Raw genomic sequence first — 57,671 nt, 5'->3', positions numbered from 1 at the left:
TGCACCTGCCCACGGCGGACTCCGTCGAGCGCGAGGTGACGGCCGAGCGCGGTCGGGCGCTGCACGCCTACCTCGCCGACCGGCATGGCCACGGATCGCCTCGACCGTGCACGGTCGAGGTTCCCGAGGAGTGGGTGCCGGACGGATTCGACCTGCCTGACCGCGAACGCACCCTCGGGGCAATCCTGTTGCGGCGGCACGCCGCGGTCTGCCCGCTGCGGTGCGTCGGGGACGGGACAGATGTGCGGACCGAGCCCCGGGTGGTGCGGCACGACACCGTCGCCGACGTGGTGGTGATCGCCGCACCCGATCTGCTCTACCGGGACGCCGACTCATGGGTATGGCGCGAGACCAAGACCTCCGCCATCGACCGGCGGTCCAACCGCCCCCTGCTGGAGCTCTACCCCCAACTGGCCCTGGCGGTCGTGCTGATCGGCCGCGGTGACCTGGGCGGCGCTCCGTCCCGTGCCCGGGTCGAGCTTGAGGTGCTGCGCCCCGGCGGTGCCGATCTGGAGATCATCGACCCCTTCGCCTCCGCCAACCGGACCGCGGCTGAGGGAGTCCTGCGGACGATGGTGGCCGACTGGCACGGGGACGACCGCTACACGGCCGTGCCCGGACGCTCCTGCCAGCGGTGCGAAGTGGCCCGCTGGTGCTCGGTGTCGGCCGCCACCGAGGCCGCGGCATGAGGGCGGGGGCGGCCCGCCGGGCCGACCGCCCGGACACGGGGGAGGATCCTGAGGGCGCGGGCAGCGAACTCTTCCACGAGCTTGCCCGCATGGTGGCTGCCGTCGCCGAGGTTCAGGGCCTGCGCTCGTTCGCCCTGCCCTATCCCGGCCTCGCCCAGCGTGCGCTGGACCGCACGGTGATGCACTGCCTCGACGTGGGGGAGACACCGCCGAGGAGCCTTCCGGAGCTGTGGGAGTGGTGCCGGACCAAGCCGGCGGGCGATCCGCTCTTCGCTGTTCCCGCCTTCCTGGTCACCCCGGGCGCGACGCTGGTACACCCGGTCGGCCGGATGCCGACGCGGTCATGCCTCGAAGTCGCCTCGCACGGGCCGGACGGGGGCGTGGCGGCGCATGCTCGCGCGCTTCTGGGCGACCTGGAAGCGCGGTGCGGAACGGCTGAGCGCTACCGGCAGTGCCGGAGCTTCCTGGCCCGCCACCCGGTGGTCCACAGGCAGGACCGCTTCGGGCCCGGCTGGAGCAAGGCCGTCTGGAGCCGCGTCAAGGACCTGTACGGGCCGCTGCCCGAATCCCTGCTTGTCGATGGCGACTTCCTGCGCTGTCCCTCATGTGGGCTCCCCGCGTTGCCCAGGGACAGGGCCGTGTCCGTACCCGTGTCGTCCGCCACCGATGCGGATATCTGGTGCGAGGGGGAGGAATGCCCGCGCGACGACCCTCCGGAACTGATCCGAGATCCGGAACAGACGTGGATCCTGCGGCGTCCACTGCGGACGTTCCTCACACTGCCGCATCGGACCGAAGAGGCCGCCCTAGACGCGCTGGATCGCGCCGGGATCGACCATGAGCCCCTGTCGGGGCCTCTGTCCGCCTACCGGTTGACGGACTCTGGTCCCGCGATCGTCGACATCCAGGTGTACGACCGCCTTCAGCCAGCCCTCCTCGCCGCGCATCTCACCGACAGCGCGCCCCTCGCGGACCGCACCCTCGTCGTGGTCGCGGACGCGCTCGCCGGACGGGACGGTTACCGGGGGGCCTTCGCCGACGCCCTTCCCGCGCTTCTGAGGGACCGGCTGGTGCTCACCACACCCGTGGACCTCGTGCCCGACCTGGGTCGGGCACAGAGAGAGGAGAAGCACGATGCGTAGCATCACCCCGCCGCTGACCGACGTACTCAGCGCACTCAAGGCGTTCCTTGGGTCGGATGTCCGCAAGACCGCCCTGGAAGACCTCTGCCAGGTGGAACTCGGCCTGTACCTCCAGCAGAAGCTGATCCCGGGCAGCCCCGCGGGCAGTGCCTGGGTACTGTTCAGCGGATACGGGTTCGCCGAGGCACACGGAGCGCAGCTGCCGCCGGACACCGCGCGGACGTTGCGTGTCGCTCGGTACTCGCTGTGGACACTGCGCAGGGGCCGTACCTGGCGCGAGGCGCTGGAGAGCTACCAGCTGTTCGACCCCAGAGTGCGCGGCTACGACGTACCCGACACCGAGTTGCCCGCCACCCGCCGCGAACTCTCCGTCGCCGGAGACCGCTTCCCCGTCTACGAGCAACTGCTGCGTGTCGCACCGCCGCTGGCGGGCAAAAGCATGCCGGTCGCGGGCCAGGGCCCGCACGCCTTCCCCGTCAGCCGCACCCTGGCCGTCGTCGACCTGCCGTCCGTCCCCCACACCCCCCTCGTCGCCCACGACATGGACCTGGAACCGGCCGGCGGCGGAGAGCCTCTGGTCTTCACCAGGAAGGGCCTGGAGCGCACCGCAGAGGACATGGACGCCACGCACGCCCGCGCCGGCGAGGGAAGGCCGCCGCGCTGGCTGGAGCGGCTGCGGGCCTTTGACCTGTCCGCCAAGGAGAACGGCACGTTCCACAAGGCCGGCAAGGACGAGGACTTCTCGTTCACGGTCGACGGGATCCAGCACCTGCTCGGCATCGTCGGCGCGGGCAAGAGCACGCTGCGCGACATCATCGCCGTTCATCTCGCTAAGGTCGGCAAGCGCACCACCATCGTGGTCACCGACGTCGCAGAGGTGCTGAAGCTCGTCCGGCTCTACGGTCTCTACACCGACGGCGCCGCCGCACCCGTGCTCGGGTCCTCCGGCCGGGAGCGGCACGCGCAGCGGCTGCACCGCCGGCTGGCGGGCCGGGGCGAGCACCGACTGCTCGCCCACGACGATCCCGCCTTCGCCTATCTCGGGACCTCCTGCGTGCTCAACGTGAGGCGGCAGGGCGCTACTTCGTCCACCGAGCAGCTCGCCTTCGGTGAGGCTCCCTGCTCCCGGCTCCGGCCACCGTCGGACCCGCGGCGCGACAAAGGTGGAGGCCGGGCCTCCGAATGGCAGAGGAGCGCGACGAGCTGCCCGTACTGGTCCGCCTGCCCCCGGTACCATGGAGCCCGCACCCTGGTCGGCGCCCTGATCTGGGTGGCCACGCCGGCCGGACTGATCGACGCCTCACCGCCCCGTCCCCAGAACGGCGAGCGCATCCGCTACCTCGAACTCGCCTGCCGCCGCAGCGACCTCGTCGTCATCGACGAGGCCGACCGTGTGCAGATGCAGTTCGACCAGACCTTCGCACCCGCCGTCGTCCTCGCCAGCGACGAGGACAAGGGCCTCATCGACCAGCTGAGCCGGCACAAGATCCGGGAGCTCGCGGCCAGCGGGCGCACCCAGCTCTCCGAACGGGACGTGGAGACCTTCGCCGCCGCCCTCAACACCGCCGGATCGGCCACCGACCGGTTGTACGCGATGCTCGTTGCGAGGTACGACCTGCGCAGGTGGGTGCGGACGGGCTACTTCAGCGCCTGGACGCTACAGCTCGGACTGCTCGACGAACGCTATGAACTCCCCGACGGCAGCGGGCCGGAACACGGGAACTACATCCCCAGACAGGCTCTTGGCAAGCTTCTCGACGCTTTTCGCGACAACCCCTTCGGCGACCGCCGCCGCAGGACGGAGGAGGACTTCAGCGAGCTGACCGCCCTCCTCAACGAACTGCTCCACACCGGCAACCCGGAGAACACCCGGCGCCACCTGGCCGAGGTCATGGACCAGGTCTTCCACATCGACCCGCGACACATGGCCGCCCGGCAGCAGAAGCACAAGGAGAAGTACGACGAGTGGCAGCGCGAGGAGGAGGAACGGCAGAAGGGGCGAGGCCGCCGCCGGAAGCCTAAGCCACCGCCCCAGACCCCCGAGCAGTGGCACCAGGAGCTCGCCGAACGCTTCGAGTTCACGCTGCTGCTCAGTGCCCTGGAACCCCGGCTCGCCATGATCAACGCCATGTGGCCCCGCGTCGAGGCCGCCCTCAGTCTGGGCTACAACACGATGTACCGTCGGCCGCTCGACTACGGCCCGATGGTGCCCGAGGCCCCGATGGGCAACGTACTCGGCTTCCAGTTCCGGGTCCCGGGCGAGGACAAGGGCGGAGTCCGCAGCGGTGAGCTGACCTTCTTCCGTTGCAGCGGCGTCGGACGTGAACTGCTTCGCGCCATGCCCCACCTCGCCTCTGTCGACGGCAGGCCCGGCGCCCATCTGCTGCTCATGTCCGGCAGTAGCTGGGCGGGCGCGTCCAGTCGCTACCACGTCTGCGTCCCGGTCGGCGTGATCATCGAGCCGCCGGCCGAGGTGACCGAACGCATCGCGAACGAGAGCCTGATGCGTTTCGAGTTCATCGACGACGGCGACGAGAAGCTGCGCCTGTCGGGAACCCACCCGGACGACCGCCCCGAGAAGCTGCGCCGCATCGCCACCCACCTCGGCGCGGGGGAGTACGACGCCCCCGAAGGAGGTCCGCTGGAGCGCGAGTTGCTCTCCCTTCGCTCGGGCAAGCGCGACCAGATCCTCCTGCTGGTCGGCAGCTATGCCGAGGCGCGCATCGTGGCCGACACCCTGCACAACCTCAACTCCCGCTGGCGCGACAGCGTGCTGTGCCTGGTCTCGGACGACGAGGAGATCGCCCCGGAGGACGAGGCGCCATCCGCCTACCGCGCCCGGTCACTGCGCCGGGGCGACGTCGAGCACCTGAAGGACCTCGACGCGAACATCCTTGTGGCGCCCCTGCTGGCCGTGGAGCGGGGCCACAACATCCTGAACGACGACGACGAGGCGGCCATCGGCACGGTCTACTTCCTGGCCCGGCCCAATCCGCACCCCGAGGACCTATCCCTGGCCGTCCACGCCGTCAACGACTGGATCGTCCGCGCCGTCACCGGCGGTGACTTCGACACCTGGGTACAGGGACAGGCCACCGTCGAGGAAGGTGCCGACGAGGTCCGTCGCCTCGCTCGTTCGCGCTGGTACAAGGTGCTCGCCCGCTCGATGGCTTGGAGCCACCTCGGCGAAGAGACGCGGGAGCAGGTCACTTGGGACATGTTGGTCCTGATGTGGCAGGTGATCGGGCGGCTGGTGCGCGGCGGCGTACCGGCCAGGGTGGTCTTCGTCGACGCCGCCTTCGCCCCGAACCGCGGGGCCGTACCACCGCAGGCCGACACCCCCAAGTCCAGCCTGCTGCACAGCGTCCTCGACGTGCTGGACCCGTACTTCGAGGGCGAGACGAAGAGCGCGGAGGAGCAGTTCATCGCCCACGCCCTGTACGAACCTCTCCGGCGCATGCTCACCCGTCTGCTCGCCCCTGCTCCCGACCCGGCCCACCCGTAAGCGCCGAACTCCGGCTTCCAGGAGGAATTTCGTGTATCGCAGCATTCGCAACGCGGCCTACGAATCCGACCCGCTCCATGGACCGTGGCGGGAGGAGATGAGTGTGCTGCGGCTCGGCGAGGAGTTACACACCGAGCTCACCAGGATGCACGCCGAGGCCGACCAAGGCTCCGTCCGCCCTGATCGGCTCCCCGTACGCAGGCTCAACTCGCTGCTCCAGGCGATGGCCCCCGGTGTCATCGCGACCGGCCGCAATGCCGGAACGGACGGTCGCCTGCCGTGGCTCTACGCACGGGAAGCCGTCCCGCCGGAGGTGCTGGCCCCGGTGATCGGCACCTGGGCGGCGGGCATGTACCGGGAGGAGGACGACACCGAGGGCGCCGATCTGGAGGAGAGGCTCTGCTCCGACGACCCGGCCGAGGCCGTCCAACTGCCACATTGGGAGACCGAATCGATCGACCTCACCGAGACCGTGACCTCGGCGGGCGGAACAGCCGAACCCACCGCACGGCTCTACGGCCTGCTGCCAGAGTGGGTCGCCTTCCGGCTGGCCGCCCGGACGTTCCGCACCGGGGGCACCACACTCCACTTCCGCGTCGAGAGCTCGGGCAACGGCGCGCGACTCGTCTCCTGGCCGCCACAGCGGTACGAGCGCCGCGGGCAGACCTGGTACTACTCGGCCTGTCTCAACATCACCGTCCACACCGTGCCGTTCGCCCCACGGTTCCGCGTCCATGTGTCCACCCGGGTACGCCGGTGGGCCACCCAGCTGGACGTGCGCCCGCACCAGCTCGGCGGCACGACCGTTCTGCTCGACGCTCCGCTGCCATGGCCGGGAGGGCCGGACCGGGGCCACCGGTTGATGGTGAACACCCTCGGCTACGACCGGCGGCTGAAGGAACTGGCCTGGCGCCACCACAGCCCCGCACCGCTCCTGCCCGAGCTGGACATCGTACGCAACTACCCCCGGCCCGAGGCGCTCTTCTCCCATCCGGAACGCTGGATCAACGGGTCCGGGGACGTGGCCGCCGGCATCGTCTACCACGCGTCGATCGGCCCGCATGAGGTTGGACCGGGGCTGATGGCACGGGAGCGGGCGGATCTGGACGCCTGGGTCGAGGAAGGGCTGCGCCCCATGCTGACCCGGGTCCCCGACCTCACGCGGGTTACCCGGAGCAACACCCCCTCATTGCTCCCTCGTTCGGGAGCCGGACGTGGTCCGGGCGTCCGGGACACGCAGCTGGCCCTGCAGCGGCGGGCGGCGTTGGCACGCGCACTCAACGGCCGTCCCCTGGAGATCGACGTCTTCTGGCAGTCCCCGGAAACCCGTGCCGCACTGCTCGCGGAACTGCCGAAGCTCATCGGCTTCCCTCCCGGGGAGAGTGAGGGGCCGGCCGACTACGACACCTGGCGGTGGCGGGGCGAGGGGGTCGAGATCCGCGTACGGGCCTGGCCCGCAGGACCCCTGGCCGACGCCCTGCCGGTCTCCCGGGAGCGCAGTCGCCCCAGGGCCGTCCGGCTGGCCGAAGCCGTCGAAGGGCGCTGCCGACTTGTGGCGGACCGAGTGTTTCCGCGTCCCGACGCGGCCGGAGTCGTGATCACGGAGATCGCCGGCAAGGAGCGCTTCGCCGCCGTCCCCGACTCCGATCCCAAGCATGCGCTGCGCATCGCCTGGGCGCGGCAGGGCCGGCTGAGCCAGTTCGTCAACCTGCCCGACGACACCGACAGCGGCCTGGAGCACCGGGCCAAGTGGACCTGGCTGGACGCCTTTCGGCAGCTCGGCGCGATCAGTCCGCCCGCCCATCGAGTGGGGGCCGGAGTTCCCGGCGACCTCCAGTATGTGGCGCTCTGGCTCGTACGCCACACCAGGAAGGGGCCCACGCGGTGTCCTGTCCATCGGCTGGTCGCGGTGCGGGTCCGCCCCGGGGACGGAGGACCGGGCGTCATCGAGGGGTGGGACGCCGAGCGCACCGAATGGGTGCCGTACTCGAAGCTGTTGCTGTTGCTCTCTCAGGCAGTGGAACCAGTGGCGGAGACGGGGAAGAAGACTGATACGGGCGGCCCTGGCGACGGCGTGACCGCCAGGGGCGGGCTCCGGCCCGGTGCCCGCCCGGGCGTGGAGCAGCACAGGCAGCGGGAGACCGAGCGGCAGATCCGCGCGCTGCTCTTCCAGCTTCGCGACCGCCCGACGCTCCTGCTGGCGGACGCCGGTAATCTGCGACAGTGCTGGCCCGGCCTGCGCAACGGCGAACTGGACCGCGACATGCTCGGCTTCGGCACCGAACCCGCCCAGCGCCACACACTCTACGGCGACGACCTGCGGGTGGTGCTCGTACGGGACGCCAACGCGAGGGAGGAAGTGGCGGAGTGGTATGCCTACGACGCCGAGGGCAGCGTCGGCTTCGCCGAAGGCGTGTGGGGGACGGCGGAGACGGAGAGCCGTGTCTTCGCGAGTACGGCCTCGAAGCCGCACACGGTGGCGAAACTGCCGAAGGGACTCATGAAGCTGGCGCCCACGACACAGGGTCGGACAGCACCCGGGAAGACGGCCTGGAACCCCGGGCAGCTGGAGATTACCGTGCTCGGCTGCCTGTCGGAGAAGGCGCTGGCGGACTCGGGGCGTGAAGGGGATCTGCCTGACCGGCCCGCGGAGTGGGCGACGCTCACGCACCAGCTGCGCTACCACGACGACTACCCGCCGCTCGCCCGGCCCCTCCCGCTGCACTTGGCGCGGCTCGCTGCCGAGTACGTGCTTCCGGTGGCCGGAATGAAGGGGGAGGGGAACACGTCATCCGCTCCGTAAGCGAGGCGTCGCCTGCATGAGGCGTCCCAACGATTGACGCTGATAAGAATCATCGTTTCCTCGTGTGAGTGGCAAAGGTTGGACCTAACCATGGTTGACGGCGCCTGGTGCGCTCCTTGCTGGGATCACCGCGCGCCATTGTTTTCTCCGCCGTGACGCTCTGCGCGCCTGGTGGCCCTCAAGCGGAGGGGAGAGATTGCACCTGACCTGCGGTTTTCCCTGAGCTCACCCGGGCGACATGCTTCCGATGACGCATCGCGTGGAGTGCGTGGCGATCCTGGAGCCCATCGCGAAGGGTGCCTGACCTGCGGTTTTGGTTGATGTGCGTAATGTGCATTGTGTGCGTTACGGGCGATATCTTGACGCTGAAATGACGCTCCGCCGGGCGTCTTGACGCTCAGATGACGTTGATCTTCAGCTCGACGTTCGTCTCCGGCGCCGAGCCGTGGCCGCACCCGGTCGGAGAGGGTGACCTTCAGGTTGCCGGAGGCGGCCGCAGTCGGTCCGGGGGCCTACCGTACGGCGGCGAGGAGTTCTTCCACGTCGTCGAAGTCCAGCGGCACGATGGGCAGTTTGGCGAGCTGGCTGAGCCTCATGTCGGCGATCATCCGGTAGCGGGGGCTGCCTTCCTCCGGGTACGCGTCGCGCATGGTTTCCCGTACCCGCTCCAGGAGACGGTCGACGGCCGGGCCGCCGACCGGGTGCGCACGCCACTCGCTGACGGTCGAATCCGCGTCCGGCGTGTCGGCGTACGGGTCTCCCTCGAGCGTGACCGTCGCGGTCAGCCTGATGTCCCGGCTGGAGGCGCCGACGTCGACGCGGTAGGTGAGCCCTTCGACGAGCCAGGCGTCGGCGCCGATGTCGAAGTGGGCGAGGTCCTCGCGGGCGATGCGCAGGGTGATGTCGCGGGTCTCGGCCGGGGCGAGGGGCACTGCGGCGAACGCCCGCAACTCCCTTACCGGGCGGCGTACTTGAGATTCATTCGCACCCACGTACACCTGCACGACCTCGTGCCCGGCGCGCGGGCCCGTGTTCGTGACCGTCACGGAGACGTCGAGTCCGGCGCCGTCCTGAGTCACCCGCAGGTCCGTGTGTGAGAAGGCGGTGTAGGACAGCCCGTGCCCGAAGGGGTAGGAGACCGCCATGTCGCGTGCGTCGTAGTGGCGGTAGCCGACGAAGAGCCCCTCCCCGTAGCGCGCGTGCCCCCGCTCCCCGGGCCAGTCCACGTAGGCGGGGGTGTCGGCGAGGCGCAGCGGCACCGTTTCGGTCAGTCGGCCCGACGGGTTGGCGTGACCAAGGAGCAGGTCGGCGGTTGCGGAGCCGCCCGCCTGGCCGAGCAGCCAGCCCTCCAGGACTGCCGGGACGTCGTCGATCCAGCCGGACAGGCGGACGACACTGCCGTTGGCAAGGACCACGACCGTGTTCGGGTTGACGGCCGTCACGGCGGCGAGCAATTCGGTTTGCTCCACCGGGAGTTCGATGTGATCGCGGTCGTATCCCTCGGATTCGAAGCTCGGCGGGAGGCCGAGGAAGAGAACGGCCACGTCGGCTCCGCGTGCGACCCGTACGGCCTCATCGCGCAGAGCGGCCACATCACCGCCCGGGTCGTCGACAGGGAAGCCGGGCGCGAAGTCGATATGTGCGTCGGGCGCGGCGGTGGTGAGGGCGGTGAGCGCGTCGTCCAGCCGGGTCGGCGTGACGCGTGAGCTGCCCGCGCCCTGGTAGCGGGGCGTACGGGCGAACTCGCCGAGCACCGCGATCCGGCTGCCCGCAGCGGGGTTCAGCGGGAGCAACTCGGACTCGTTCTTGAGGAGTACGGCGCCTCGCACGGCGGCCTCGCGGGCCAGTGCGTGGTGCTCGTCGACGTCGAATCCGGCATCGGCGCTCGCCTGCGCGGCGGCCTTGCGGGCGAGTGCCACGACGCGCGCGGCGCTGCGATCCAGCACCTCCTCGTCGAGTTCGCCGGAGCCGATCGCCGCGATGAGCCGGGCGGGGCCCTGGCCGGAGGAGGACGGCATTTCCAGGTCGAGCCCGGCGGCGAGGGCACGCGCCCGGTCGACGACGGCGCCCCAGTCGGAGACGACCACGCCCTCGTATCCCCACTCGCCGCGCAGGAGGTCGGTCAGCAGCCAGTGGTTCTCCGAGGAGTGGACCCCGCCCAGACGGTTGTAGGCGCACATGACGGTCCAGGGCTTCGCCTCGGTCACCACCCGGCGGAAGGCCGGGAGGTAGATCTCGCGCAGGGTCCGGGTGTCGATGTCGGCGCTGACCGACATGCGGCCGCCCTCCTGGTTGTTCGCGGCGAAGTGCTTGAGTGAGGTGCCGACCCCCTGCGACTGGACGCCGTTCACCCAGGCGGTGCCCAGGACGCCGCTGAGCAGGGGGTCCTCGGAGAAGTACTCGAAGTTGCGTCCACACAGGGGGCTGCGCTTGATGTTGATGCCGGGGCCGAGGAGTACGTGCACGCCGTGGGCGAGCGACTCGCGGCCCAACGCCCGGCCGACGCGTTCGGTGAGTTCGGTGTCCCAGGTGCTTGCCAGGGTGACGGCGGGCGGGAAGCAGGTCGCGGGGGCGCTGCCGTTGATGCCGAGATGGTCGGCGCGGTCTTCGTTCTGCAAACGCAGTCCGTGCGGTCCGTCGGAGAGCCGGAAGCCGGGGATGCCGACGTGCGGGAAGGCTTCGGTGGTCCACCAGGTCGCACCGGTGGTCAGGGCGGCCTTCTCTTCGAGGCTCAGCCGCGCCACGCTCTGCGCGGGGGTTTCGGTGGCTGCGGTCGGGTCGGTCACTGTGTGCTCCTTGCGTGTGCCGTACGGGGAGGTTGTCGTGCGGAGGCGGAGGCGGAGGCGGAGGCGGAGGCGGAGGCGGAGGCAGGGGAGGGGGAAGGACTGTCAGCGGACGCTTTGGACGCGCAGGACCGCGACCGCGCCGAGCACCCCGAAGGCCGCCGCGGCGGGGAACAGTGCCTGGTAGCCGCCCAGTCCCAGGACCACGACTGCGGCGATGGCCGGCGCGAGAGCCTGCGGCAGGGCGGCGGCGATGTTGACGACGCCGAGGTCGCGGGCGAAGGACTGCTGGGAGGGCAGCACTTGGGAGATGAGGGCGGTGTCCACGCCCTGGAAGCAGCCGAAGCCGATGCCCACCAGGAACGCCATCACGAGCATCCCGGTCACCGTGGGCACGGCCAGCGGGATGAGCATGGCGCAGCCGATGAGGGCGGCCGAGGCCACGACGAACGGCTTTCGCCTGTCGAGCCGGTCCGACAGCGGCCCGCAGACGAGCGTGGACGGCAGTATTCCGGTGACCCCGGCCAGGGCGAGCTCGGGAACGTGGCCGATGGCCTCGTCCCCGAGCCCGATGTAGTCCTGGAGGATGTAGAGCTTGTAGCCGAGCACCAGGAAGTACGACTGGTAGGTGCAGAGCCGGCCGACGAACACCCAGAAGAAGTCCGGGTGTTTGCGGGGGTCGGGCAGCAGGTCCCGCAGGAACTCGCCCACCCGGAAGGGCTCTTGCGGCATGTCCCGGCTTGAGCGGTCCGGGTTGACGATGACGAAGACGGTCACCACGACGGCCGAGAAGCCCGCGAGCAGTACGTACGCCAGGGTGATGCGGTCTTCCAGGACGGCGCCGAGGAACTGTCCGAGAAGCGAGCCGCACATCGACCCGAGCCCGAGCACGGCCGCGTACTGGCCCCGCTTCGCGGTCGGCACCCGGTCGGGCATCACCGCGGACAGCGGACTCATCGCGAAGTTGTAGCCGATGTGCACGAAGCACCAGGCGGCCAGGATCGCGGGCACGGAGCTCATGAACGCCATGGCGACCAGCGCCGTGCCGCCGGTCAGTGCCCCGGCCACGATCCACGGAGCACGCCTGCCGAACCGGGAGCGGGTCCGGTCCGAGACCGCACCGGCGACGGGCTGCGCCACCATCGCGACGATCGCGCCCAAGGTGGTGACCAGCGCGAGGGTGCCGACCTTCGCGTCCTCGCCGACCGTGCGCTGGATCTGCAGGGCCAGCAGGATGCTGGGCACGGCCCCCCAGACGAGGGCGATGCTCAGGCCCGCGGGCCCAGCGCAGACCATCATGCGCCACAGCGGACGGCCATGGACGGTGGGTGCCTCAACGAGTCCTTGCACGGGCGGGCCTTCTCTCGGCCGGCCACGACGGTGTGCGCCGGCTGTGGGCGGTGCGGATGGTGCGGATGTCGCAAAACAGTACGGCGTACTGTTTTAGTCGGCAAGGGTCGGCAAGGGTCGGCAAGGGTCGGCAAGGGTCGGCAAGGGTCGGCAAGGGTCGGCAAGGGTCGGCAAGGCCTGAAACCGTGCGGCGCATAGGCTGACCCCGTGACGACGAAGAACTCGTACGCCAAGGGAGTGGCCAAACGGGAGGAGATCCTCCGGACCACGCTGGAGATCTTCGGCCGCGAGGGCGAACGCAACACCACGCTGCGTACGGTCGCCAAGGAGAGCGGCATCAGCCTCACCGGCCTGATGCACTACTTCGACTCCAAGGACCACCTCCTCATCGAGGTCCTGCGCGCGAGCGACCGGGGGGCAGAGGTCCGCTTCTACGCGCCGGACGCCGTACGCGACCCGGGCGAGCTCCTCGCGGCGGCGCTGACGGCGAACAGCGAGAATGCGGCCCGCGCGCGGCTGTACGTCACCCTCGTCGCCGCGGCGACCGACCCGGCCCACCCGGCGCACGCCTACTTCAAGGAGCGCTTCGCCCGCCTGCGCACCGCCATCGCCGACCACCTGGCGGCCGAGGAGCGCGCGGGCCGTACCCGCCCCGGCATCGACCCGGACTTCACCGCGTCGGCGATCGTCGCCGCGTCCGACGGCATCATGCTCCAGTGGCTGAGCGACCCCGGCATCGACATGGCCGACCACGTCCGCCGCGTGTGGCGGATGCTCACCTCCTGACCTTCACGGCCCGGCCGTCCTGAATCCGCAGTTCCCGCTGCTGGAAGCAGGCGTGTTGGCCGAGCGGGCGGCCACCCGATAGCGGTGGCAGTAGGAGTGGTGGCACAGGTAGGAACCGCCGCGCATCACCCGGCGGTCGCCGCTGTGCGGCCCCTGCGGGTCGGCCGCGGGTGACTGCGCGTAGTAGTCCTTGGCGAACCAGTCGGCGCACCATTCCCAGACGTTCCCGGCGACTTCGTACAGGCCGAAGGCGTTGGGCGGGTACGTGCGCACGGGGGCGGTGGCGACCCAGCCGTCGGCGCCGGTGTTCTCGTACGGGAAGCGGCCCTGCCAGATGTTGCACAGCCACCGTCCTTCGGGGGTCAGTTCGTCGCCCCAGGCGAAGCGGCGCCCTTCGACGCCGCCGCGGGCCGCGTACTCCCACTCGGCCTCCGTCGGCAGGCGCCGGCCCGCCCACGCGCAGTAGGCCGCGGCGTCGTCCCAGGCCACGTGCACCACGGGGTGGTCGGGCTCGGCGTCGGACAGCGGTCCGTGCGGGTGGCGCCAGTCGGCTCCCCGTACGTCGAGCCACCACGGGACGGCGGGGTCGGCCGCGGCGATGTCGGCCCGTTCTGCAGCCACCGCGAGGTGGAAGACCGCTGAGCTCCCCTCCCGCTCGGCCACGGTCACGTACCCGCTCTCCTCGGCGAAGGCCCGGAACATCGCGACGGTGACCGTCGTGACGTCGATGGCGAACGGGGTGAGCCGCACCGTGTGCACCGGCCGCTCGCCGTCCGCCGGATAGCCCTCGTCGAAGGCATCTCCCATCGCGAACACTCCACCACCCACGCGTACTTCGTCACGTACGGGCGGTTGAGCGGCCGGAATGGGAAGCGGGCGCGAGGCGGCGGCCCGGGAAGTCGATGCGCAGCAAACCCTTGTCGAATCCATTGACGTCTCCATGAAACCGAGTATATGAATTCGCACATAGGTGAAGATGCACATAGGGAGTTGACCGCGTGAAGTTCGAGCACGTCCTGCTGGGTCTGCTGGCGCGCCGCCCGTACAGCGGCTACGACCTGCGCAAGTGGCTTGAGACGGAAGGCCAGTTCGTGTGGGCGAAGGCCCACCACAGTCAGATCTACCGAAAGCTCGCCCAGATGGAGGCCGACGGCTGGGTGCGGCACGAGGTCGACTCCCGCGAGGGCCGACCCGACGCCAAGGTGTACCGGCTCACCGAGCGCGGAAGCGACGTCTTGCTGGAGTGGGTGCGTGCGCCGTACGAGCCGCTGACCCGTTTCCAGGACACGGACTTCACGGCCCGCCTCAGTGTGGCGGCGCCCCTCGACAGGAACGCGGCGATCGAACTCGTCAGGACGGAACTGGCCTACCGCCGCGCCCAGATCACCAAGAACCGCAACCGGGACCGCTCCCTGCACTACGAGGACCCGCTGCCGGGTCTCGACCGGGAGATCGACGCGTACGTCCACGATTCGCTCCACCTGCTCGGAGCGGGCGCGATGGACCAATGGGTCGCCTGGCTGGAGCAGGCCCTGCTCCGCCTGACGGCCGGGAGCGACAGAGACGACTGAGGCGCAGAGCCGACTGACGCACAGAATCGAGACGGCACCACCATGACCGAGCTCAGTGAAAGCACTCCGACGCCCTCAACAGGCCTCCTCACGAACGGCGTTCAGGTCAAGGGCCGCAATCGGCAGCTCGCCCTGCTCGGCGGCACCATGCTGGTCGACAACACCGAGGCCAGCCTGGTCAGCAGCCTGTTCCCGCTCATCAAGCAGTCCCTCGGCGTCTCGCTCGGCGCCCTGGGCATCCTCACCGCGGCCAGCAAGCTCGTGGGCGTGTTCGCCGGTCCCTTCTGGGTGTGGGCGGCCCAGCGCCACTCACGCAAGAGCGTCCTCGTCGTGGCCACCGGCCTGTGGGGCGTCTGGGGAGTGGCCGCGGGCTTCTCCCAGAACTTCACCCAACTCGTGATCCTCTACACGATATTGGCCGCGGGTTACGCCGCCGCGGGCCCGCTCATCACCGAGGTCATCGGCGACCTCTTCGGCGGCTCGTCCCGAGGCCGTGCCGTCGGCATCGTGTACGGGACGGTATCGCTGGTCAGTGCGGTGATCGGGCCGCTCAAGGGGCAGCTCGCGGGGGTGGACGAGGGCTGGCGCTGGGGGCTGTGGGGCATCGGCGGGTTCAACGTCCTGCTCGGTCTCGCCCTGCTGATCTGGTTCCGCGACCCGGGCCGGGGCGCGGCCGAGGAGCAGCTCGCCGACCTCGACAGGGCCACCCGTGAAGCCCACTCGAAGCTCACCTGGGCCAAGGCGTTCTCGCTCCTCAAGATCCGCAGCCTGCTCATCCTGATCGTCTCGCGGCTGCTGTCCGGACATCTGCTGGTGATCACGTTCGGCGTGGTGTTCCTGGTGGACGTGCACGGCTTCAGCACCCAGAAGGCCGCGTTCGTCACCCTGCCCTTCGGCGTCGGCTACTTCCTCGGAACCCTCCTGGGCGGCGCCGCCAACGACTGGTCGTCCCGGCGCAGCCCCCGCTACGGGCCGGTCGCGGTCCTCCAGGCGGCACAGGTCGCCTTCGCCGTCTTCGCCTTCTTCGGCACTCAGTTCCACTACGACAGCATCCTCGTGTACGGCATCTTCTTCGCCCTGCTCGGCGCTTCACAGGGGATCAATCCGAGCGTCAACCGGCCGATGGTCATGGCCATCACCCCGCCCGAACTGCGGGGTGCCGCCTTCGCGCTGTACCTCTCCATCGCCGAGGCCATCGCCTGGGCGGGCTACAGCCTCAGCGCTGGCTTCCTCGCCGACGCCCTCGGACTCCGCGTCGTCTTCCTGGGGGTCCTGGTGATCCTCATGCTGGTGAACGGCCTCTTCCTCACCCTGCTCTACCGCCCGTACGCCGCCGACACGGCCCGCGTACAGCAAGACCTGGACTCCCGCCGCAGGGACGCCCTGGCTTCTCCCGAAGCCTGAGGCCCGTAGGCATCCTCCGCAGCCCGCCTGCCCCCCCCCAAGAGAGAAAGCACCTCATGACACACGCACGCCTCCTCCCCGACGGATTCCTGTGGGGCGCTTCCACCGCAGCCCACCAGATCGAGGGCGGCAACACCAACAGCGACTGGTGGGAGTTCGAGCACTGGGCGGACCCCTACGTCAATGAGCCCAGCGGCGACGCCTGTGACAGCTACCACCGCTGGCGCGAAGACATGGACCTGATGGCCCAACTCGGCTTCACCGACTACCGGTTCAGCATCGAGTGGGCCCGCATCGAGCCCGCCCCCGGCGAGTTCTCCCGCGCCGCCATCGCCCACTACCGGCGCATGGTGGAAGGCGCCCGGGAGCGCGGGCTGCGGCCCATGGTGACCCTGCACCACTTCACGGCCCCCCGGTGGTTCGCCGAGCGCGGCGGCTGGGCCGCCGCCGGATCGGACGACCTGTTCGCCCGCTTCCTCACCGCAGCCGCCCCCATCTACGCCACCGACGTGACACACGCCTGCACCATCAACGAACCCAACATCCTCGCCGTCATGGCCACCGCGCAGGCCGCCCTCGCCTCCGGCCGGGCCGCGTCCTTCGCCGACAACCCGCCCTCCCCGGACGGACCCACCACCGACGCCCTGATCCGGGCGCATGCCCGCGCAGTCGAGACCGTCAAGTCCCTCGCCCCGCACGTGCAGACCGGCTGGTCCATCGCCAACCTGGTGTGCCAGCCCCTGCCCGGAGCCGAGGACGCCGCCGACGCCTACCGGCACCCTCGGGTGGACGTCTTCCTCGAAGCCGCCCGAGGCGACGACTGGCTCGGCGTCCAGGCGTACACCCGTACGCTCATCGGTCCGCAGGGCCGCCTGCCCGTGCCCGAGGACGCGGAACGCACCCTCACGGGATGGGAGTACTACCCCCGGGCCCTGGGGCAGGCCGTGCGGCACAGCGCCTCCGTGGCCCCCGGCACCCCGCTGATCGTCACCGAGAACGGCCTCGCGACCGGCGACGACACCCGCCGCATCGACTACACCGCCGTCGCCCTGAGCACCCTCGCCGACGCCATGGACGACGGCATCGACATCCGCGGCTACTACCACTGGAGCGCCCTGGACAACTACGAATGGGGCCGCTACGCACCGACCTTCGGCCTGATCGCCGTCGACCGCGAGACCTTCGTACGTACCCCCAAGCCCTCCGCCGCCTGGCTCGGCGCCGCAGGACGCACCCGCATCCTGCCCACCGCACGCTGAGCCCGACCCCCGCACGAGAGGAGCATCCCCCGTCATGAAGGCGATCATGGTGATGTTCGACAGCCTCAACCGGCACCTGCTGCCCCCGTACGGCGGTGACTGGACCCACGCCCCCAACTTCGCCCGGCTCGCCGCGCGCACGGTGTCCTTCGACAACGCGTACGCGGGCTCGATGCCCTGCATGCCTGCCCGCCGCGAGATACACACCGGCCGCTACAACTTCCTGCATCGCAGCTGGGGCCCCCTGGAGCCGTTCGACGACTCGATGCCCGAACTGCTCAAACAGAACGGCGTGTACACCCATCTGGTCAGCGACCACCCGCACTACTGGGAGGACGGCGGCGCGACATATCACGGCCGGTACCACACCTGGGAGTTCTTCCGCGGGCAGGAGGGCGACGCCTGGAAGGGGCACGTGGCGGACCCGCCGATGCCGGAGAACCTGAAGAAGCTCCGCTCGGAGGGCTTCCGGCAGGACTGGGTGAACCGCGCCTACATGGGATCCGAGGACAAGCACCCGCAGACCCTCACCTTCGACGCCGGTCTGGAATTCATTGAGACCAACCAGGCAGAGGACCGCTGGTTCGTACAGATCGAGACGTTCGACCCGCACGAGCCGTTCTTCAGCCACCAGCAGTACAAGGACCTCTACCCGCACGACTACGCAGGCCCGCACTTCGACTGGCCCGACTACGCCCGGGTCACGGAGACCGACGACCAGATCGAGCACGCCCGCTACGAGTACGCGGCCCTGCTGTCGATGTGCGACCGCTCCCTGGGGCGCGTCCTGGACACCATGGACGAGCTCGGCCTGTGGGACGACACCCTGCTCATCGTCAACACCGATCACGGCCTGCTGCTCGGTGAGAAGGGCTGGTGGGGCAAGAGCGTCCAGCCCTGGTACAACGAGCTGGTCAGGCTCCCCCTGTTCGTGTGGGACCCCCGGGCACGGGACGCGGCGGGCGAGCACCGGCAGGCCCTGGTCCAGACGATCGACCTCGCGCCGACGCTCCTGGACTACTTCCGGGTCGACGTACCGGCCGACATGCAGGGCCTGCCGCTGCCGGTCGCCGACGACACCGCCGTCCGCGAGGCCGGTCTCTTCGGCATCCACGGCGGACACGTCAACATCACCGACGGCCGGTACGTCTACATGCGGGCGCCCGCGTCGCCCGACAACTCACCGCTGTACGAGCACACCCTGATGCCCACCCACATGCGCGGCCGGTTCTCCCCGGCCGAGTTGGCCGGCGCCGAACTCACAGAACCCTTCTTCTTCACCAAAGGCGTGCCCACCCTGCGCACCCGGGGCCGGACCTTCTTCAACCCGTACCGGCACGGCACGCTCCTCTTCGACCTGGAGACCGATCCCGGCCAGGGCACCCCGCTCGTCGACGACGCCGCCGAGCTGAGGATGGCCACCCTCATGGTGGAGTTGATGCGTGCCACGGACGCACCGCCCAGCCAGTACGAACGGCTCGGGCTGCCCGCCGAGGGGCCGGTGGGCGCGGAACACTTGCTCGCCCGCGCCCAGGCCGTCCTGGCGGGCGAAGCGGCCGAGCCGCTGCCCCGCGCCGACGACTACCCTGCCGGCCGCCTGTCACTGCGCTCTCCCGTCAAGGCGCTGATGTCCGACCCGGTCGCGGTGGAGGTGCTGCGCCGTCACATGCCGGGACTCGTCGACTCCGAACTCCTCCAGGCCGTCGGGGCAACCCCGCTCATCGACCTGGTCGCGCTCGCGGGTGGGATGCTTCCCCCGGCGGGTCTGCGGAGGGTGGCGGAGGAACTGGCCGCGCTCTGAGCCTGTCCGGCACTCCGTCCGGCAATCGGGTTCTGCCGACGATTCCGTGATCCGGACGGTTGAGCGGCGGCCGGTGCGGGCCTGCTGGTGTGTGCCGGAGCCATGGTGATCACCCGAGTCATACCCCCTCAGCGCCAGGCGCCTGAACTCCCCTCATTCTGCTTCGTGTTGGTGAGGGGGTGCGTGGGGTCGCGGTCGTGCAGGCCCGCATCTCCCGCGCCTCCGGACGGAGGCACCGCCCACTTCCGGGAAGCAGCACGGGAGTCGCATCTCGAAGGCGACTTGCACGGCGGGCCCGCACGAGAGGGCGCAGCTCAGACCTATTCGGTGGTCACACGCGGGTGGTCGGCGGTGAGCTTGGCCATGTCCTCGATGTCTGAAGTCAGGATGGTGATGTGGGACCGCTCCGGCCCGGAACCGGTCCGTCGCAGCCCAAGAGCGATCAGCGCCGTGAGTACGAAGATCGCGGCCTCGTAGGCCATGGCGTGGGCGAACGCCGCGTTCGCACCGCTCGCCGGCGCGAAATAGGCAAGCCCGGCCGCCGTCACCCCGATCGAGCCGCCGAGTTGCTGGGCCGTGGGCAGCAGGCCGGACACCGAACTCGCGGCGGCGCCCCGCACACCCGCGAGGACCAGCGTGAACACCGCGGCCGTGAACAGGCCGAACGCGGCGCCACCGGCCGCCAGTACCGGCAGTGCCGCATGGCGCCCGGGCCCGGTGCCGATGAGCGGTGCGAGCGCCACGGCCGTGCCCGCAAGGACGAGCGCGGCGGCCGTTAGTGCCGTCGCGCCAAGGCGGCGGGAGAGGGCCGGGGCGGCACGGCTGCCCACGACGGCCGCGGCGGCGAACGGCGCCGACACCAGCGCGGCTGACAGCGCCGAATACCCGAGAGCTGACTGCAGATGCAGGAACAGCAGGTACGTGAACGACGGGACTCCGGCGTTGAAGACGAACACGAGCAGCACGCCCCGCCGCGCGGTCCCGTCCCGCAGGACCGACGGGTGGATCAGGGGGTCCGGCCGGTGCCGGAGGGTGTGGACGAAGCAGGTGAGGGTCACCGCGGCCATGGCGAAGGAGGCCCAGGTCCACCAGGGCCAGCCGGCCTCCCGGCCCAGCGCGCACGGCAGGACCAGCGTGGCGAAGCCGGTGGTGGCAAGCGCCGCTCCCACCCAGTCCACGCGTTGTCCGTCCGTACCGCGCGTAGGAGGCAGCAGGGCTGCACCCGCCAGCGAGACGAGTGCCACGGGGACCGTGACCAGGAAGACCGCGCGCCAGCCGAGGCCGAAGAGGTCGGCGCCGACGAGCAGCCCGCCGATGAGCGGTCCGGCAAGCGAGGCCACGCCCATCGTGGCGCCGTACAGGGCGAGGGCCCGTGGGCGGCGGTCCGGCGAAACGCCGGTGCGGATGAGCGAGAGCACCTGCGGGGCGACCAGGCCGCTGCCCGCACCCTGCACAAGGCGGGCCGCGATCAGCCATCCGGCGCCGGGCGCGGCGGCGCAGGCCACCGAGCCGGCCGTGAAGACCGCGGTGCCAAGGACGAACAGCCGCCGGTAACCGTAGCGGTCGCCAAGGCGTGAGGCAGTGATGAGCAGGCACGCGTACGCCAGGGTGTATCCGGCCAGGATGAGCTGCACCGCGCCGGGGCCCGCGCCCAGGCCGGACTGGATGGCCGGAGCGGCGATCTGCGCGATCGTGACGTTGAGCAGCTGCACGAAGGTGGCGCTCAGCACCACCGGCAGCAGGAAGCTTCGGCCGTTCACCGGACCAGGGCCTCGGCGAGTTCCTGCGGGCGGGCGGCGAACGGGCTGTGGCTGCCGGGAAGTGTGCGGACGGTGAACGGCTCGCCCGGCATGGCCAGGTCGGCCTCCGCGATCATCAGGTCCTGTGCGGCCGTCGGCAGTGCCCGGTCGTCCGCGCAGCGCAGGAAGGTGCGCGGGATACGGCCCCACCGTGCCGCGGTCAGGGTGACGGGGGTCGCCGGGACGGCAAGCGGCAGATCGGGGCTGAGCGCGGAGCGCCAGCGGTCGAAGTGGCCGGCGGGCGTGTCGTGGTAGTGGGTCTGCCGCAGCTCCTCGACGTAGGCGGGGTCCGACGAGAGCGGGTCGATCCGTACGGCCCCCAGCGCCTCGGGATCACCGAGGTTGAGGCCCTGCCCCAGTGCGGTGGCGTTCTCGGGCGCGCTCAGGTAGTCGAAGAACCGGGGGCGGCCCGCGGGGACGAACGCGGAGAGGTAGACGACGTGGTCGACAAGATCGGGCGCGCGCTCCGCAGCCAGTGACGCGGGACCGCCGCCCGCGCTGTGCGCGACGAGCACGACGCGACCGTAGCGGCGGACCCGGCGCAGCGTGTCCAGGACGGCATCGGCGCAGTCGTCCATTGTCACGTCGGCGAGCCGTGACCTCTCGGTCAGCAGACCGGGGCGGCCGGGCAGCAGATACCCGCTGGGCAGGGGAGCGCCGAAGCCGTGCCCGGGCAGGTCCACGGCAATGCTCGCGGCACCGAGACCGGCGAGCGCCCGCTGCGTCGCCGCCCACTGCCACGAGCCGTGCCAGGCACCGTGGACCAGGACAAAGACGGTGCTGTTCAGATCGGTTTCCGTGTAGGGAGTCATGGCCCCCATCTCAAGCGATCACGGCGGATCGATCCAGGGAAAGATATGGCACGCTGGGTGGCGATACTTTGCGTGTATGGATGGGGTGGTCATGGAAGCACGGCATCTGCGGTACGCGCTCGCCCTCGCCGAGCACGGGCACTTCGGCCGGGCCGCCCGCGCGCTGGGTATCGCGCAGCCCCCGCTGTCCAAACAGATCGCCGACCTGGAGCGCGAGACCGGGGCCCGGCTGTTCGACCGTACGCGCCAGGGCGTGTTCCCGACCGCCGCGGGCGAGGCGTTCCTCGCCCGGGCGCGGCGGGCGCTGGAGGAGATGGCGGCGGCCAAGGCCGACGCCGACCGGGCGGCGCGCGGCGAGACGGGCCGACTGCGGCTTGGATTCATCGCCTCCGCGCTGCTCGATCCGCTCCCGGACGTCCTGGGCCGGTTCGGCCGTGAGCGGCCCGACGTGCGCCTTGAGCTGCACGAGATGGCATCCCGCCGCAGTGCCGCCGCTCTCGCCGCCGGAGAACTGGACGTGGCCGTCACCCTCGGACCGCCCCGGGGTGCCGGGGCCGAGCATCTGGTGTCCGTCCCCGTCGGGCACGACCATCTGATCGCCGTGGTCGGCAGCGCGCACCCCTACGCGGGCCAGGCATCGGTGAGCGTGGACCAGCTGCGGCGCCAGCCGCTGATCGTGGCCGCCGGGGAGGACGAGCCCGCCATCGCCACCGGGCTGCGCGTCCTGCTGGGCGAGGACGCCGCAGCGCTGGAAGGTGCCACGGTGGCCAGGGACGTGCACACGATCATGGGCCTGGCCGCCTGCGGGGTCGGCGTGGGCCTCGGGCCTTCCCGTATGCGGGAGGCTCCGAGGCCGGGGATCCGGTTCTGCGAGGTGACGCCGCGAACGGCGCTGCCCGACCTGGTCCTGTCCTTCGCCGACCAGGACCGCTCCCCGGCCCTCGGCGCCTTCCTCGACACCGTTCGCCGGAACTGCCCCGACGTCGGTGCCGCGCTCGATCTGCCGTTGGGCCGGGCCTGAGTAACGCCTCCGTGTGCGCAAGATCCTGATGAAATCGAGCAAGAACTTCGCGTGAAGAGTCGGGCACTGTGATGTATATCGGCCCGGCGCTGCACCCTTTTGGCCAGGGATGTGGCGTCGGCGGCGGCTGTGTGGGCTGAACTTGCCTGGGGTGTAACGGAGTTGAGGGACGTGCGCGAAGCGTTGACATTCCTGGGGTGTGCGGCAAATCTGTGCTCTCGTGGGCGCAATAAATCGACTGGACTCAGCAAAATCCCTATGTGAGTCGTGAGTTCGTGTCGGGTGATCCGGCCGCCCAGGAACCCCCCGCTCCTCCCCGCGCTGCGTGGACAAGGCGCACCGCGGCACCGCAGCTCCCCCCCCGTGGAACAGAGGACGCCATGAGATGGAAGCAACGCAGCCGACGGCTGATCACCGTCGCGCTCAGTGCCGGCCTGATAGCCCTCGGCCTCGTGCCCGTCAGTGCGGGCACGGCCGCCGCGCGGCCCGCGGCCGAGCCCGTGAACCTCGCTCTGAACAAGCCGATCGAGGCGTCCTCGTCGACGCAGAACTACTTCGCCACGAACGCCAACGACAACAGCACGAGCACCTATTGGGAGTCGAGCGGCCATCCGTCGACGCTGACGGTGAAGCTCGGCGCCAACGCCGATCTCCAATCGGTCGTCGTCAAGCTCAACCCCGACGCGGCCTGGTCGACGCGTACGCAGAGCATCGAGGTGCTCGGGCGTGAGCAGTCCGCTCAGGGCTTCAAGTCGCTCAAGTCGCGCGCCGATTACTCCTTCAGTCCCTCCGGGAGCGACCGGAACTCCGTGACCATTCCGGTCACGGGCCGGTACGCCGACGTCCAGCTGAAGATCTTCAGCAACAGCTCCGGATACGGCGCCCAAGCGGCCGAGTTCCAGGTGCTGGGGACCCCCGCGCCCAATCCCGACCTGACCGTCTCGAACCTCACCTGGGATCCCGCGAAGCCCTCCGAGAGCGACGCGATCAACGTGAACGCCACGGTGCGCAACACCGGCAACGCTGCCGCCGCCGCGACCACGGTGAACGTCAGCCTCGGCGGCACCGTCGCGGGCAGTGCTCCGGTGCCCGCGCTCGGCGCCGGTGAGTCGGCCGTCGTCAAGGTGGGCATCGGCAAGCGTGCGCAGGGGAGTTACACCGTCTCCGCGGTGGTCGACCCGAGTGACACGATCGATGAGCAGAACGACGACAACAACAGTCGTACCGCCGACAAGAAATTGACGGTCGGTCAGAGTCCTGGGCCCGACCTCGAAGTCACCGGGATCACCTCCAACCCGGCGAACCCCGCCGTGGGCGCCAAGGTCACCTTCGCCGTGAAGGTCCACAACCGCGGCACCAGCGGTGTGAGCGCGGGGTCCGTGACCCGGCTGACCGTGGGCGGTGACACCCTCAACGGCACCACTGCGGCCATCGCCGCCGGTGAGACGGTCACCGTCAGTGTCGGCGGCAGCTGGACCGCCACCAGCGGCGGCGCCACGCTCACCGCGACCGCCGACGCCACGAACACGGTCGCCGAGACCAACGAGAACAACAACGTCTTCGCGCGCTCCATCGTGGTCGGGCGCGGGGCTGCCGTGCCGTACGTCGAGTACGAGGCGGAGGACGGGCGGTACGAGGGCACGCTGCTCGAGGCCGACGCCGTGCGCACCTTCGGGCACACCAATTTCGCCACCGAGTCATCGGGGCGCAAGTCCGTGCGCCTCAACTCCACCGGTCAGTTCGTGGAGTTCACTTCCACCAGTGCCGCCAACTCCATCGTCGTACGCAACTCCATACCCGACGCTCCGGGTGGCGGCGGGCAGTCGAAGACCCTCAGCCTCTACGCGGACGGTAAGTTCGTGCAGAAGCTTGACCTGTCCTCCAAGCACAGCTGGCTGTACGGCAACACCGACCAGCCCGAGGGTCTGACCAACACCCCGGGCGGCGACGCGCGGCGGCTCTTCGACGAGTCGCACGCACTGCTCACGCAGACGTATCCGCAGGGCACCAAGTTCAAGCTGCAGCGCGACGCCGGTGACGACGCCGCGTTCTACATCGTCGACCTGATCGATCTGGAGCAGGTGGCGCCCCCGGCGAGCAAGCCCGCCGAGTGCACTTCGATCACCGAGTACGGAGCGATCCCGAACGACGGCATCGACGACACGACCGCGATCCAGCGGGCCGTGACCGCCGACCAGAAGGGCGACATCGCCTGCGTGTGGATCCCGGCGGGGCAGTGGCGCCAGGAGCAGAAGATCCTCACCGACGACCCCTTGAACCGGGGGCAGTTCAACCAGGTGGGCATCCGTGACGTGACGGTCCGCGGCGCGGGCATGTGGCACTCCCAGCTGTACACGCTGACCCCGCCGCACGAGGCGGGCGGCATCAACCATCCGCACGAGGGCAACTTCGGCTTCGACATCGACGACAACACCAAGATCTCCGGCATCGCCATCTTCGGCTCGGGCGCCATCCGGGGCGGCGACGGCAACGCGGAGGGCGGCGTCGGCCTCAACGGTCGCTTCGGCAAGAACACCAAGATCAATGATGTCTGGATCGAGCACGCCAACGTGGGTGCCTGGGTCGGCCGCGACTACAGCAACATCCCGGAGCTGTGGGGTCCCGGCGACGGCCTGGAGTTCAACGGCATGCGCATCCGCAACACGTACGCGGACGGGGTCAACTTCACCAACGGCACCCGCAATTCCACTGTCTTCAACTCCTCCTTCCGCAACACAGGTGATGACGCCCTCGCTGTGTGGGCGAGTAAATACGTGAAGGACACGTCGGTGGACGTCGGCCACGACAACGCCTTCCGCAACAACACCGTGCAGTTGCCCTGGCGCGCCAACGGCATCGCTGTGTACGGCGGTTACGGCAACAAGATCGAGAACAATCTCGTGTACGACACCATGAACTACCCCGGCATCATGCTCGCGACCGACCACGACCCGATCCCCTTCACCGGGCAGACGCTGATCGCGAACAACGGGCTCTACCGGACCGGCGGCGCTTTCTGGAACGAGGACCAGGAGTTCGGCGCCATCACCCTGTTCGCCCAGGGCCCGGACATCCCCGGTGTCACGATCCGCGACACCGACATCCATGACTCGACGTACGACGGCATCCAGTTCAAGACGGGTGGCGGTGCCATGCCGGACGTGAAGATCTCCGACGTGACGATCTCCAAGTCCAACAACGGCTCCGGCGTCCTGGCCATGGGCGGCGCACGCGGCAGCGCGACGCTCACGGACGTGACGATCAGCGGTTCACGCGACGGCGACATCTTCAAGGAGCCCGGGTCGCAGTTCGTGATCAACGGAGGGGGTGCGAAGAAGTCCCCCGTCCGGGCGTTCACCGCCCGGTAGCGGCGGCCTGTCTCAGGGAGTGTGGAGGAGCCGCTCCGCCGCCGCGCGACCCGTGGCGACACAGGCGGCTACTCCCACCCCCTCGTACAGTGCCCCGCACAGTTCGACACCGGGAAGCTTGCCGATCGCGTCTCTGATGGCGGCGACGCGATCGGCGTGCCCCACCTCGTACTGGGGCAGGCCCTGCGGCCAGCGGGTGACCTTGGAAGCCAGCAGGTCACCCAACGGCCCCAGGGCCGCGGTCAGTTCCGCCAGTGCGGAGTCGACCAGGCGCCGGTCGTCGAGGTCGAGCAGGTGCTCCTCGCCCACCCGGCCCACCGAAGCGCGCAGGATCAGCTTCGAGGGCGCCTCGGCACGCTGCCAGGCCCATTTGTGGGAGAGGACGGTGGCCGCCTTGATCGTGCGGCCGTCCACCGGGGGCACGAGGAAGCCGTTCAGGTGCGGCGACGGGCCTTTCCCCGTACGGGCGAACGCCATGGTGAGCACGGCCGATCCGGCGTAGCGGACGCCGTCGAGCTCGGCCTCCGCCGCCGGGGAGTGCGGGCCGATGAGCGTGGCAGCGGCGGGCGCGGGCAGGGCGACGATCACCGCGTCGGCGTCAAGGGTCGTCGGGCCGCGGTCGGTGGCCGCGTGCACCCGCCAGCGGTTGACCGCGGTGCGTTCCAGGGCGAGAGCGGTGCTGTGGACGAGGACGCGGGCACCGCTCGCGGCGGCCACCGCGCGGGGCAGTCGGCCGGTGCCGCCCGCGATGCCGCGGACCACACTCGCCTTCGGGCCAGGCGCCGTGCTCCGGCTGTCCCGGCGGCGGCGCAAGGTGGCGAGCAGGGATTCGTCCGAGGCGGCGACCGGGGCGAGGAAGGGCATCGCCGACCGCAGGGAGAGCTGGTCGGTGCGGCCCGCGTAGATCCCGCCGAGGAGCGGTTCCACCAGGCGGTCCACCGCTTCCTGACCGATCCTGGGGGCGAGGTAGCCCGCAATGCTGATGTCCGTTCCGTCGGTGAGGACGGGATGAGCGGGGATCGCCTCCTCCTGGGCGAGCCTGGCGAGCCCTTCGTCGGACAGCAGCCCGGTGCCGGTGAGGGCGGCCGGGTCGGCGGGGATGCCCATCATGTGGCCCGCGGGCAGCGGGCGCAGTGCGCCCCGGGTCCAGAAGGTGACGGGGGCGGGCGCCGGGTCGCACAGGCTGCCGCCGAGACCGACCTCCTCCGCGAGCCGTACGGCTTCGGGACGTATCGCCATGATCGACTCCGCGCCCTCGTCGACGGGGATGCCCGCCAGGGAGCCGGTGCGCAGCTTGCCGCCCACGCGGTCGCTCGCCTCCAGGACGGTGACCTCGGCCTTGCCGCGCAGTTCCCAGGCGGCGGCCAGGCCGCTGATGCCTCCGCCGATGACGATCACAGAGCGCATGTGGACTCCTCGGTGGGGCTGTTCAGGGAGGTGTGCGGCCCCGGCTCGTACGCGCACCACGGGTCCGCCGCCAGGTGGTCCCCGGTGACGGCGTAAGCCCGTGAGCGCGAGCCGCCGCACAGCGACCGGTACTCGCAGCGGCCGCACTTGCCGCGCAGCAGTCCGGGGTCGCGCAGCTCCGTGAAGAGCGGGGACGTGCGGTAGATGTCGGTCAGCGGGCGCTGCTTGACGTTGCCCGCGGACAGCGGCAGGAAGCCGCTGGGCGTGACGTCGCCGGTGTGCGAGACGAAGACGAAGCCGCGCCCCGACGAGATGTCCATGGGGGGTCGCCGGTTCGTGCGCCGCTCGCCGTCGAAGAGCCCGAGGGCGGCGGCACGTGCCGTGAGGCGTGCGTGCAGGTCTCCGGTGCGGGGGGCTTCGCCCCGCTCGGCGAGTGCGGTCCGCTGGAGCACGACGCGCCGGAAGTGGTGGCCCTCGGTGGTCTTGGTGGCCATGAACGCCCCGCAGTCGTAGAGGAAGTGCAGTACGTCCTCGGTCTCGGCGGGGGTGAGTGAGGCGAGGTCGGCGCCACGCCCTGTGGGCACGAGGAGGAACCCGGACCAGAGCATGGCCCCTTCCCGGCGGACGAGGGCGGCGATGTCGGCCAGGTCGTCGAGGCTGTGTCGCGAGACCGTGGTGTTGATCTGCACCTTCAGGCCGAGGTCGTGAGCCGTTCGCCAGCCCCGCAGCGTGAGGTCGAAGACCCCGTCGACGCCCCGGAAGGCATCGTGCCGCGCGGCGGTGGAAGCGTCCACGCTGAGCGAGAGGGCGACGGCGCCCGCATCGCTCACCGCCGTCAGGTTCTCCCGTGTGAGGGTGGGCGTGCCGGACGGCGAAACGGCGACACGCAGCCCCAACCCCGTTCCGTACGAGACGAGTTCGGCGAGATCGGGGCGCTGGAAGGGGTCGCCTCCCGTGATGACGAACAGCGGGTGGGGTCGCCCGAAGGCGGCGATCTGGTCCATCAGGGCGCGGGCCTGTGCCCCGTCGAGCTCGTGCGGACTTCGCCGGGTGTTGGCCTCGGCCCGGCAGTGCAGGCAGGCCAGCGGGCAGGCCCGGGTCGCCTCCCAGATGACCAGGAACGGGCGGTCCGCGACGGCGTGCCGTGGCGTGCGCACCAGCTTGTCGGGGGCCGCCGTCACCGCCGCGCCCTGGCCCGTCATCGGACCCGCTCCCAGCCGCGCCGTTCCGGGCGCGGGGTGAGCCGCTTCGGGTCCCGGCTGCGGTAGACGACGTAGGGGCGCAGGACGTACCGCACCGGGGCGCTGAACATGTGCACGAGACGCGAGTAGGGAATGAGCGCGAACAGGGTGAAGCCGAAGAGGATGTGCAGCTTGAAGGCGAGCGGCGCGCCCGCCATCAGCGTGTAGTCGGGCGAGAAGGCGAACAGTGAACGGAACCACGGCGATATGCCCTCGCGGTAGTTGTAACCGTCCGTCGCACCAGTGGAGTTGAGGATCGTGGCCAGCAGCCCGAGGACGATCGCGCCGAGCAGGAACGTGTACATCAGGTGGTCGCTGCGCAGCGTGGCCCGGCGCACGGCGGGCACCGTCAGACGGCGGTGGACGAGCACCCCGATCCCGACGACGGCCGCCGCGCCCGCGACGGCGCCGGTACCGACCGCCACCAAGTGGTACGTGTGGTCGCTGACGCCGACCGCGTCGGTCCAGCTCTGCGGGATCAACAGGCCCACGACATGGCCGAGCACGACGAACAGCATCCCGAAGTGGAACAGCGGCGAGCCGATCCGCAGCAGCCGCGACTCGTGCAGCTGGGAGGAGTGGCTGGTCCGGCCGAACCGGTCGTAGCGGGCGCGCCAGACGGTGCCCGAGATCAGCAGCGCGATCGAGACGTAGGGCAGCACGCCCCACAGGAGGAGATCGGTCATGCCGACGGCCTTTCGGGGATTCCGTTCGCGACGGAGGGGGTGGGCCAGGGCAGGTCGATGACGGCGCCGAAGGGCTCCAGCGGTGAGCCGATGCCGACGAGTTCCTGCGGCGGCCCCTTGCGGGCCATCGCCTTGGCCTCCTCCCTGGTGCGCGGGGAAGGGCCGGGGAGTGTGGTGCAGAGCGCCTCGAGGACCGCCGCGTAGGGGGTGTCCGCCGCCGCGACGGCAAGACGCAGCAGCTCAAGACCGACCCGGTGCTCCTCAAGGAGGGCGGTGCCCGCGTCCGGACGGCGGGCGGCGAAGTCGAGGACGACGGGCAGGAAGTCGGGCAGTTCCTCGTCGGCGTACCGCAGGCCGTGCTCGCGGTAGATCTGCTTGACGCGTACGAGGGACATGCCGCGCCGGCGCGTGTCGCCGTCCGCCCACCAAGTGAGGTAGAGACAGCGGCGGTTACGGGTGTCGAAGGTGGCCGTGTAGTGCGCGCACAGGTCGAGCGGCTCGGTGGCGGCGACATGATCGAGGAACCCGGCGAGGAGTGCGGCGGCCTCGGGCGGCGCTTCGTCGAGCGCCGTGCGCAGGGCGGGCAGATCCGCGTAAAGCCGGTTCTCGGGATACTCCAGGCAGCGGCCGACGATCAGCCGGGTCACGTCATCGGCGGTGACCGGCGCTGTCACGGATTCTGCGGCGGGCGCGCTCATGCGCTCCTCCGGGTGGCTCCGAGATTGAGCAGGACGCGGGCGGGGGACCCGGCGGCCACATCGGGAAGCCCCGCGACCGGGCAGCCCGCCTCAGCCGGATCCGACGCGCCTTCCAACGGATGCGCCTCCGCGAGCGCGTCCGCGTCCGCGCGCGCCGCGCTGGGCACCACGAAGCGGTCCTCCAGCTTGGCCACGGCGAGCAGCCGGAACATGTCGCGCATCTCGACCCCCGTAAGGCCGACCGCACGGGCGATGCTCTCGTCGGGCTCCTCACCGAGGTTGATCCGCCGCATGTAGGCGCGCATGGCGGCCATCCGGTGCAGCACGGCGTCGACGACGTCCGTGTCCCCGGCGGTGAGGATCTGCGCCAGGTACTCGACGGGTATGCGCATGGCGTCTATCGCCCCGAAGAGGTTGCCCGCGTCCTCGCCGTCGTGCCCGGACGCGGCGACGGCCTCGACGACGGGGGAGAGCGGCGGCACGTACCAGACCATCGGCATCGTGCGGTACTCCGGGTGCAGCGGCAGCGCGACCTGGTAGGTGGCGATCAGGTCGTACACGGGGGAGCGGCGGGCCGCCGCGAGCCACTCGTCGGAGATGCCGGACGCGCGCGCGGCGGCCTGCACGGCAGGGTCGTACGGATCGAGGAAGCAGTCCAACTGGGCCGGATACAGGTTGTGTTCGTCCTCCACGGCGGCCGCATCCGCGACCTTGTCCGCGTCGTACAGCATGACCCCGAGATAGCGCATCCGGCCCACGCAGGTCTCCGAGCACACGGTGGGCATGCCGACCTCGACGCGCGGGAAGCAGAACGTGCACTTCTCGGCCTTGCCGGTGGCGTGGTTGAAGTAGACCTTCTTGTACGGGCAGCCGCTCACGCACATCCGCCAGCCCCGGCAGGTGTCCTGGTCGACCAGGACGATGCCGTCCTCGGAGCGCTTGTACATCGCGCCGGACGGGCACGCGGAGACGCACGCGGGGTTGAGGCAGTGCTCGCAGATGCGTGGCAGGTAGAACATGAAGGACTGCTCGAACTCGAAGCGGATCTTCTCGCCCACCTCGTCGCGGATCTTCTCCACGATCGGGTCGCGCGGCCCGTGCTCGGGCGCGCCGCCCAGGTTGTCGTCCCAGTTCGGACCCCATTCGATCTTCTCCATGGGGGCGCCGGTGATCTGCGAGACGGGGCGGGCGGTGGGCAGGTCGTCGCCCGCCGGAGCATCGGTGAGGTTCTTGTACTCGTAACTCCACGGCTGGTAGTAGTCGTCGAGCCCCGGCAGGTCCGGGTTGGCGAAGATGCTGCCCAGGCGCTTGGCACGGCCGCCGGAGCGCAGCCGCAGCTTGCCGGAGCGGGTGCGCTCCCAGCCGCCCTTCCACTTCTCCTGGTCCTCCCAGCGGCGGGGGTAGCCCTGGCCGGGGAGGGTCTCGACGTTGTTGAACCAGACGTACTCGGTGCCCTGCCGGTTGGTCCACGTCTGCTTGCAGGTGACCGAGCAGGTGTGGCAGCCGATGCACTTGTCGAGGTTCATCACCATGGCGATCTGGGCCATGACGCGTCCGTGTGTGACTCCGTCGCGGGGCATCAGTACTGCACCTCCTGCGCGCGGCGCCGTACGACGGTGACCTCGTCGCGCTGGTTGCCGGTCGGGCCGAGATAGTTGAACGCCCAGGTCAACTGGGCGTATCCGCCGATGAGATGGGTGGGCTTGAGCATCACGCGGGTGAGCGAGTTGTGGATGCCGCCGCGCTTGCCCGTCTTCTCGGTGCGCGGGACGCCCACCGTGCGCTCCTGGGCGTGGTTCATGTAGACGGTGCCGGGCGGCATCTTGTGGGAGACGATCGCGCGGGCGGTGACGACGCCGTTGCGGTTGACCGCCTCGATCCAGTCGTTGTCCGCCACGCCGATCGACTCGGCGTCCTGCGGGGACATCCAGATCGTCTGTCCGCCCCGGCCGAGGGACATCATGTACAGGTTGTCCTGGTACATGGAGTGCACGGCCCACTTGTTGTGCGGGGTGAGGTAGCGCACGGCGACCGTCTTCTCGTCGACCTGGCCCAACTGCGGTTCTCCGTACAGGCGGTGCATGTTGAGCGGCGGCTTGTAGACGGGCAGTGCCTCGCCGACCTCGTGGATCCAGTCGTGGTCGAGGAAGAAGTGCTGGCGGCCTGTGAGGGTGTGCCAGGGCTTGAGGTGCTCGGTGTTGACGGTGAACGCGGTGTAGCGCCGACCGCCTGACTCGCTGCCCGACCACTCGGGCGAGGTGATGACGGGGACAGGGCGGGCCTGGGTGTCGGCGAAGGTGACGCGCTTGCCCTCGGCCTCCGCCGCCAGATGCGCCATCTCCGTACCGACCTTCTTTTCCAGGGTCTCGAAGCCCTGCTTGGCGAGGCGCCCGTTGGAGGTTCCTGAGAGCGAGAGGATCGCCTCGCAGGCGCGCTGGGCGGTGTCGATGCGGGGCCGCCCTTCGGTCACCCCGCCCCGGACCGTGCCGTTCTTCTCGCCGAGGTAGCCGACTTCCTCGCCCACGTCGAAGGTGATGGCCTTGGTGGTGACGCCGAGGGTGTCGATCAGCGGGCCGAGCGCGGCGAACTTCTCGCCGACGGCGCCGTAGTCGCGCTCTACGACCGCCAGGTTGTACATGGTGCGCCCCGGCACCGGCTCGCACTCGCCCTTCGACCAGTCGAGCGCGACCCCGCCGGGCTGCGCCATCTCCCCGCCGGGAGTGTCGTGTTGGAGGGCCGTCGCCACCACGTCCTTGCGTACGCCGAGGTGCTCGGCGGCCAGCTCGCTGAACCTGCGGGCGAGCGTCAGGAAGGCGTCGAAGTCGGAGCGGGCCTGCCAGGGCGGGTCGACCGCCGGGGTGAAGGCGTGCAGGAACGGGTGCATGTCGGTGGAGGACAGGTCGTGCTTCTCGTACCAGGTGGCGGCCGGGAACACGACGTCGGCGAGCAGCGTCGTGGACGTCATGCGGAAGTCCATGGCGAGCAGCAGATCGAGCTTGCCCTCGACGTCCTTCGGGTGCCAGGTGACGTCGCGCGGCGCACAACGGGGGCCGTCGTCGGGCAGGTTGGAGTGCGTGCCGAGCAGATGCTTGAGGAAGTACTCGTTGCCCTTGGAGCTCGACCCGAGGAGATTTGCCCGCCATACGGTGAGCACCCGTGGCCAGTTGCCGGGCGCGTCGGGATCTTCTCCCGCGAACTTCAGCCGCCCCGACTTGAGTTCGTCGACGGTGTGCTGAACGGGGTCGTCGGCATCGCCGAGTTCGAGGGGGTTGCGGTCGAAGGTGGGGTAGGAGGGCATCCAGCCCATGCGGGCTGACGCGGCCAGGCAGTCGGCGCCGCTCATGCCCTCGAAGTGCCCTTCGGCCAGCGGTGACGCGAGGGACTCGGCGGGCAGGGTGTCGTAGCGCCACTGGTCGGTGTGCAGATAGAACCAGCCCGCGCCGATCATGTGGCGCGGCGGCCTCGCCCAGTCGGCGCCGCTCGCCAGGGTGGCCCAGCCGGTGACGGGGCGGCACTTCTCCTGGCCGACGTAGTGGCCCCAGCCGCCGCCGTTGCGGCCCTGGCAGCCGGTGAGGGTGAGCAGGGCGAGGAACGCGCGGTAGATAGTCTCGGAGTGGAACCAGTGGTTGGTCCCCGCCCCCATCAGGATCATGCAGCGGCCCTTGGACTGCTCGGCCGTCTGCCCGAACTCCCTTGCCACGCGTGCCGCTTGGGCGGCCGGAACCGAGGTGAGGGTCTCCTGCCAGGCGGGGGTGCCGGGCTGCGAGGCGTCGTCGTACGAGGTGGGCCACTGGCCGGGCAGGCCGTCGCGGGCGACGCCGTACTGCGCGAGCATGAGGTCGAAGACGGTGGTGACGAGGTGCTCGCCGATCCGCCGGACCGGGACGCCGCGCCGCACGGTGGTGTCCGCGTCCTCCTCGAAGCGGGGGAGCACGATCTCGGCGGTGTCCGCGCCCGCCTGGCCGGTCTCTCCGTACAGCGTGAGGCGGGGGACGGTCTCGCCCAGGTCGAGGTTCCACTCGGGCGTTTCGTTACTGCCCCAGCGGTGACCGAGGGTGCCGTTCGGTACGACGGGTTCGCCGGTCGTGTCGTCGACGAGGACGGTCTTCCAGCGGGCGTTCTCGGTGGACTCACCGAGGTCGGACGCGTTCAGGAACTTGTGCGGGACAAGCCCCTGCTCCGTCTCCCGCAGGGTGACAAGGAACGGCAGATCGGTGTAGCGACGTACGTAATCCGTAAAGAATTGCGTCTGCCGGTCGACGAAGAATTCCTTGAGGATGACGTGGCCCATCGCGAGGGCGAGCGCGCCGTCCGTTCCGGGGTGCGGATGTATCCACTCGTCGGCGAATTTGGTGTTGTCCGCGAAATCAGGGGACACGGTGACGACCTTCTGGCCGCGGTAGCGCGCCTCTGCCATCCAGTGGGCGTCCGGGGTACGCGTCACCGGGACGTTCGAGCCCCACATCATCAGATACGCGGCGTCCCACCAGTCGCCCGACTCCGGTACGTCGGTCTGGTCGCCGAACACCTGCGGCGAGGCCACCGGCAGGTCCGCGTACCAGTCGTAGAAGGACAGCATCGGGGCGCCGATGAGCGAGTGGAAGCGGGCCCCCGCCGCATGCGAGGCCATCGACATGGCGGGGATGGGGGAGAAGCCCGCGACGCGGTCGGGGCCGTGTTCCTTGATGGTGTGCACATGAGCGGCGGCGGCGATCTCCACCGCCTCCTCCCAGCTCGCCCGGACGAGTCCTCCCTTGCCGCGTGCCTGCTGGTAGGAGCGCCGCCGCTCCGGGTCGCGCTGGATGTCGGCCCAGGCGAGCACGGGATCCTTCAGGCGCTTCTTCGCCTCGCGGTACATCGTGAGGAGAGTGCCGCGTACGTACGGGTGGCGCACCCGCGTCGGCGAGTAGCTGTACCAGGAGAAGGAGGCGCCGCGCGGACAGCCGCGCGGCTCGTACTCGGGGCGGTCGGGGCCGACGGAGGGATAGTCGGTCGCCTGGGTCTCCCAGGTGATGATGCCGTCCTTGACGAAGACCTTCCAGCGGCAGGAGCCGGTGCAGTTCACGCCGTGGGTGGAGTGCACGACCTTGTCGTGGCTCCATCGGTCACGGTAGAAGGCCTCGCCGTCGCGCCCGCCGGTGCGGTGCACCGAGCGCAGGTCGTCGGAAACGTCGGCACGGCTGAAATACCGTCCGGCCTTGAGTAGCGTCTCCGCCGCTCCGCGCTGATTCTGCCGCAACGTGACCCTCCGAAATGGGAAAGACTCCGGCCATGACTTGCCGACAACTCGCCGGGAAATTCGGTGGCCTGTTCAGAGCCTATGCCCGCTCATCGGGCAGAACCCGGGGACTTAAGTCCCGGTGGGCAGTGACCTAATTCCGCAATTCGTGCTCCGCGCCCGTGACATGGTGGAACTCCGGGCCAAAAAGCGCACGGGAAAGGGCTTTTGGCCCGCAGGTCCGCAGACCCGCAGGGTCGGTCCGCAGGTCACTCCCGGAAGGTCTGTCTCTCATGAGCCGCTCCACGTGGATACCCGACCAGCACGGCGCCTGGGCCATGCTGGCCGTGCCGTTCGCGGCGGGCACCTTCCTCGGCGACCCGGGATGGCCGCACCTGCTCCTCTTCGCGTGCTGGCTGCTCGCCTACGCCGCCGCCTTCCACCTCCAGCAGCACCTCAGGCTGCGCCGCTGCTCCCGAAACCCCCGAGCCGCCGAACGCCACGTACGCCCGTTCCTCACCTTCGCCACCGCGCTCATCCTCCTCGGCACACCGCTCCTGGCGATGCGGCCCTGGCTGGCCGTGGCGGCAGCTGCGGCGTTTCCCTTCTTCGCGGTGAACACCTTCTACGCGCTGCGCAACCGGGAGAGGGCGCTGATCAACGGCCTCGTCGCGATTGTGCCCGCGTGCGCCATGCTTCTTGTCGCGCTGCGGCTCGGCGGCGGGACGCTCGGCGAGGGCGCGGGCCCGTTCGCCGCCTGCCTCCTCTACTTCGGCGGCACGGTCCTGTACGTGAAGTCCATGATCCGCGAGCGCCGCAACCACCGCTTCCGGTACGGCTCGATCGCCTACCACTGCGTGGCCCTGATCTGCGCGACGCTGCTGTCCCCGCCCCTCGCGGTGCTGTTCGCCCTCTGCCTGCTGCGGGCCGCGCTGCTGCCGGGCCGCGGACTGCGGATCCGCACCGTGGGGCTGATCGAGATGGGCCTGTCGTCGGTCCTGCTCGTGACGCTGCTCGTCTGCTGACGGCGGCCGGGTGGGGGCAGGGCGGGAGTCAGGGGTCGAAGGACCCTGGGGCGCGGGCCCTTCGGCGGGGTTCCGGCGACCCGGAGTGGCCCAGACTGAGTTTCGAGCGGAACCTACGGTTCCGTAGGTTCCGGAGCTCGAGCAGCGAGGTTGAGCGCTATGCCGAAGACCGTTGTGCGGAAGACCGGAGCTGTCGGGATGACCGGGGCGCTGCCCCCGATCATCCAGGGCGGGATGGGCGTCGGCGTCTCCGACTGGCGGCTGGCCCGCGCCGTCTCCCGCGCCGGACAGCTCGGCGTCGTCTCCGGTACGGCGCTCGACGCGGTTCTCGCCCGTCGCCTCCAGCTCGGTGACCCGGGCGGCCACGTGCGGCGCGCTCTCGCGGCTTTCCCCGTACCGGAGTTGGCGTCCGCCGCCGTCGACCGCTTCTACGTCGAAGGGGGCATCGGCGAGCGCGAACGCTTTCGTACGGTGCCCATGCTGCGAGCCGATCGGGGTCGGCCCGCCGAGCTCCTGACCATGCTCGGCAATTTCGTCGAGGTGTGGCTGGCCAAGGAGGGGCACGAGGAGTGTGAGGGGCACGAGGAGTGTGAGGCGTGCGAGGGCCGCGTAGGCATCAATTACCTGGGGAGAGTCGAACTGGCCCTGGCGCCAGCGATGTTCGGAGCGATACTCGCGGGCGTCGACTGTGTCCTCGTCGGCGCCGGTGTCCCCGGTCATGTCCCGGAGCTGGCCACACGGCTGGCCCGCGCGGAGCCGGTGACGGTCGCCGTCACGGTGGAAGGCGATGACGAGACGTACTCCCACCTCTTCGACCCGAGGGCGGCCTTGACCGGTGGTGGCGCCCCGGTGGAGGAAGCCCGCTGCGGCGGGGACTGCGACTGCGCCTGCGGATCGGAAGGTTCCGGCGGCACCGGCAGCACGGGCAGGGGGACGCGCCGGGTGCAGGACGTGCGGATCGACGGGCTGCGTGCGGCCCGTTCCTCACCTCGCGAGCCGGTGAAGGCGGTTGAGGCGGACAACAGCGGTCCGTCGGCGACCGGGCTGCGTCGCCCCGACGTCCTCGCCATCGTCTCGCTGCCCGTGCTCGCCTCGTATCTCGCCAGGGACGAGATCACCCGGCCCGACGGCTTCGTCATCGAGACCCACGGCGCGGGCGGGCACAGTGCACCGCCGCGCGGCAGACTTCGCCTTGACCCGGAAGGCGATCCGGTCTACGGCCCCCGCGACCACCCCGACCTGGCCAGGATGACCGCGCTCGGCATCCCCTACTGGCTGGCCGGCGGGGCCGCTCACCCCGACCGGCTGTCGGCGGCCCGCGCGGCCGGGGCCCGTGGGGTGCAGGTCGGCAGCGCGTTCGCGCTCAGTGAGGACTCCGGGATCGAGCCGGAACTGCGCGGGGAGCTGAGGGTGCGGGCCCATGCGGGGACCCTCACGGTGCGCAACGACCCCTCGGCGTCCCCGACCGGCTTCCCCTTCAAGGTCGCGAAGGTGCCGGGGACCCTCTCCGACCCCGGTGTCATCGCCGACCGCCGCCGCGTCTGCGACCTCGGATATCTGCGGACGCCCTACCGAACCCCCAAGGGAACCATCGGCTACCGCTGCCCGGCCGAACCAGAGGCGGCCTATCTGCGCAAGGGCGGCGACCCGGCCGACACCGAGGGGCGGCTGTGTCTGTGCAACGGGCTGCTCGCCACGGTCGGGCTCGGCCAGCGACGCCCCCACGGAGGCGTCGAACCGCTCATCGCCACGCTCGGCCAGGACCTCGGCTTCCTCGCCGAACTGAGCCCGGACGGCGCACCCTACGGCGCGGTCGACGTCGTGCGGTGGATGCTCGACCGCCGACCTCAGACGGCACGCCGACGACCCAGCACGACGCCTCTCCTGCGCGGATACGGTGGGCGGCATGTCTGATCAGGTGGGGATCGAGCGCGGGGCCGAGCGAGTCGTCGAGGCGTGGGGGCGGCTCGAATCCTGGTTGCGGGAGCATGCCCCCCGCTCGCATGCCACGCTGCTCCCGCCTGCCACCGAGGCCGAGATGGCGCAGGGGGAGCGGCTGCTGGCGACCGCGTGGCGACCGGCGGGACAGGAGCCCCTGAGTTTCCCGCCGGAGTTGAAGGCGCTGTGGCGGCTGTGTGCGTCGGCGCGCAACGACGAGGAAGTGGAAGGAGACGAGGAGGGAGAGATCTGGGCGGACCTGTTCCTCCCCGGAGGGTGCGTATTCCTGCCTCCCGAGGACATGGCACAGGCACGGCTGAGGGTGGAAGCGGTCGAGGGGGACAGGAGGTACTGGACTCCGTCGCACAACGTGCCGTGTGTCGTCCGCTACCCCGAGGCGGTCGAGTCCGGTCTGTACATCCGGGCGTCCACCGGCCCGGAGCAGGGAGTCATGGGGCGCTTCGCGGTCTATGAGGGCCACGACATCGACGAGCCCGCTCACCCCTCGCTGAGCTCCTACCTCGAAGCTGTCGTCGCCGTCCTCGAACACGGTGGAGGGCCGTTGGGCGAGGACAGGTTCCAGCGGCCGGCCGTCAGCCTGGGCTGCTTGATCTGGGTGTGTCCGGCCAGTGAAGACCTGGACGTTCCGTGGGAACTGGTCCATCCGCGGCACGGCTGAACCTGCGCCGCTCGAATGGGGCCCCGGTCGTCCGGTCTGTGCCGGTTTCGGCATGAGGGTGTGGGCCGGGCACACCCTTGAGTGGCCGTCGAGGGGTGATCGAGGGGGATTTGGCAGGGGGGTGGTGGTGGGCCCACCACCACTCGGGGGGTGGTGTGTGTCGGCGGGACCTCGTGGGTGGGGCGGGTGTGGGGGAGGCTCATGGAGACACAGACGCCACCGACTCAGGGGGAGGGCGAGTCTTATGGGCCCGCAACTCGTACAGTTCACGCGCCCGCAGAGCAGCCGGGTGGTCGGGGACGCGGTCAGCGCGCTGTGCCAAGGGGTGTTCGAGCCGCTGCCGCGGGCCGACCAGCGGCGCAAGGCCGAGCTGTACGTACGGGGGCTCCTCACCGCCCGGGGGCGCAAGACCATGCGCAACATCGCCGCGCACGCCGGGATGCCCGCGGGGGAGCAGAGTCTGCACCACTTCATCTCGTGCTCCACCTGGGACTGGCGTCCGGTGCGCGCCAATCTCGCGGCTCAGCTCGACGGGCTGCTCAACCTCCAGGCCTGGGTGGTCAAACCCATGGTCATCCCCAAGTCGGGGGCGCACTCGGTCGGCGTCGAGCGGCGCTTCGACGCCGGGTCGGGGCACATGGTCAGCGGGCAGCAGGCCTTCGGCATGTGGGCCGTGTCGGACGACATGAGCGTGCCGGTCAGCTGGGCGCTGCACCTGCCGGACGAGACCACGCTCGCGGGCTGCGCGGCCCGCGCCGTGCTCGACCTCGCCGAGACCCGCACCCTTCCCCGGCTGCCGGTCGTCATGGACGCCGTCGCGGGCGGTGCCGACACCGTCCCTTCGCAGCTCGCTTCGGCCGGTGTGCCGTTTCTTCTCGAGGTCGGGGCGGGTGCGCAGGTTCAGGTGACTGATCCCCAACTGCCCGGTGCGGCAGCGGAGTTGAGCACCGTCGGACGTGTCATCGACGCAGCCGGGGCACTGCGACGCCCGGTGCGGTACGAGGACCGGGCCGACCGTTCCCTACGCACCGGGTTCCTCGCCGCGGTCCGGGTGGAGCTCCCCGAATCCGCGGCCGGGCCCCGCCGCCGTACGCAGCCCCGTCGGCCGCTGCTGCTCGTCGGCGAGTGGACGGATGCCCGGCGACGGCCCGAGCGGTACTGGCTGACCGACCTCACCACCGCCCCGCCTGCCCTGCTGCTGCGCCTTGCCCAGCTCTCACGCCGTATCGAACGCGGCGCCACCGACCAGTCCGACCGGGTCGGCATGCGCGACTTCGAGGGGCGTTCGTTCCAGGGCTGGCACCGGCACGTCACGCTCGCCTCCGCCGCCCACGCGGCCGCCGCGCTCTCCGACCAGCACTCCGGTGGCTATGCGGCGGCCACCCGGCGCTGCTCGGCCTAGGGTGCTACCCCTCGCCCGCCTCCGGGTCGAGCGTCTCCCGGGTGCGGTGCAGGCGCAGGGCCAGCTGGACCTCCAGGGCGCGGGAAGGATCCTGCCAGTCCTCGCCCAGGAGCGCGGTGATGCGTTCCAGGCGGCGCGAGACGGTGTTCGGGTGCACGTGCAGGGATTCGGCGGCGTACGTGGGGCTGCTGCCCGACTGGAAGTACGCCTCCAAGGTCTGTACGAGGTTGGTGAAGCGATGGGTGTCGTAGTCGATGACCGGACCGATGGCGTGCGTGATGTAGTCGCCCACACTGTGGCGGTCGCCGAGCAGCAGACCGAGGAAGCCCAACTCACGTGCGGACGCGGTCGATCCGTTGCCGCCGAGCGCGCTCAGGGCGTTGAGGCAGCGGACCGCCTCCGCGTACGTCGGCTCGATGTCCTCGATACGGGTCGACGGGCCCGCCGCGCCCACCGTGACGGGGTGGCCGAGCAGCGGAGTGAGTTCGCGGGAGATCTGCCGGGCTGTGGCGCCGGGGTCCTCGGAGGGCAGCAGCAGAACGATGCAGCCGCCGCGCACCCGCGAGAGGCCGCCGAAGCGCAGGGCGTACGACGAAGCCCAGACCACGGCACGGCCCTGCGAGCCGCCCTCGGGCCGGATGACCACGGCGGTGTACGCGCGCTCCAGATCGAGGCCAAGACTGCGGGCGCGGTCGCGCAGTTGGGGCAGCGGGCGCTGCGCGGGGCTGAGCAGCGCGTCGAAGAACTCGTCGCGCACCTGGCTCTCGGCCACCGCCGTGTTGCGCTGCATCAGGAGCAGCACGCCCGTGGTTCCCGCGGTGAGCTGGAGCAGTTCGAGGTCGGTGGGGGAGAGTGCGTCGGTGGCGTGCAGGAGCAGCGAGCCGAGACGTTCGGTACCGGCCGTCACCGGGGCGAGCCAACCGGTGTCGGTGAGCTGGATGGGCTCCTGGGCCACCTGGGCCTCCAGGGTGGCACCCGCCACCCGGGCGAGGTCCGCCGCGGGCAGGTCGCCGGTGGCGGCGAGCGTACGGCTGCCGAGGTCGAGGACGGCGACCGTGCCGCCGAGCGACTCCGCGGCCAGTTCGGTCAGCGCGCCGAGGCCGGAGCCTTCGAGGAGCAGGTCGATCATGCGGCGGTGGATGCCGTTGACGCGGTGGGCGGCGGCCAGTTCGGACTTGGCACGGGCGCCGTACTGCTCCAGGTCCGCGATGTCGAGGCGCGCCTGGTTGAGCACCCGGGCCTTCTCTATGGCCACCGTGGCGAGGTCGCCGAGCGAGGACATCAGGGCTATCTCGCCCGGGGTGAAATGGCGTACGTCGCGGTCGGCGGAGTAGAGCACGCCGAAGGACGTCTCGCGGTGGCGCAGCGGCACGGCGAGGATGGCGTGCAGACCCTCTGCGCGGACCACGTCGTCGATCACCGGGTGGTGGGTGATGCGGTCGTCCGCCATGTAGTCGTGGGTCCAGAACGGCGCGGTGTTCTGCCGCGCGGCGCTGCCGAGACCCCCCTCGCGCGGCACGCGGAAGCCGACGGTGAGCGCGGTGGCGTGCCCGTCGGCGGTGCGCACGTAGCTGTCGCCCGCCTCGTCGTCGTGGAAGCTGATGTAGGCCATGTCGAGGTTGAGCAGCAGCCGCGCGCGTCGGGTGATCACCTTGAGCAGGGTGTCGAGATCGTAGGGGAGCGTCAGGTCGCGCGCGGTGTCGACGAGCGCGGAGAGCCCGGCCTCGCGCTGCTGGCGCCGGCCGAGCTGGGTCCGTACGGCAAGACCCAGTTCCAATGCCGCGCGCAGCTCTTCGAGTTCGGCCTCCGACGCGCCGAGTCGACGCGTGGACGCGGCGAGTTCGTCGTACGCGGATGCGGGTGCTTCCTTGGCCAGGAGTTCGAGTACGGCCAGAGCGGCGGCCTGCGTGGGGACAGAGTCCAATGTCAAGGCTCGTCCTCCAGGTCAAGGGGTGGCTCGCTAGGTGAGACAGGTCGGAATGTAAGCGAAGTACCTGTCCATGGTCAATTGCTAACTCTTCGTGTGCATTAACGGATCTGCTCCCTCCGGATGCCCGGCATCCCGCCGCCCGCTCTCCAGTGGCCTTTGTTGTTGATTGGGCGCCTTTGGGGTGCGGAGCAGTGGCCACAGCACCACCGTGGCCACTCTGGTGTGTTGACCGGTCACCTTCCGTGCCGGACCGCCCCCGAACAAGACTCCTCGGCATCCGGTCGCTCCCACCAGGGCGACCGGGGCCACTGCCGAGGGTCACCAAGGGGGAACAGCCGGTATGCAGCAGAAGCAGATCGTCGCCGAATCGGTCAACGCGGGATCGGTCAAAGCGGAATCGGTCAACGCGGAATTCGAAGTACGGGACTACGAGCGTTCGTTGGCTCGCAGCGCCGTGTCACGCACCCGTGCCGACCGCCCGCACACCTTCGAACTGCGCGGACGCACCTGGGACCTGCTCGACGAGGTCTTCGCCCCCATCTACTCGCCGTCGACCCGAATAGGCCTCGACTTCCTCGGCTGGACCGAGGAGGTCCTCGCGCCCCGCAGTGGCTCCCTCCTGGAGATCGGCTGCGGAACCGGGATGATCGCGGTGACCGGAGCCCTGGCCGGCTGCGACCGCGTGGTCGCGTCGGACATCAACCCGCGCGCCGTCGAGAACGCCAGGCTCAACGCCGCCCGGCACGGCGTGGCCGACCGGGTCGAGGCCGTGTACAGCGACATGTTCGAAGGACTCGACCCCGCCGAGCGCTTCGACCTGGTCTTCTGGAGCTCCAACTACGTCCTCGCGCCCGCCGGGCACACCTACGGTTCCGCGCACGACGCGGCCTACGTCGACCCCGGCTACGCAGCCCACCGGCGCTTCCTCGCGGGTGCCGGGGAGCGGCTCACGCCGGGCGGTTCGGCGCTGCTGCACTTCAGCTCGCGCGGCGACCTCGACGAGCTGTACGCCATGGCGGCGAGGGAGGGACGCGAACTGCGCACCCTGCGCTCGCAGTTCGTGCCCGAGGGTGAGCTGATGGTCGAGCACCTGCTTCTGGAGATCGTCCCGGCCGTGCGCTGAGGGCTCCGTGCGGCCCGCCGGTCCGGCTGTCAGGCTCTCGCCGGTCCGGCCCCGCAGGACCTATCCGACCATCCGACGCTCCCTTCCTCCTTCCTCCAGCGAGGTCCCCGTGCGCACGCTTCTGGTCGACAACTACGACTCGTTCACCTACAACCTCTTCCACCAGATCGCGGAGGTGACCGGCGTCGAACCGGTCGTGCTGCGCAACGACGAGGCGCGATGGAGCCCGGAGCTGCTCGACGGCTTCGACGCGGTGGTGCTCTCGCCGGGCCCCGGAACCCCCGAGCGGCGGGCGGACTTCGGTCTCTGCCAGGACGTCCTCGACCACGGCGACCTGCCCGTTCTCGGCATCTGCCTGGGACACCAGGGTCTTGCCCGCGCACACGGTGGGCGGGTCGTCCGTGCGGCAGAGCCCCGGCACGGCCGCACGTCGATGGTGCGGCACGACGGAACGGGCCTGTTCGCGGGTCTTCCCACCCCGTTCGAGGTGGTGCGCTACCACTCGCTGGCCGTCACCGACCTGCCCGACGAGCTCGTGGCCACCGCGTGGAGCGACGACGGCACGGTGATGGGCATCGCACACCGCGAACTGCCGCGCTGGGGCGTGCAGTTCCATCCCGAGTCGATTCGCACCACGTACGGGCACGAGCTGCTGCGCGGCTTCAAGGAACTGGTCACCGAGCACCACGCCCGCGCCGGGAGCGGGAAGCGTCGCACGGCGCCGTCTCCCGCACGGACCCCCGCAGCCCCCGAGACCACCGAGACCCTCGCGGCCCCCGCGGCGCCCCGTCGACGGCTGCGGGTGCTCACCGACTTCCTCACCACGCGCTGGGACGACGAGGTGGCCTTCGACGCCCTGTTCCGCGGCTCGGCGCACTCGTTCTGGCTGGACAGCAGCCGCTCCGACGGCATCGGCCGGTTCTCCTTCCTCGGCGACGCCGCGGGACCGCTCGCCCGGGTCGCGACCGCCGACGTCGCCAGCGGCACGGTCACCGTGTCCGGGGCGGGCGGCCCGACCGAGCAGCTCGTCGCCGAGCACTTCCTCGACTGGATCGACCGCGACCTGCGTGCCGCCGACGTCCAACTCCCCGACCTGCCCTTCGCGTTCGCGCTCGGCTGGGTCGGCTACCTCGGCTACGAACTCAAGGCGCAGTGCGGCGGCGACGCGGCGCACCGCGCCGAACAGCCCGACGCGGTCATGGTGTTCGCCGACCGTGCCGTGGTGCTCGACCACCACACCGGTACGAGCTACCTCCTCGCGCTCGCCGAGGACGGCGACGAACGGGCCGCCCGCGCCTGGCTCGACGACACCGCCGAACGGCTGCGCACACTGGCGGGACGCACACTGCCCGTACCGGCGCCCCAGGAACCGCTCACCGGACTGCGCCTGCGCCACGACCGGGACCGCTACCTCGCGCTCATCGAGGAGTGCCAGGACGAGATCGCGGCCGGTGAGACGTACGAGGTGTGCCTCACCAACATGGCGGAGGCGGACGGTGCGCCCGACCCGTGGGAGACCTACCGGGCGATGCGGCGCTCCCACCCGGCGCCGTTCGGCGCGCTGCTCGGCTTCGGCGACGTCTCCGTCCTCAGCACGTCGCCCGAACGCTTCCTGCGGATCAGCGCCGACGGGTGCGCCGAGTCGCGGCCCATCAAGGGCACCCGGCCGCGCGGCGCGGATCCCGTCGAGGACGAGGCGATCCGCAGGGAACTCGCGGCGTGCGAGAAGGACCGCTCGGAGAACCTGATGATCGTCGACCTGGTCCGCAACGACCTGGGGCGGTGCGCCGACATCGGGACCGTGGAGGCCGACGACATCTTCCGCGTGGAGACCTACGCGAGCGTGCACCAGCTGGTCAGCACGGTGCGGGCGCGGCTCAGGCCCGGGGTCACGGCTGTCGACTGCGTACGTTCCTCATTCCCCGGCGGCTCGATGACCGGGGCGCCGAAGCTGCGCACCATGCAGCTCATCGACCGCCTCGAAGCGGGCCCGCGCGGGGTGTACGCGGGCGCCATCGGCTACTTCTCCCTCTCCGGGGCCGCCGACCTGAGCGTGGTGATCCGGACCCTGGTCCTTACGCCGGGGCGGGCCGCGTACGGGATCGGCGGCGCGATCGTCGCGCTGTCCGACCCGGCGGACGAGTTCGAGGAGACCGCGGTGAAGTCGGCCCCGCTGCTCGGCCTCACCGACGCCGGTTTCCCGGGCCGCGCGGGGGCGCTGACCCCGGTCGCGGGCTGACCCCCTCTCGTCCGTACTCCGGTCGCCGCCCCGCGTCGCTCAGCAGGGGTGGCGACCGGCCTGTTCCATCGCCTGTGCCACCTCGTCCACCAAGGCGTGCCACGCGTCGTTCTGGTGGCGTGGGGCGTCCTGCCCCAGTTCCTGGACCCGCCGGGGCCACTCGACGCCCAGGTCCGACAGGAGCTCGAGGTCGGCGTGGGCGGCGGCGGTCCGGCCCGACAGGGTGTCGCCCTCCATGGGGACCACCGACCCGGACAGCAGCCGCAGACCCTCGGCGGTCAGCGACTGCGCCGTGCCCTCGGCGATCAGGCCGCCCGCGAGCCTTGCGGCCTGATCCGTGTCCACCGACCAGACGAGGCGGTGCGGACGGGCGCCCGCACGGACCAGGTCGTGCCAGCGCGGGGTGTCGAGGACGTGTTCGTACGCGCTGAACACGAGCCGGGCCACCGCGATGCCGATGCGGCGGTCGAGGCCCTGCGCGGCGGGTCCGGTGTGTGCGGCGAGCAGCGGTCGCGCCGCCTCCTCGATCGCGCTGACCGGGATGTGCACCGCGGCCGGGACACCGGCCAGGGACAGGCCCGCGGCATGGGCCCGTTCGAGGCCTTGCAGCCACGCGTCGAGGACCTGGTGATACTGCTCAGCGCTGTACACAGGACCCACGGCGACGCCGATGCCCTCGGCGAGACAGTCGCTCATCGTGGCCATGCCCACCGGGTCGGCGGGCAGCCCGGCCAGCAGATTGGGCCGGTCCACCGTCCAGTGCAGCCAGCGCGCCTCGGCGAGCGCCGCCCGCGCGTCGAGGGTGTGGCCCACTGGAGCGCAGGCCATGCCCTCGGCGCCGCGGCTCGCCGACCACACCGGCAGGAGCGCCGCGCACACCGCACGCGCCCCTCGGGCCGCCACCGTGCGCGCGACCTCGGCGGGAGCAGCCCCGTACGCGGCCGATTCACCTACGGCGGTCCTGTCCTGCCGGGATCCGAGAACGCCCGGGTCGCCGTCGCCGCCGGCCGGTGCGCAGGTCACGCCGGTGACACCGAGGGCGTCGACCGCGTGGTCGAGGGTGCCGTTCTCGATCAGCCGTCCGTCGACGCCGTCGAGCCACAAGGACAGTCCCTCCGCGCGCAGTTGCCTGAGCGGGTCGGTCGTCATCCTCGTCTCCTCGGCATCGGCCCGGGGCCGGGACGACGTGCTGCCCATGGGTGTCTCGTTCCGTGAGTTCGATGGTGCGGAGCCATTGAGCCGACGGTAGGCAGGTGGGTGCCCAAGGACCAATCGCGGCACCGGACTTTGTCACTGGCAGGGCAAAAAACCGCCGCACCTGACAAAGTCGCGGCTCACGCCTCCATCGAGAGCAGCTGACGCTCCGGATGCACCTGCTCCTGCTGATAGCCGTGCTCCAGGAGCTCCCCGGCCGGGCGGACCCGAGGGGCCCGCACCAGAACGCGCTTGAGCCAGCGGTCGGTGCCGTCGTAGCGGGCCCGGAACGCGACCCTGCCGTGCACCACCGCGTCGTTGTCCACGACGAGCAGGTCACCGGGTTCCAGCGGCACGATGAACCCGCACTCCTCGAAGGCGGCGCCCAGCTCGTCGTACGCGGCGGCGAACTGCGGGTCGTCGGTCAACGGGCGTGTGTAGGAAGGGTCGTAGCGCACGCACAGTCCGTCGTCGCCGTCCCAGACGGTCGCCATGGGGACCCGCTCCTGATGAACGGCGTCCTCGTCCTCGTAACTGTCGTCGGGCTCGATGACCAGAGCGGGGCGGCGCAGCTGCTCGACGGTCCGGGCGGCAAGCCGGGCCCGGCGGATGCCCGCAAGCCGTGTCCCTATGTTGTCCGGGTTGCGTACGCAGGCCAGCAGCAGCAGATCGGCCCGCTCGGGATGGAAGCCGTCCTCGTTGTGCCAGGCCAGCGGCACCGTGCTGCTCGCGCCGACCTGCATCTCCTCGCAGCCGGGGCTCGGCAGGATGTTGTGCACCATCCGGCCGTCCTGCTGGTCGCGCCAGCCGAAGACCCGGCCGAGAAGACGCGCGGCGAGGGCGAGTGCCACGTCGTGCGCCGCCGAGTCGTCGGGGTCGGTGGCCGACCAGTGGGCGGGGGTGGGGCCAGGATCGGCGAAGCCGTCGAACAGGCCCCGCACCACCCGGTAGCCGTCCGTCGGGTGGGGCGTGCCGAGCCAATCGCGCAGGTCGGTCGCGAGCGGCTCGGGCAGCTGCCACTCGGCGCGGGCGAGCACCGTGTCGCCGAGCGCGCCGGCCGCGACCCGGGCGTGCACCTCTTCGGTGAACGCCTCCCGCAGGTGCGCGGGCAGGGTGTGGATCGTCGTGTCGGGCATGGGGGCCTTTCCGTTCACGGGCGGTCGGGGTGCGAGGGAGGGGGTGGGCGGCGTCGGGTTCACAGTGATCGGGCCGCCGCGTGCAGCCGGTCGAGTGCGAGTTCCTGGTCGGTCAGGAGGTGCTTGGCCCGGTTGCGTACGGAGGTCTCCGCGACCGCCGGTTCTTCGCGGGCCATGGCGACCCCGATCCGCAGCGCGCTCCAGTGGTGGGCGACGCGGTCCACGGTGCGTGCCGCCTCCAGGAGGGCGGGGGATTCGAAGTCGCGGGCCGTGGCGGTGAGATAGTCGCCGTGCACGCCGGTCATCGCGAGGACCGCGCCGGTGACGATGAAGGTCTCGTCGATCACGGAGGCGTCGCCCGCCGCGAGCCGGTCGCCGAGCTCGTCGAGGTACCTGCGCTGGCCCGCGAGCCCGGACAGCTCGGGCCCCGGATGGCTGCTGCCGAAGCCCGCCTCATTGACGGCGAGTACCTGGCGTACGAAGTCACGGTCGTGCGGCGGGAGTTCGCCCTCCACGCCGACCTCGAGCCAGCGGTTGGCCACCGGGTTGTCGGTGAAGAACAGGTCCCGGTCGTGCAGGACCGGATTGGCCGAGTCGCGTGCGTCGGTGAACTGGCCTATGGGGATGGCGCCTTGGAAGCGCGGCGGGACCGAGTCACAGATCAGTACGAGGTCACGCTCGTCGTCGAAGCCGTACGCGGTGAGCAGGTGATTGGTGTGCACATCGCGGTAGGCGGGACGGAACGGCAGATGGAAGTTGTCGGCGGCGACCGCGACGGGCGCCCCCGCGAGGATCGCGGCCCGCACCTCGCCCCAGCCGGACGCGGCGTCATCGGGCCAGTGCCAGCGCGACCACACCGGGTGGTGCGGGGCCATGCTCTCCAGGAGGCCGTCGCGGTGCAGCGGGAAGAAGTACTCCTCGCGCCGCACGTCGCCGGGCCGGTGGAAGAAGCCCCAGTGCGCGCCGAGCACCTGGAGCGGATCCAGGCCGTGGTGGCGAAGGAGCCCGCCCATGGTGGTGTGCAGGCAGTGGCCCAGGTCGTGGCGCCAGTGGGCGATGTCGGACAGCTCCACCCTCATGCTTCTACCGTCCTTCGGGTCTCCAGGGTCATGGCGAAGAGGTGCATGGCCGGGTTGTCGGGGAGTTCGACGGCCGTCACGGCGCCCGGCACGGTGACCGGCACGCGCTGCGACCAGACGGACGGCCGCATGTTGTGCTGCGAATGGCGCGGATACATCAGGTAGCGGGTACGGAAGGCGAGGAGCTCGCCGAACCGCTGGTCGGTCTCGGGCCAGAAGTCCGAGACGCGCAGCCACTGGCGGCGGGTCGCGCCGTCCGCGTAGTGCAGGACGAGCTCGTCCTCGGTGCGGCGCTCGGCGGCGGCGAGCACATGGATCCACTGCGGCTCGGCCGCGCTCGGGAGCGTCACCGACTGGCCCCGGCAGCGCAGGTTGTCGAGTGAGCCGCCTGCCACGGCGGGGCCACGGCCCGGCAGCCGGAACGGGACGCCCTCGACGACGGCCTCGCCTTCCTCACCGGGCAGGCCCTCCGCCGGGAAGGTGTTTCCCCATACGTTGAAACCGCCGGTGGTCGGCCAGCGCCTGGGTGCCGAGACACCCATTCCGTTGAAGAGTCCTTCCAGGTCGACCGGGGTGAACACGTCGGTGTCCACCCGTGCCGGGGCGGTCTCGATTAGGTTCGCCATATGAACCTCCTTGACAGTGCGATAGACGTTGCGTTCATGGGATTCGGCGGTGGCCCGGCGGTTACCCCGGATGTCGTCGGCCAGGTGGCCGCGGTCACCCGGGCCTCGTTCGCCGACGCCGATCCGCTGCCCGGTCTGCCCGCGCCGGACGGTGCGACCGAGTCCGCCGATGTGGTGAGCGCCGACCTCGCGGCGGGCGCGGGCCTCTGGATCGCCAGGGACGCCGAAGGACGACTGCTCGGCAGCATCCGTGCGGTGCCCAAGGGAGCGGATGCCTGGGAGGTGCGTCGGCTCGGCGTGGCTCCCGCGGCCCTCGGCACCGGGCTCGCCCGGCGTCTGGTGCGGGCCCTTGAGTCGGACGCGGCGGCGGCCGGCGCGGACCGGGTGGTCCTCGACGCGGTCGTGGAACGCGGCAACCCCCCGGTCTACGCCCGGCTCGGCTACCGCACCGTCCGCTACCTCCCCAACCCCGACAAGCCACTGTCCGAGGTCACGATGGAGCGGGCGCTCGACACACCGCCCGAGCCCGCCGCCCATCCGCACCCCACCGGCACCCTTGCCGTGGGCACCGCCCTGGTGGACTGGTTCGCCACCGGCGACGGCCGCGTCTCGGCCGTGCTCACCGCCGTGACAGGACCGGACGAGTTCGCCGGACTCGCCGCGCGCAGGACCCGGGCCGGTGGCGGCCACCACCTCGGCAGCGACGCCTGGCCGGATCTGGGCCAAGAGGCGTGCGAATGGCGGGAGTTGCTCGCCGCTCACGCCGACCGGGCCGAGACCGACCCGGCGTACGGGGATCTGCTGACCTTCGACCGGGGTCCGGCCGATGTCGCGCCCTTCCTGATGCCCCGTACGTTCGCCGATCCCGTCCTCGCGCTGTGCCGCAGCATTCCGAGGGACCTCCCGGCGCGTTCCTAGGACTAGGGCGCGTGGCGGACCACCTCCTCGGCGGCCGCGGCGATCCGCTCCGCGGTCACTCCGGCGAGCGCGAGCAACTCACGCTCGCTGCCCACCTCGTCGTGGAAGCCGTCAGGCACCCCGATCCGGCGCACCCGGCACGGATGCCGCTCGGCGGTCAGCTCGCTCACCGCGGAGCCGAGCCCGCCGACCAGGACGTGGTCCTCGACCGTGACGAGGCCCGCCGTCTCGCGCGCCGCGGCGAGGACCGCCGCCTCGTCGAGCGGCTTGACGGTGTGCATGTTCAGGACCCGCGCGCCGATGCCGCGCGCGGCGAGCAGATCCGCGGCGGCGAGCGCCTCGGAGACCGGAAGCGGCCCGGTCGCCACCACGGTCACGTCGTCGCCGCCGCGCAGCACGTCGGCCCGGCCGATGCGGAACGTGTACGGCCCCTCGTGGACCAGGCCCGTCGCCTTGCGGCCGAGACGGATGTAGACGGGGCCGGGGAAGGCGTCGGTGTCGGCGACCGCACGGATCGCGTACTCGGTCTCGGCGGCGTCGGCCGGAACGACCACCGTCAGGTTCGGCAGGGTGCGCAGGATCGCCACGTCCTCAAGGGCGTGGTGGGTCGGACCGTAGTGGCCCGCCGAGAAGCCGCCGTGCGTGCCGACGATGCGCACCGGCAGGTTGTTGCCCGCGATGTCGACCTTCACCTGTTCGCAGGCGCGCGTCGCCGCGAACGAGGCGATGGTGTTGGCGAACGGCACCAGACCGTCGGCCGCGAGCCCCGCCGAGACCCCCATCAGGTTCGCCTCGGCGATGCCCACATTGACGTACTGATCCGGGAGTTCGGCCTCGAAGCCGTCCTCGAACCCGCCCATGTCGGTGTCCACCACGAAGATGCGCGGGTCGGACTTGGCGAGGTCGAGCAGGGTCGCCCGGTACACGTCCCGGCTCGCGGCCTCGTACCGCTGCCGCCAGGCGGCTGTCTCGTCCGCTGCCTTCTCCGCGACGGGTACGGTCTTCGCTACGTCGTCGACGACGGTCACGGCTGCCTCCTCGATCGGGCCCGCAGACCGGCGAGCGCACGCCGGTGCAGATTCGGGCTGAGCTTCACCGAATGCGACTTCTTCTTGTCCTCGAAGAGCGGGACGCCCTTGCCCTTGACCGTCTCGGCGATCACCATCGTCGGCCGGTCGTCCGGCGCGGGCGGCGCCGTGAGCGCGGCGCGCAGCGCGTCCAGGTCGTGGCCGTCTGCCTCGACCGTGTGCCAGCCGAACGCCCGCCACTTGTCGGCGAGGGGTTCGAGACCCATCCGTTCCTCGGTGTGGCCGGTGATCTGGAGCCGGTTGCGGTCGACGATCGCGGTCAGGTTGCCGAGCCGCAGATGCGCCGCCGACATGGCGGCCTCCCACACCGAGCCCTCCTGGATCTCACCGTCTCCCATCAGGACGAACACCCGGCTCGGGCGGCCCTGGCGGCGGGCGGCGAGCGCGCTGCCCACGCCGAGCGAGAGACCGTGCCCGAGCGAACCCGAGGGGAACTCGACGCCCGGCAGGCGGCGCAGCGGATGCCCGGCGAGGCGCCCGCCCGTCACCCCGTACGACGCCAGTTCCTCGGTGGGCAGGAAGCCCCGGGCGGCGAGCACGGCGTAAAGGGCGGCGCTCGCGTGCCCCTTGCTCAGGATGAAACGGTCCCGGTCGGCCCAGTCGGGCTCGTCGGGGCGCAGCCGAAGGACCTCGTTGTAGAGCAGCGTCATGATGTCCGCCGCCGAGAGGCTGCCGCCGACGTGGGTGCCGTCGGGGCTCGTGCCCATCTCCAGGATCTGCTCACGGACCAGCTGGGCGAGTTCGGCGGTGGGCAGGGATGTAGTGGTGGGCGGGGCGGTTTGCGTGACGAGTACGTCGCTCATGTCAGACGCCCGCCTTCTGCGGCGTGCGCCACGCGGGGCGGTGGTTCTGGCCCGCCGCGGCGGTGCCGAGCACGTCCAGATGGCCCCACACCTTCTCGAAGGCGTCCGCGATGCGCTGGAGCACGGGACCCGACGACGGGTTGAGGTGCCAGCGCTGCAGGGTGAGCGAGTCCTCGATGACTTCGCAGGTGACCGGGAAGTCCTCGGCCCGGTGGCCGAGTTCGCGGAACGCGGGCTGACCTGGCAGCGGAACCACCTGGTAGGGCTGCACGGGTACGCCCTCGGCGCGCAGTGCGCGGTGCAGCATCGCGCGCATCGCTCCGGGCTCGACCCCGGCGTGGCCCATCGCCGTCACGTCGAAGCGCAGCCGCAGGATGTGCCAGGCGTGGGTGCGGTCGGCCGGGGTGTGCGGGGTCAGGATGCCGGGAAGCGCGCCGACCCGGTCGAGGAACGCCGTCACATTGCGGGTGCGGGCCGCGTGGTACTCGTCGAGGCGGTCCAGCTGGGCGCGGGCGAAGGAGGCCTGCACGGCGCTCAGCTTCTCGTTGCCCGCAAGGAGCCGCGAGCGGTAGTCGCGCTCCTTGGCGCCCTGGAGCTGCTCGCCGAACTGGCGGCGCAGCTCGACCTGGCGGTGCAGCTCGGCCGAGTCCGTGGTGACGAGACCGCCCTCGCCGCACGTCGGCAGGTTCTTCACCACGTTGAGGCTGAAGGTGGCGATGTCGCCGAGCGAGCCGGTGCGGGCACCCTGATAGGTCGCCGCGTGCGACTGGGCCGCGTCCTCGACGAGGAGCAGCCCGTGCCGGTCGGCGAGGGCCCGGAAGGCGGTCATGTCGGCGGGCAGGCCGTGCAGATGGACCACGATGACGGCCCGGGTGCGCGGCGTGATCGCGGCTTCGGCGGCGGCCGGGTCCATGCAGAAGGTGACCGGGTCGATGTCCACGAACACCGGCTTCAGCGAGCGCTGTACGGGGCCGATCGCGCTGGCGATGAAGGTGAACGCGGGCACGAGCACCTCGGCGCCGGGCTCGATCCCCGCTGCGGCCAGGGCGAGTTCGATGGCGGCGGTGCCGTTCGAGACGGCGGCGCAGTGCGCCGTCCCCACGTACCGGGCCCACTCCCGCTCCAGGAGCTGGACCTCTCCGTCGGTGTTGTTGGACGTGAACTGTCCGCTGTCGAAGACCCGCAGGGCGCCCTCGCGCTCCGCGTCGGTCACCACCGGCCAGCCGATCAGTGCCGGGTCGGCGTCCTGGGCGGTCACCGTGCGGGTGCCGCCGAACATGGCGAGCTTGGTCATGGTGGTCATGCTCCGTTCGGGAGGCCGGGGAGGCCGGCGGCGCGGTCGGGGCCGACGGCGTCGAGGGAGTGCACGGTGAGTCCGGGCCTGTTCGGCAGCCGCAGTCCGACGAGCTCCGAGCGCCGGGGCACGGGGACGCGCGCGGTGCGCAGGTCGCCGTCGGCAGGTGCGGCAGGTGCGGCCGGTCCGGCAGGTCCTGTGGTGCGCAGCCACTCGGGGTCGGCGCCCTCGCGGTAGTGCAGCCACACCTCCTCGTCGACCTCGGCCGGGTCGTCGGCGGCCACCAGGAGGCGGATCCAGTCGTAGTGACCGGCGGGCACGGCGAGCAGGCGGCCGTCGCAGGGCACGGGCGCGTCGAGCTGGATCACGGTGACCTTCGCAGCCGTGGTCGCTGCCGTGGTCACGGGCGCTGTCGCGGTCTGCGCGTTCAGGGGCGTCATGGGGACGGTCTCCAGGTCGCTGCGGGTCGTGGCCGTCACCGGACGGCGGGGGTCGGGTCGAGCGGGCGACCGGGACGGTCGATGGGTTCGATGCGGTCGATCCCGTCGAGACGGTCCAGTACGTAGTCGACGTAACGGCCGACCATGCCGGTGCCCAGGACGTCGATCGCGCCGTGGAACTCGGGCGTGTGGTTGACCTCGTTGACGAAGAGCTCGCCGTCAGGGCCCTCCAGGAGGTCCACCGCGAGCACGCCCTCGCCCATCGCCTCGGCGGTGGCGACCAGGAGCTTCTCCAGGTCAGGGCCGACCGGGCAGACGACCGGGCGTCCACCGCGCGCGGTGTTGGTGCGCCAGTGGTCGGAGTACTTGTAGATCGCGCCGACCACCTCGCGCCCGAAGACGTACGCGCGGATGTCGCGGCCGGGCTTGTCCACGTAGTCCTGGATGTAGGTGATCTGGTGCTGCGGCCCTGTCAGGGCCGCCTTGTGCTCAAGGACCGCCTCGGCCGTCTCGCGCTCCTTGAACCGTGCGCCGAGCCGTCCCCAGGATCCGGTGAGGGGCTTGGCGACCACCGGGTAGCCGAAGTCGTCAAGGGCGTCGAGGGCCGCGTCCGGGGTCAGACCCACCAGGACGCGCGGAGTGGGGATGCCCGAGTCGAGCAGCCGCAGCGTGGTCAGCAGCTTGTCGCCGCACGTGGTGATGATGTCATGGCTGTTCACGACGGTCAGGCCCGCGTGTTCGAGCAGCCGCGTCGCGTACACGTTCCGGGTGTGCGAGATCTCCCGGCTCAGCGCGCCACGGTAGGGCAGCCGGGGCTGGTCCGGGCGGAACACGGCCGTACGGGTGTCGAGCAGTTCGTAGCGCACCCGGCGCCGGTCGAACTCGTCGAGCAGACGGCGCTCCTCGACGCGGATGCGCGAGTGGAGCACGGCGATCGGCGCGGCCGGGTCCCTGTCGGCGAGGAAGGGGCCGCCGGGCGTGGCCGTTTCGGTCGTGGCATCGGTCGTCGGATCGGTCGTCGGATCGGTCATTGGGATGCACCCGCTTTCTCGCCCGCGCCCACCGGGACCCGGCCGAGCGCGTCGGTCAGGAGCCCGAGGGCGTCGGTCAGTACGTCGATGGCGAGCCGGTAGTCGCGCAGGTCGATGTGCTCGTGGTCGGTGTGGTCGAGACTCGCGTCGCCAGGCCCGTACGCCGCCACCGGGCAACCCCAGTGCGGCGCCACCACGTTCATGTCGGACGAGCCGAGCTTGACCTTGGCGACGGGCTTGCGGCCGCGCCCCCGGATGGCCGCGGTCAGCGCCCGCGCCACGGGGTCGGTGCGCGACGAGCGGACCGCGTCGGTCCGCTCCACCACGGTGATCCGGCCGCCGCTGGCCCGCTCGGTCAGCCAGTCCAGGAGGCCGTCGGTGTCGAAGCCGGGCGGCACCCGGCACGAGATGTCGAGCACGGCCCGCTCGATGTCACCGGTCATCCCCACCAGAGCGGGCAGCGCCTGCTCGAAGAAGGGGGCATCCGGGTGGAACAGGGCCAGCTTGTCCCGGAGTTGGGACCAGAATCCGGTGGCGACCTCGGTGGCCTTCTCCTCCGGGCTGCTGGTGTGGGCGGCAGGGCGCTCGACCTCGTAGCGAAGGCGCAGGATGCCCTTGTAGCCGAGCACCACCCCGTCGACCCCGCTCGGTTCGCCGATCACCAGGGCGTCGGGCGCGTACCGGTCGATCAGATGGCGCGCCCCCTTGGACTCCCGCTCCTCCTCCACGGCCCCGACCACGACGATCCGGGCGGCGGTACCGGCGTTCGCGGCGCGGGCCGCGGCCCATGCCATCGCGGCCAGCGGGCCCTTGGCGTCGACGGCGCCCCGGCCGTGCAGCACATCCCCGTCGCGGACGACGGGCAGGATGCCGGGCACGGTGTCGATGTGCCCGAGCAGCATGATCACCGGACCATCGGCTCCACCGGTCTCACCGACCGCGTTGCCCGCAGCGTCGACGTACGCGGTGAAGCCGGCCGACTTGAACCAGCGCACCAGCGCCCGCGCGGCCGTCTCCTCGTCACCCGACACGGAGGGCGTGCCCACGAGTTCGAGCAGCAGAGGTACGGGGTCGGGTTCTGCCGGTGCCGTGGCGGCGGAACGGGATGCGTTCACGGCCGGGACTCCCCGGCGGCCGGGCCGATCGCGTTGTAGTCCACGAGGAGCATGTCGCGCACGCCCTCGCCGTCGGTCGCCGCGATCGGCGTGACCTCGTGCATGATCGCCGCGTCCACGACCACCATCCCGTCCAGCGGGTCGAGCAGTGTGAGCCGGGTGTCGGGACGCCCGTCGCGGTAGACGATCGACTCGCCGCCGACGCAGCCGCGTCGGCCGAGCAGGTGCATGCCTATGTAGTCGTGCCCGTCGCGGTGGCGGCCCTCGGGGGTGGGCAGTCCGGGAGTGGCACCGGCGATGGTGCGCACGAAGTGCAGCCCGATCTCCCAGTGCGTGCGGTCGTCGCCGCTGCGGATGAGCCGCAGGCCGTCGGCGAGCAGCCGCAGCAGCACCGGGTGCGACAGGTGCTCCTGGGCTACGGGCTCGAAGAGGCGGGCCCGGCCCATGTGGATCGGGATGTGCTCGGCGGACTGCTGGAACACGGAGTGCGCGAGCGGCGTGAACTCCGGTTCAGGACCGGTGACTTCGGCACGAACCCGGCCGTAGCGGCGGTAGCGGTAAGTGCTGCCGCCGAGGTTCTGGTCGAGTGCCAGGTCGTCCCAGAGGGCCTGGAAGGAGGAGAGGGTCTCGGGGGCGAACCGGTCGGGGTTCTGGGCGGCGCGCAGCACGGTGAAGCCCTCGATGAAGAGCTCCGATCCGGCGAGTTCGGTCGCCAGGGCGCGGTCCGCCCCGGTGTCACTGCTTGCTGCTGCGCCGATCGCCTGGTTGGTGATCACGGGTGCGGTGGCCATACGGAGCTCTCCATTCGCCCGCCCGGACTGCCGGGCGGTGTCGGTACGGGGGTCACGGGTGGTGCGGCAGGAAGTTCATGGGAGGCGTCAGCCGGCGAGGGCCGCCTCGGGCGCCGGTTCGTCGCTGACCGGTTCGCTGAGTCGCGCGGCGAGTTGCTCGATGGTGTGGTTGCCGAGCAGCACGGACAGCGGCACCGGGGAGCCCGCGTCCGAGAGCAGCTGGAACACCTGGACCGCGCGCAGCGAGTCCCCGCCCACGTCGTAGAAGTCGTCCTCGACCCCGATGTCCCGCACGCCGAGCACCTCGGACCACAGCTCGACGAGGGCGGACTCGTCGGCGGTACGTGGTGCCACCCGCTCGCGCCGCTCCACCAGGCCTTCTGGTGGGGGGAGTTGGGTGGTGTTGGTCTTGCCGTTGGGGTGTTGGGGGAGGGTGGTGAGGTGGGTGAGGTAGGTGGGGATCATGGCTGGGGGGAG

The 57,671-nt window shown here is 70.9% G+C and carries 42 protein-coding genes (1 of these 42 running past the window's edge); 18 read left to right on the top strand and 24 right to left on the bottom strand.

What is annotated here, in order from left to right; translation table 11 throughout:
- The 4 genes in view from ACWFRJ_RS37605 to ACWFRJ_RS37590 are tightly spaced (at most 31 nt apart) and all read left to right on the top strand, a layout consistent with a single transcriptional unit that may run on beyond the window.
- Positions 1-689, top strand: the end of a protein-coding gene (locus tag ACWFRJ_RS37605; protein WP_453541719.1) for a PD-(D/E)XK nuclease family protein. Its footprint begins 877 nt before the window's first position; only the last 689 of its 1,566 coding nucleotides appear in the window; its start codon lies off the left edge, out of view; its stop codon occupies positions 687-689.
- The gene (locus ACWFRJ_RS37600; protein ID WP_453541716.1) at positions 686-1,831 is read left to right on the top strand and encodes a pPIWI_RE_Y domain-containing protein; all 1,146 of its coding nucleotides are present in this window, start codon (positions 686-688) and stop codon (positions 1,829-1,831) included. The genes ACWFRJ_RS37605 and ACWFRJ_RS37600 overlap by 4 nt, the downstream gene beginning before the upstream one ends.
- A complete protein-coding gene (locus ACWFRJ_RS37595; RefSeq protein ID WP_453541714.1) occupies positions 1,824-5,336 on the top strand; it encodes a pPIWI_RE_Z domain-containing protein in 3,513 nt (1,170 codons plus the stop codon). The genes ACWFRJ_RS37600 and ACWFRJ_RS37595 overlap by 8 nt, the downstream gene beginning before the upstream one ends.
- A gap of 31 nt (positions 5,337-5,367) precedes the next feature.
- Positions 5,368-8,139, top strand: coding sequence for a pPIWI_RE module domain-containing protein (locus ACWFRJ_RS37590; RefSeq protein WP_453541711.1), 2,772 nt, complete (start codon positions 5,368-5,370; stop codon positions 8,137-8,139).
- A 512-nt stretch (positions 8,140-8,651) separates the two neighbouring features.
- Here ACWFRJ_RS37590 and ACWFRJ_RS37585 read toward each other — a convergent pair.
- Together ACWFRJ_RS37585 and ACWFRJ_RS37580 are read right to left on the bottom strand one after the other, a co-directional pair.
- Positions 8,652-10,925, bottom strand: coding sequence for a glycoside hydrolase family 3 C-terminal domain-containing protein (locus tag ACWFRJ_RS37585; RefSeq protein ID WP_453541709.1), 2,274 nt, complete (start codon positions 10,923-10,925; stop codon positions 8,652-8,654).
- A 102-nt stretch (positions 10,926-11,027) separates the two neighbouring features.
- Positions 11,028-12,272 (bottom strand): MFS transporter, encoded by a 1,245-nt coding sequence (locus ACWFRJ_RS37580; protein ID WP_453541706.1) that lies wholly within the window; start codon positions 12,270-12,272, stop codon positions 11,028-11,030.
- 207 nt (positions 12,273-12,479) lie between these two features.
- Here ACWFRJ_RS37580 and ACWFRJ_RS37575 point away from each other — a divergent pair, with 207 nt between their 5' ends.
- Positions 12,480-13,058, top strand: coding sequence for a TetR/AcrR family transcriptional regulator (locus ACWFRJ_RS37575; RefSeq protein ID WP_453541703.1), 579 nt, complete (start codon positions 12,480-12,482; stop codon positions 13,056-13,058).
- A 3-nt stretch (positions 13,059-13,061) separates the two neighbouring features.
- Here the strand turns inward: ACWFRJ_RS37575 and ACWFRJ_RS37570 are convergent, their stop codons facing one another.
- Complete coding sequence (locus tag ACWFRJ_RS37570; RefSeq protein WP_453541700.1) at positions 13,062-13,988, bottom strand: formylglycine-generating enzyme family protein; 927 nt, start codon at positions 13,986-13,988, stop codon at positions 13,062-13,064.
- A gap of 68 nt (positions 13,989-14,056) precedes the next feature.
- Between ACWFRJ_RS37570 and ACWFRJ_RS37565 the strand changes: the two genes are divergently transcribed.
- The 4 genes from ACWFRJ_RS37565 to ACWFRJ_RS37550 are packed head-to-tail and all read left to right on the top strand — an operon-like array spanning position 14,057 to position 19,093.
- The gene (locus tag ACWFRJ_RS37565; protein ID WP_453541697.1) at positions 14,057-14,629 is read left to right on the top strand and encodes a PadR family transcriptional regulator; all 573 of its coding nucleotides are present in this window, start codon (positions 14,057-14,059) and stop codon (positions 14,627-14,629) included.
- 42 nt (positions 14,630-14,671) lie between these two features.
- Positions 14,672-16,033: an MFS transporter gene (locus ACWFRJ_RS37560; RefSeq protein ID WP_453541694.1), complete on the top strand. Its 1,362-nt coding sequence runs from the start codon at positions 14,672-14,674 to the stop codon at positions 16,031-16,033.
- A 56-nt stretch (positions 16,034-16,089) separates the two neighbouring features.
- On the top strand, positions 16,090-17,292 hold the full coding sequence (locus tag ACWFRJ_RS37555) for a glycoside hydrolase family 1 protein (protein ID WP_453541691.1): 1,203 nt from the start codon (positions 16,090-16,092) through the stop codon (positions 17,290-17,292).
- Between the two features lie 34 nt (positions 17,293-17,326).
- Positions 17,327-19,093 (top strand): sulfatase, encoded by a 1,767-nt coding sequence (locus tag ACWFRJ_RS37550; RefSeq protein ID WP_453541688.1) that lies wholly within the window; start codon positions 17,327-17,329, stop codon positions 19,091-19,093.
- 320 nt (positions 19,094-19,413) lie between these two features.
- Here ACWFRJ_RS37550 and ACWFRJ_RS37545 read toward each other — a convergent pair whose 3' ends face one another.
- Both ACWFRJ_RS37545 and ACWFRJ_RS37540 read right to left on the bottom strand, forming a co-directional pair.
- A complete protein-coding gene (locus ACWFRJ_RS37545; protein WP_453541685.1) occupies positions 19,414-20,853 on the bottom strand; it encodes an MFS transporter in 1,440 nt (479 codons plus the stop codon).
- Positions 20,850-21,704 (bottom strand): alpha/beta hydrolase, encoded by an 855-nt coding sequence (locus ACWFRJ_RS37540; protein WP_453541682.1) that lies wholly within the window; start codon positions 21,702-21,704, stop codon positions 20,850-20,852. The genes ACWFRJ_RS37545 and ACWFRJ_RS37540 overlap by 4 nt, the downstream gene beginning before the upstream one ends.
- Before the next feature lie 91 nt (positions 21,705-21,795).
- Here ACWFRJ_RS37540 and ACWFRJ_RS37535 point away from each other — a divergent pair, with 91 nt between their 5' ends.
- Positions 21,796-22,725, top strand: a complete 930-nt coding sequence (locus ACWFRJ_RS37535) for a LysR family transcriptional regulator (RefSeq protein ID WP_453542092.1) — start codon at positions 21,796-21,798, stop codon at positions 22,723-22,725.
- 380 nt (positions 22,726-23,105) lie between these two features.
- Positions 23,106-26,093, top strand: a complete 2,988-nt coding sequence (locus ACWFRJ_RS37530) for a CARDB domain-containing protein (protein WP_453541679.1) — start codon at positions 23,106-23,108, stop codon at positions 26,091-26,093.
- A 12-nt stretch (positions 26,094-26,105) separates the two neighbouring features.
- On the opposite strand, the gene hemG is transcribed toward ACWFRJ_RS37530, so the two are convergent.
- Genes hemG through ACWFRJ_RS37500 form a run of 6 tightly spaced genes read right to left on the bottom strand, consistent with a single transcriptional unit; the run spans position 26,106 to position 35,364 of the window.
- The gene (gene hemG, locus ACWFRJ_RS37525) at positions 26,106-27,500 is read right to left on the bottom strand and encodes a protoporphyrinogen oxidase (protein WP_453541676.1); all 1,395 of its coding nucleotides are present in this window, start codon (positions 27,498-27,500) and stop codon (positions 26,106-26,108) included.
- Complete coding sequence (locus ACWFRJ_RS37520) at positions 27,488-28,702, bottom strand: TIGR04053 family radical SAM/SPASM domain-containing protein (RefSeq protein ID WP_453541673.1); 1,215 nt, start codon at positions 28,700-28,702, stop codon at positions 27,488-27,490. Before ACWFRJ_RS37520 ends, hemG begins: the two co-directional genes overlap by 13 nt.
- Positions 28,699-29,427 carry a respiratory nitrate reductase subunit gamma gene (gene narI / locus ACWFRJ_RS37515; protein WP_453541670.1) on the bottom strand — a complete coding sequence of 243 codons (729 nt, stop codon included), beginning with the start codon at positions 29,425-29,427 and terminating at the stop codon, positions 28,699-28,701. Before narI ends, ACWFRJ_RS37520 begins: the two co-directional genes overlap by 4 nt.
- A complete protein-coding gene (gene narJ / locus ACWFRJ_RS37510) occupies positions 29,424-30,125 on the bottom strand; it encodes a nitrate reductase molybdenum cofactor assembly chaperone (protein WP_453541667.1) in 702 nt (233 codons plus the stop codon). The genes narI and narJ overlap by 4 nt, the downstream gene beginning before the upstream one ends.
- A complete protein-coding gene (gene narH / locus ACWFRJ_RS37505; RefSeq protein ID WP_453541664.1) occupies positions 30,122-31,705 on the bottom strand; it encodes a nitrate reductase subunit beta in 1,584 nt (527 codons plus the stop codon). The genes narJ and narH overlap by 4 nt, the downstream gene beginning before the upstream one ends.
- On the bottom strand, positions 31,705-35,364 hold the full coding sequence (locus ACWFRJ_RS37500) for a nitrate reductase subunit alpha (RefSeq protein ID WP_453541661.1): 3,660 nt from the start codon (positions 35,362-35,364) through the stop codon (positions 31,705-31,707). Before ACWFRJ_RS37500 ends, narH begins: the two co-directional genes overlap by 1 nt.
- Positions 35,365-35,636: 272 nt before the next feature.
- Here ACWFRJ_RS37500 and ACWFRJ_RS37495 point away from each other — a divergent pair, with 272 nt between their 5' ends.
- The 4 genes from ACWFRJ_RS37495 to ACWFRJ_RS37480 all read left to right on the top strand — a co-directional run bounded on the left by ACWFRJ_RS37495 (position 35,637) and on the right by ACWFRJ_RS37480 (position 40,387).
- A complete protein-coding gene (locus ACWFRJ_RS37495) occupies positions 35,637-36,368 on the top strand; it encodes a YwiC-like family protein (protein ID WP_453541659.1) in 732 nt (243 codons plus the stop codon).
- 159 nt (positions 36,369-36,527) lie between these two features.
- On the top strand, positions 36,528-38,282 hold the full coding sequence (locus ACWFRJ_RS37490; RefSeq protein WP_453541656.1) for a hypothetical protein: 1,755 nt from the start codon (positions 36,528-36,530) through the stop codon (positions 38,280-38,282).
- Entirely contained in the window at positions 38,275-38,985 is a 711-nt protein-coding gene (locus tag ACWFRJ_RS37485) for a hypothetical protein (RefSeq protein ID WP_453541653.1), read from the top strand. Before ACWFRJ_RS37490 ends, ACWFRJ_RS37485 begins: the two co-directional genes overlap by 8 nt.
- 244 nt (positions 38,986-39,229) lie before the next feature.
- On the top strand, positions 39,230-40,387 hold the full coding sequence (locus ACWFRJ_RS37480; RefSeq protein ID WP_453541650.1) for an IS701 family transposase: 1,158 nt from the start codon (positions 39,230-39,232) through the stop codon (positions 40,385-40,387).
- Positions 40,388-40,391: 4 nt separating this feature from the next.
- Here the strand turns inward: ACWFRJ_RS37480 and ACWFRJ_RS37475 are convergent, their stop codons facing one another.
- Entirely contained in the window at positions 40,392-42,317 is a 1,926-nt protein-coding gene (locus ACWFRJ_RS37475; RefSeq protein WP_453541647.1) for a helix-turn-helix domain-containing protein, read from the bottom strand.
- Between the two features lie 340 nt (positions 42,318-42,657).
- Between ACWFRJ_RS37475 and ACWFRJ_RS37470 the strand changes: the two genes are divergently transcribed.
- Positions 42,658-43,440, top strand: coding sequence for a methyltransferase domain-containing protein (locus ACWFRJ_RS37470; RefSeq protein WP_453541644.1), 783 nt, complete (start codon positions 42,658-42,660; stop codon positions 43,438-43,440).
- 109 nt (positions 43,441-43,549) lie between these two features.
- On the top strand, positions 43,550-45,679 hold the full coding sequence (pabB, locus tag ACWFRJ_RS37465; RefSeq protein WP_453541641.1) for an aminodeoxychorismate synthase component I: 2,130 nt from the start codon (positions 43,550-43,552) through the stop codon (positions 45,677-45,679).
- Positions 45,680-45,718: 39 nt separating this feature from the next.
- Here pabB and ACWFRJ_RS37460 read toward each other — a convergent pair whose 3' ends face one another.
- From ACWFRJ_RS37460 to ACWFRJ_RS37445, 4 genes are all read right to left on the bottom strand, one after another.
- Positions 45,719-46,828, bottom strand: a complete 1,110-nt coding sequence (locus ACWFRJ_RS37460; protein ID WP_453541638.1) for a transaldolase family protein — start codon at positions 46,826-46,828, stop codon at positions 45,719-45,721.
- Between the two features lie 185 nt (positions 46,829-47,013).
- Positions 47,014-48,009, bottom strand: coding sequence for a TauD/TfdA family dioxygenase (locus ACWFRJ_RS37455; RefSeq protein ID WP_453541635.1), 996 nt, complete (start codon positions 48,007-48,009; stop codon positions 47,014-47,016).
- 59 nt (positions 48,010-48,068) lie between these two features.
- Positions 48,069-49,088, bottom strand: a complete 1,020-nt coding sequence (locus ACWFRJ_RS37450) for a BtrH N-terminal domain-containing protein (RefSeq protein WP_453541632.1) — start codon at positions 49,086-49,088, stop codon at positions 48,069-48,071.
- Complete coding sequence (locus ACWFRJ_RS37445; protein WP_453541629.1) at positions 49,085-49,714, bottom strand: hypothetical protein; 630 nt, start codon at positions 49,712-49,714, stop codon at positions 49,085-49,087. Before ACWFRJ_RS37445 ends, ACWFRJ_RS37450 begins: the two co-directional genes overlap by 4 nt.
- Positions 49,715-49,750: 36 nt before the next feature.
- Between ACWFRJ_RS37445 and ACWFRJ_RS37440 the strand changes: the two genes are divergently transcribed.
- Positions 49,751-50,632, top strand: a complete 882-nt coding sequence (locus ACWFRJ_RS37440) for a GNAT family N-acetyltransferase (protein WP_453541626.1) — start codon at positions 49,751-49,753, stop codon at positions 50,630-50,632.
- A 2-nt stretch (positions 50,633-50,634) separates the two neighbouring features.
- On the opposite strand, the gene ACWFRJ_RS37435 is transcribed toward ACWFRJ_RS37440, so the two are convergent.
- The 8 genes from ACWFRJ_RS37435 to ACWFRJ_RS37400 all read right to left on the bottom strand — a co-directional run.
- Positions 50,635-51,660 (bottom strand): transketolase family protein, encoded by a 1,026-nt coding sequence (locus ACWFRJ_RS37435; RefSeq protein ID WP_453541623.1) that lies wholly within the window; start codon positions 51,658-51,660, stop codon positions 50,635-50,637.
- Complete coding sequence (locus ACWFRJ_RS37430; protein ID WP_453541620.1) at positions 51,657-52,523, bottom strand: transketolase; 867 nt, start codon at positions 52,521-52,523, stop codon at positions 51,657-51,659. The genes ACWFRJ_RS37435 and ACWFRJ_RS37430 overlap by 4 nt, the downstream gene beginning before the upstream one ends.
- A 1-nt stretch (position 52,524) precedes the next feature.
- Complete coding sequence (locus ACWFRJ_RS37425) at positions 52,525-53,817, bottom strand: DegT/DnrJ/EryC1/StrS family aminotransferase (protein WP_453541617.1); 1,293 nt, start codon at positions 53,815-53,817, stop codon at positions 52,525-52,527.
- A 5-nt stretch (positions 53,818-53,822) separates the two neighbouring features.
- Positions 53,823-54,296: a hypothetical protein gene (locus tag ACWFRJ_RS37420; protein WP_453541614.1), complete on the bottom strand. Its 474-nt coding sequence runs from the start codon at positions 54,294-54,296 to the stop codon at positions 53,823-53,825.
- Complete coding sequence (lysX, locus tag ACWFRJ_RS37415; RefSeq protein ID WP_453541611.1) at positions 54,293-55,288, bottom strand: lysine biosynthesis protein LysX; 996 nt, start codon at positions 55,286-55,288, stop codon at positions 54,293-54,295. Before lysX ends, ACWFRJ_RS37420 begins: the two co-directional genes overlap by 4 nt.
- On the bottom strand, positions 55,285-56,403 hold the full coding sequence (locus tag ACWFRJ_RS37410; protein ID WP_453541608.1) for a [LysW]-lysine hydrolase: 1,119 nt from the start codon (positions 56,401-56,403) through the stop codon (positions 55,285-55,287). Before ACWFRJ_RS37410 ends, lysX begins: the two co-directional genes overlap by 4 nt.
- Positions 56,400-57,194, bottom strand: a complete 795-nt coding sequence (locus ACWFRJ_RS37405; RefSeq protein WP_453541605.1) for a 2OG-Fe dioxygenase family protein — start codon at positions 57,192-57,194, stop codon at positions 56,400-56,402. Before ACWFRJ_RS37405 ends, ACWFRJ_RS37410 begins: the two co-directional genes overlap by 4 nt.
- 87 nt (positions 57,195-57,281) lie before the next feature.
- A partial coding sequence (locus ACWFRJ_RS37400; RefSeq protein WP_453541602.1) for a phosphopantetheine-binding protein occupies positions 57,282-57,671 on the bottom strand: 390 nt, incomplete at its 5' end.

It is taken from the genome of Streptomyces sp. NPDC055239 (genome assembly GCF_053606205.1).
Note: the sequence above shows the minus strand (reverse complement) of the source record. Positions and strands in the feature narration are given on the sequence as shown.

Excerpts from the sequence above, each read along its gene's own strand:
- ACWFRJ_RS37600 (WP_453541716.1), top strand. The coding sequence starts at position 686 with ATGAGGGCGGGGGCGGCCCGCCGGGCCGACCGCCCGGACACGGGGGAG.
- ACWFRJ_RS37595 (WP_453541714.1), top strand. The coding sequence starts at position 1,824 with ATGCGTAGCATCACCCCGCCGCTGACCGACGTACTCAGCGCACTCAAG.
- ACWFRJ_RS37570 (WP_453541700.1), bottom strand. The coding sequence starts at position 13,988 with ATGGATTCGACAAGGGTTTGCTGCGCATCGACTTCCCGGGCCGCCGCC.
- ACWFRJ_RS37560 (WP_453541694.1), top strand. The coding sequence starts at position 14,672 with ATGACCGAGCTCAGTGAAAGCACTCCGACGCCCTCAACAGGCCTCCTC.
- ACWFRJ_RS37555 (WP_453541691.1), top strand. The coding sequence starts at position 16,090 with ATGACACACGCACGCCTCCTCCCCGACGGATTCCTGTGGGGCGCTTCC.
- ACWFRJ_RS37550 (WP_453541688.1), top strand. The coding sequence starts at position 17,327 with ATGAAGGCGATCATGGTGATGTTCGACAGCCTCAACCGGCACCTGCTG.
- ACWFRJ_RS37540 (WP_453541682.1), bottom strand. The coding sequence starts at position 21,704 with ATGACTCCCTACACGGAAACCGATCTGAACAGCACCGTCTTTGTCCTG.
- ACWFRJ_RS37535 (WP_453542092.1), top strand. The coding sequence starts at position 21,796 with ATGGAAGCACGGCATCTGCGGTACGCGCTCGCCCTCGCCGAGCACGGG.
- ACWFRJ_RS37530 (WP_453541679.1), top strand. The coding sequence starts at position 23,106 with ATGAGATGGAAGCAACGCAGCCGACGGCTGATCACCGTCGCGCTCAGT.
- hemG (WP_453541676.1), bottom strand. The coding sequence starts at position 27,500 with ATGCGCTCTGTGATCGTCATCGGCGGAGGCATCAGCGGCCTGGCCGCC.
- ACWFRJ_RS37520 (WP_453541673.1), bottom strand. The coding sequence starts at position 28,702 with ATGACGGGCCAGGGCGCGGCGGTGACGGCGGCCCCCGACAAGCTGGTG.
- narI (WP_453541670.1), bottom strand. The coding sequence starts at position 29,427 with ATGACCGATCTCCTCCTGTGGGGCGTGCTGCCCTACGTCTCGATCGCG.
- narJ (WP_453541667.1), bottom strand. The coding sequence starts at position 30,125 with ATGAGCGCGCCCGCCGCAGAATCCGTGACAGCGCCGGTCACCGCCGAT.
- narH (WP_453541664.1), bottom strand. The coding sequence starts at position 31,705 with ATGCCCCGCGACGGAGTCACACACGGACGCGTCATGGCCCAGATCGCC.
- ACWFRJ_RS37495 (WP_453541659.1), top strand. The coding sequence starts at position 35,637 with ATGAGCCGCTCCACGTGGATACCCGACCAGCACGGCGCCTGGGCCATG.
- ACWFRJ_RS37490 (WP_453541656.1), top strand. The coding sequence starts at position 36,528 with ATGCCGAAGACCGTTGTGCGGAAGACCGGAGCTGTCGGGATGACCGGG.
- ACWFRJ_RS37485 (WP_453541653.1), top strand. The coding sequence starts at position 38,275 with ATGTCTGATCAGGTGGGGATCGAGCGCGGGGCCGAGCGAGTCGTCGAG.
- ACWFRJ_RS37480 (WP_453541650.1), top strand. The coding sequence starts at position 39,230 with ATGGGCCCGCAACTCGTACAGTTCACGCGCCCGCAGAGCAGCCGGGTG.
- ACWFRJ_RS37470 (WP_453541644.1), top strand. The coding sequence starts at position 42,658 with ATGCAGCAGAAGCAGATCGTCGCCGAATCGGTCAACGCGGGATCGGTC.
- ACWFRJ_RS37460 (WP_453541638.1), bottom strand. The coding sequence starts at position 46,828 with ATGACGACCGACCCGCTCAGGCAACTGCGCGCGGAGGGACTGTCCTTG.
- ACWFRJ_RS37455 (WP_453541635.1), bottom strand. The coding sequence starts at position 48,009 with ATGCCCGACACGACGATCCACACCCTGCCCGCGCACCTGCGGGAGGCG.
- ACWFRJ_RS37450 (WP_453541632.1), bottom strand. The coding sequence starts at position 49,088 with ATGAGGGTGGAGCTGTCCGACATCGCCCACTGGCGCCACGACCTGGGC.
- ACWFRJ_RS37445 (WP_453541629.1), bottom strand. The coding sequence starts at position 49,714 with ATGGCGAACCTAATCGAGACCGCCCCGGCACGGGTGGACACCGACGTG.
- ACWFRJ_RS37440 (WP_453541626.1), top strand. The coding sequence starts at position 49,751 with ATGGGATTCGGCGGTGGCCCGGCGGTTACCCCGGATGTCGTCGGCCAG.
- ACWFRJ_RS37430 (WP_453541620.1), bottom strand. The coding sequence starts at position 52,523 with ATGAGCGACGTACTCGTCACGCAAACCGCCCCGCCCACCACTACATCC.
- ACWFRJ_RS37425 (WP_453541617.1), bottom strand. The coding sequence starts at position 53,817 with ATGACCAAGCTCGCCATGTTCGGCGGCACCCGCACGGTGACCGCCCAG.
- lysX (WP_453541611.1), bottom strand. The coding sequence starts at position 55,288 with ATGACCGATCCGACGACCGATCCGACGACCGATGCCACGACCGAAACG.
- ACWFRJ_RS37405 (WP_453541605.1), bottom strand. The coding sequence starts at position 57,194 with ATGGCCACCGCACCCGTGATCACCAACCAGGCGATCGGCGCAGCAGCA.